The sequence below is a fragment of the Rhizobium sp. RM genome (assembly GCF_013390595.1).
In the GTDB taxonomy this organism is placed as follows: domain Bacteria; phylum Pseudomonadota; class Alphaproteobacteria; order Rhizobiales; family Rhizobiaceae; genus Agrobacterium.
Window position 1 is genome coordinate 736525 of the sequence record NZ_JACAWV010000008.1, and the last position, 54936, is coordinate 791460.

60 protein-coding genes (1 of these 60 only partly in view) are annotated in these 54936 nt (G+C 57.5%); 35 read left to right on the plus strand and 25 right to left on the minus strand.

What is annotated here, in order from left to right; genetic code table 11:
* Both cysD and HWX89_RS12515 read right to left on the minus strand, forming a co-directional pair.
* Positions 1 to 192, minus strand: partial view of a sulfate adenylyltransferase subunit CysD gene (cysD, locus tag HWX89_RS12510; RefSeq protein ID WP_138794786.1) — the beginning only. 762 nt of this gene lie to the left of the window's left edge; the window shows 192 of its 954 coding nt (coding positions 1–192); its start codon is at positions 190 to 192; its stop codon lies off the left edge, out of view.
* Positions 193 to 221: 29 nt separating this feature from the next.
* A complete protein-coding gene (locus HWX89_RS12515) occupies positions 222 to 1010 on the minus strand; it encodes a phosphoadenylyl-sulfate reductase (protein ID WP_178340745.1) in 789 nt (262 codons plus the stop codon).
* A gap of 205 nt (positions 1011 to 1215) precedes the next feature.
* On the opposite strand from HWX89_RS12515, the gene HWX89_RS12520 reads away from it, so the two are divergent.
* The 5 genes from HWX89_RS12520 to HWX89_RS12540 all read left to right on the plus strand — a co-directional run bounded on the left by HWX89_RS12520 (position 1216) and on the right by HWX89_RS12540 (position 5933).
* A complete protein-coding gene (locus tag HWX89_RS12520; RefSeq protein ID WP_138794787.1) occupies positions 1216 to 1656 on the plus strand; it encodes an RrF2 family transcriptional regulator in 441 nt (146 codons plus the stop codon).
* A 335-nt stretch (positions 1657 to 1991) separates the two neighbouring features.
* Complete coding sequence (locus tag HWX89_RS12525) at positions 1992 to 3017, plus strand: sulfate ABC transporter substrate-binding protein (protein WP_138794788.1); 1026 nt, start codon at positions 1992 to 1994, stop codon at positions 3015 to 3017.
* A 144-nt stretch (positions 3018 to 3161) separates the two neighbouring features.
* Positions 3162 to 4019, plus strand: coding sequence for a sulfate ABC transporter permease subunit CysT (cysT, locus tag HWX89_RS12530; protein WP_138794789.1), 858 nt, complete (start codon positions 3162 to 3164; stop codon positions 4017 to 4019).
* Complete coding sequence (cysW, locus tag HWX89_RS12535) at positions 4012 to 4884, plus strand: sulfate ABC transporter permease subunit CysW (protein ID WP_138794790.1); 873 nt, start codon at positions 4012 to 4014, stop codon at positions 4882 to 4884. Before cysT ends, cysW begins: the two co-directional genes overlap by 8 nt.
* 11 nt (positions 4885 to 4895) lie before the next feature.
* On the plus strand, positions 4896 to 5933 hold the full coding sequence (locus HWX89_RS12540; protein ID WP_138794791.1) for a sulfate/molybdate ABC transporter ATP-binding protein: 1038 nt from the start codon (positions 4896 to 4898) through the stop codon (positions 5931 to 5933).
* Positions 5934 to 6343: 410 nt separating this feature from the next.
* On the opposite strand, the gene HWX89_RS12545 is transcribed toward HWX89_RS12540, so the two are convergent.
* From HWX89_RS12545 to HWX89_RS12560, 4 genes are all read right to left on the minus strand, one after another.
* Complete coding sequence (locus HWX89_RS12545; protein WP_178340722.1) at positions 6344 to 7345, minus strand: NAD(P)H-quinone oxidoreductase; 1002 nt, start codon at positions 7343 to 7345, stop codon at positions 6344 to 6346.
* 92 nt (positions 7346 to 7437) lie between these two features.
* The gene (locus HWX89_RS12550; protein WP_138794792.1) at positions 7438 to 9240 is read right to left on the minus strand and encodes a GGDEF domain-containing protein; all 1803 of its coding nucleotides are present in this window, start codon (positions 9238 to 9240) and stop codon (positions 7438 to 7440) included.
* Between the two features lie 313 nt (positions 9241 to 9553).
* A complete protein-coding gene (locus HWX89_RS12555) occupies positions 9554 to 9790 on the minus strand; it encodes a ribbon-helix-helix domain-containing protein (protein WP_138794793.1) in 237 nt (78 codons plus the stop codon).
* Between the two features lie 184 nt (positions 9791 to 9974).
* Positions 9975 to 10523 carry an HdeD family acid-resistance protein gene (locus tag HWX89_RS12560; protein ID WP_178340723.1) on the minus strand — a complete coding sequence of 183 codons (549 nt, stop codon included), beginning with the start codon at positions 10521 to 10523 and terminating at the stop codon, positions 9975 to 9977.
* 167 nt (positions 10524 to 10690) lie between these two features.
* On the opposite strand from HWX89_RS12560, the gene betI reads away from it, so the two are divergent.
* The 4 genes from betI to HWX89_RS12580 all read left to right on the plus strand — a co-directional run bounded on the left by betI (position 10691) and on the right by HWX89_RS12580 (position 16054).
* Positions 10691 to 11311 (plus strand): transcriptional regulator BetI, encoded by a 621-nt coding sequence (betI, locus tag HWX89_RS12565; protein WP_138794795.1) that lies wholly within the window; start codon positions 10691 to 10693, stop codon positions 11309 to 11311.
* Between the two features lie 30 nt (positions 11312 to 11341).
* Positions 11342 to 12805: a betaine-aldehyde dehydrogenase gene (gene betB, locus HWX89_RS12570; RefSeq protein WP_178340746.1), complete on the plus strand. Its 1464-nt coding sequence runs from the start codon at positions 11342 to 11344 to the stop codon at positions 12803 to 12805.
* 73 nt (positions 12806 to 12878) lie between these two features.
* The gene (gene betA, locus HWX89_RS12575; protein WP_138794797.1) at positions 12879 to 14531 is read left to right on the plus strand and encodes a choline dehydrogenase; all 1653 of its coding nucleotides are present in this window, start codon (positions 12879 to 12881) and stop codon (positions 14529 to 14531) included.
* A gap of 179 nt (positions 14532 to 14710) precedes the next feature.
* Positions 14711 to 16054 (plus strand): chloride channel protein, encoded by a 1344-nt coding sequence (locus tag HWX89_RS12580; RefSeq protein WP_178340724.1) that lies wholly within the window; start codon positions 14711 to 14713, stop codon positions 16052 to 16054.
* Here HWX89_RS12580 and HWX89_RS12585 read toward each other — a convergent pair.
* A complete protein-coding gene (locus HWX89_RS12585; protein WP_178340725.1) occupies positions 16051 to 16800 on the minus strand; it encodes a DUF3750 domain-containing protein in 750 nt (249 codons plus the stop codon). The two genes, HWX89_RS12580 and HWX89_RS12585, sit on opposite strands and share 4 nt — an antisense overlap.
* Positions 16801 to 16873: 73 nt before the next feature.
* On the opposite strand from HWX89_RS12585, the gene HWX89_RS12590 reads away from it, so the two are divergent.
* Positions 16874 to 17872, plus strand: coding sequence for an asparaginase (locus HWX89_RS12590; protein WP_138794799.1), 999 nt, complete (start codon positions 16874 to 16876; stop codon positions 17870 to 17872).
* Positions 17873 to 18011: 139 nt separating this feature from the next.
* Entirely contained in the window at positions 18012 to 18632 is a 621-nt protein-coding gene (locus tag HWX89_RS12595) for a glutathione S-transferase family protein (protein WP_138794800.1), read from the plus strand.
* Positions 18633 to 18686: 54 nt separating this feature from the next.
* On the opposite strand, the gene HWX89_RS12600 is transcribed toward HWX89_RS12595, so the two are convergent.
* Positions 18687 to 19346, minus strand: a complete 660-nt coding sequence (locus HWX89_RS12600; RefSeq protein WP_138794801.1) for a glutathione S-transferase family protein — start codon at positions 19344 to 19346, stop codon at positions 18687 to 18689.
* Between the two features lie 81 nt (positions 19347 to 19427).
* Positions 19428 to 19943, minus strand: a complete 516-nt coding sequence (locus HWX89_RS12605) for a MarR family winged helix-turn-helix transcriptional regulator (protein ID WP_138794802.1) — start codon at positions 19941 to 19943, stop codon at positions 19428 to 19430.
* A 133-nt stretch (positions 19944 to 20076) separates the two neighbouring features.
* Between HWX89_RS12605 and HWX89_RS12610 the strand changes: the two genes are divergently transcribed.
* The gene (locus HWX89_RS12610; RefSeq protein ID WP_178340726.1) at positions 20077 to 21585 is read left to right on the plus strand and encodes an MDR family MFS transporter; all 1509 of its coding nucleotides are present in this window, start codon (positions 20077 to 20079) and stop codon (positions 21583 to 21585) included.
* Here HWX89_RS12610 and HWX89_RS12615 read toward each other — a convergent pair.
* Positions 21554 to 22360 (minus strand): GGDEF domain-containing protein, encoded by an 807-nt coding sequence (locus HWX89_RS12615; protein ID WP_178340727.1) that lies wholly within the window; start codon positions 22358 to 22360, stop codon positions 21554 to 21556. The genes HWX89_RS12610 and HWX89_RS12615 overlap by 32 nt on opposite strands.
* A gap of 163 nt (positions 22361 to 22523) precedes the next feature.
* On the opposite strand from HWX89_RS12615, the gene HWX89_RS12620 reads away from it, so the two are divergent.
* From HWX89_RS12620 to HWX89_RS12630, 3 genes are all read left to right on the plus strand, one after another.
* Positions 22524 to 23534: a ligase-associated DNA damage response exonuclease gene (locus HWX89_RS12620; RefSeq protein WP_178340747.1), complete on the plus strand. Its 1011-nt coding sequence runs from the start codon at positions 22524 to 22526 to the stop codon at positions 23532 to 23534.
* 3 nt (positions 23535 to 23537) lie between these two features.
* Positions 23538 to 25163 carry a cisplatin damage response ATP-dependent DNA ligase gene (locus tag HWX89_RS12625; protein WP_138794804.1) on the plus strand — a complete coding sequence of 542 codons (1626 nt, stop codon included), beginning with the start codon at positions 23538 to 23540 and terminating at the stop codon, positions 25161 to 25163.
* A gap of 132 nt (positions 25164 to 25295) precedes the next feature.
* Positions 25296 to 26261, plus strand: a complete 966-nt coding sequence (locus HWX89_RS12630; RefSeq protein WP_138794805.1) for an alpha/beta hydrolase family protein — start codon at positions 25296 to 25298, stop codon at positions 26259 to 26261.
* Between the two features lie 12 nt (positions 26262 to 26273).
* Here HWX89_RS12630 and HWX89_RS12635 read toward each other — a convergent pair whose 3' ends face one another.
* Together HWX89_RS12635 and HWX89_RS12640 are read right to left on the minus strand one after the other, a co-directional pair.
* Positions 26274 to 27071, minus strand: coding sequence for a glycosyltransferase family 32 protein (locus HWX89_RS12635; protein WP_178340748.1), 798 nt, complete (start codon positions 27069 to 27071; stop codon positions 26274 to 26276).
* A 177-nt stretch (positions 27072 to 27248) separates the two neighbouring features.
* Positions 27249 to 29588, minus strand: a complete 2340-nt coding sequence (locus HWX89_RS12640) for a heavy metal translocating P-type ATPase (protein ID WP_178340728.1) — start codon at positions 29586 to 29588, stop codon at positions 27249 to 27251.
* A 165-nt stretch (positions 29589 to 29753) separates the two neighbouring features.
* Between HWX89_RS12640 and HWX89_RS12645 the strand changes: the two genes are divergently transcribed.
* The gene (locus HWX89_RS12645; protein ID WP_138794807.1) at positions 29754 to 30659 is read left to right on the plus strand and encodes a L,D-transpeptidase; all 906 of its coding nucleotides are present in this window, start codon (positions 29754 to 29756) and stop codon (positions 30657 to 30659) included.
* A 172-nt stretch (positions 30660 to 30831) separates the two neighbouring features.
* Complete coding sequence (locus HWX89_RS12650) at positions 30832 to 31557, plus strand: L,D-transpeptidase (RefSeq protein WP_138794808.1); 726 nt, start codon at positions 30832 to 30834, stop codon at positions 31555 to 31557.
* A gap of 63 nt (positions 31558 to 31620) precedes the next feature.
* Here HWX89_RS12650 and HWX89_RS12655 read toward each other — a convergent pair whose 3' ends face one another.
* On the minus strand, positions 31621 to 32079 hold the full coding sequence (locus tag HWX89_RS12655; RefSeq protein ID WP_138794809.1) for a MarR family winged helix-turn-helix transcriptional regulator: 459 nt from the start codon (positions 32077 to 32079) through the stop codon (positions 31621 to 31623).
* A gap of 192 nt (positions 32080 to 32271) precedes the next feature.
* Between HWX89_RS12655 and HWX89_RS12660 the strand changes: the two genes are divergently transcribed.
* The 3 genes from HWX89_RS12660 to HWX89_RS12670 all read left to right on the plus strand — a co-directional run bounded on the left by HWX89_RS12660 (position 32272) and on the right by HWX89_RS12670 (position 33902).
* On the plus strand, positions 32272 to 32694 hold the full coding sequence (locus HWX89_RS12660) for an organic hydroperoxide resistance protein (RefSeq protein WP_138794810.1): 423 nt from the start codon (positions 32272 to 32274) through the stop codon (positions 32692 to 32694).
* Between the two features lie 97 nt (positions 32695 to 32791).
* The gene (locus tag HWX89_RS12665; RefSeq protein ID WP_138794811.1) at positions 32792 to 33175 is read left to right on the plus strand and encodes an MbcA/ParS/Xre antitoxin family protein; all 384 of its coding nucleotides are present in this window, start codon (positions 32792 to 32794) and stop codon (positions 33173 to 33175) included.
* Positions 33135 to 33902: an RES family NAD+ phosphorylase gene (locus HWX89_RS12670; protein WP_178340729.1), complete on the plus strand. Its 768-nt coding sequence runs from the start codon at positions 33135 to 33137 to the stop codon at positions 33900 to 33902. Before HWX89_RS12665 ends, HWX89_RS12670 begins: the two co-directional genes overlap by 41 nt.
* Positions 33903 to 33904: 2 nt before the next feature.
* Here HWX89_RS12670 and HWX89_RS12675 read toward each other — a convergent pair whose 3' ends face one another.
* Both HWX89_RS12675 and HWX89_RS12680 read right to left on the minus strand, forming a co-directional pair.
* Positions 33905 to 34327, minus strand: coding sequence for a YciI family protein (locus tag HWX89_RS12675; RefSeq protein ID WP_138794812.1), 423 nt, complete (start codon positions 34325 to 34327; stop codon positions 33905 to 33907).
* Positions 34328 to 34411: 84 nt separating this feature from the next.
* On the minus strand, positions 34412 to 34858 hold the full coding sequence (locus HWX89_RS12680) for a MarR family winged helix-turn-helix transcriptional regulator (protein WP_138794813.1): 447 nt from the start codon (positions 34856 to 34858) through the stop codon (positions 34412 to 34414).
* Positions 34859 to 35008: 150 nt separating this feature from the next.
* On the opposite strand from HWX89_RS12680, the gene HWX89_RS12685 reads away from it, so the two are divergent.
* The 3 genes from HWX89_RS12685 to HWX89_RS12695 all read left to right on the plus strand — a co-directional run bounded on the left by HWX89_RS12685 (position 35009) and on the right by HWX89_RS12695 (position 37138).
* Entirely contained in the window at positions 35009 to 35740 is a 732-nt protein-coding gene (locus HWX89_RS12685; protein ID WP_138794814.1) for a DUF899 domain-containing protein, read from the plus strand.
* A 22-nt stretch (positions 35741 to 35762) separates the two neighbouring features.
* A complete protein-coding gene (locus tag HWX89_RS12690) occupies positions 35763 to 36257 on the plus strand; it encodes a DUF1579 domain-containing protein (RefSeq protein WP_138794815.1) in 495 nt (164 codons plus the stop codon).
* Positions 36258 to 36358: 101 nt separating this feature from the next.
* Positions 36359 to 37138 (plus strand): VOC family protein, encoded by a 780-nt coding sequence (locus HWX89_RS12695; protein WP_138794816.1) that lies wholly within the window; start codon positions 36359 to 36361, stop codon positions 37136 to 37138.
* 57 nt (positions 37139 to 37195) lie between these two features.
* On the opposite strand, the gene HWX89_RS12700 is transcribed toward HWX89_RS12695, so the two are convergent.
* The gene (locus HWX89_RS12700; protein WP_138794817.1) at positions 37196 to 38092 is read right to left on the minus strand and encodes a LysR family transcriptional regulator; all 897 of its coding nucleotides are present in this window, start codon (positions 38090 to 38092) and stop codon (positions 37196 to 37198) included.
* A 127-nt stretch (positions 38093 to 38219) separates the two neighbouring features.
* Between HWX89_RS12700 and HWX89_RS12705 the strand changes: the two genes are divergently transcribed.
* Both HWX89_RS12705 and HWX89_RS12710 read left to right on the plus strand, forming a co-directional pair.
* A complete protein-coding gene (locus tag HWX89_RS12705; protein WP_138794818.1) occupies positions 38220 to 38942 on the plus strand; it encodes an SDR family oxidoreductase in 723 nt (240 codons plus the stop codon).
* Positions 38943 to 38973: 31 nt separating this feature from the next.
* Positions 38974 to 39285, plus strand: coding sequence for an Atu4866 domain-containing protein (locus HWX89_RS12710; protein ID WP_422646309.1), 312 nt, complete (start codon positions 38974 to 38976; stop codon positions 39283 to 39285).
* 44 nt (positions 39286 to 39329) lie between these two features.
* On the opposite strand, the gene HWX89_RS12715 is transcribed toward HWX89_RS12710, so the two are convergent.
* Both HWX89_RS12715 and HWX89_RS12720 read right to left on the minus strand, forming a co-directional pair.
* Positions 39330 to 40193: an MBL fold metallo-hydrolase gene (locus HWX89_RS12715; RefSeq protein ID WP_138794819.1), complete on the minus strand. Its 864-nt coding sequence runs from the start codon at positions 40191 to 40193 to the stop codon at positions 39330 to 39332.
* Positions 40194 to 40239: 46 nt separating this feature from the next.
* Positions 40240 to 41820: a helicase HerA-like C-terminal domain-containing protein gene (locus HWX89_RS12720; protein ID WP_138794820.1), complete on the minus strand. Its 1581-nt coding sequence runs from the start codon at positions 41818 to 41820 to the stop codon at positions 40240 to 40242.
* Between the two features lie 224 nt (positions 41821 to 42044).
* Between HWX89_RS12720 and HWX89_RS12725 the strand changes: the two genes are divergently transcribed.
* Complete coding sequence (locus tag HWX89_RS12725) at positions 42045 to 42437, plus strand: hypothetical protein (protein WP_138794821.1); 393 nt, start codon at positions 42045 to 42047, stop codon at positions 42435 to 42437.
* 14 nt (positions 42438 to 42451) lie between these two features.
* On the opposite strand, the gene HWX89_RS12730 is transcribed toward HWX89_RS12725, so the two are convergent.
* Positions 42452 to 42883: a winged helix-turn-helix transcriptional regulator gene (locus HWX89_RS12730; RefSeq protein WP_138794822.1), complete on the minus strand. Its 432-nt coding sequence runs from the start codon at positions 42881 to 42883 to the stop codon at positions 42452 to 42454.
* A 116-nt stretch (positions 42884 to 42999) separates the two neighbouring features.
* On the opposite strand from HWX89_RS12730, the gene HWX89_RS12735 reads away from it, so the two are divergent.
* From HWX89_RS12735 to HWX89_RS12745, 3 genes are all read left to right on the plus strand, one after another.
* Positions 43000 to 43758 carry an SDR family oxidoreductase gene (locus HWX89_RS12735; RefSeq protein WP_138794823.1) on the plus strand — a complete coding sequence of 253 codons (759 nt, stop codon included), beginning with the start codon at positions 43000 to 43002 and terminating at the stop codon, positions 43756 to 43758.
* A 66-nt stretch (positions 43759 to 43824) separates the two neighbouring features.
* Positions 43825 to 44622 carry a helix-turn-helix transcriptional regulator gene (locus tag HWX89_RS12740; protein WP_138794824.1) on the plus strand — a complete coding sequence of 266 codons (798 nt, stop codon included), beginning with the start codon at positions 43825 to 43827 and terminating at the stop codon, positions 44620 to 44622.
* A gap of 78 nt (positions 44623 to 44700) precedes the next feature.
* The gene (locus HWX89_RS12745) at positions 44701 to 45312 is read left to right on the plus strand and encodes a LysE family translocator (protein WP_138794825.1); all 612 of its coding nucleotides are present in this window, start codon (positions 44701 to 44703) and stop codon (positions 45310 to 45312) included.
* 13 nt (positions 45313 to 45325) lie between these two features.
* Here the strand turns inward: HWX89_RS12745 and HWX89_RS12750 are convergent, their stop codons facing one another.
* Both HWX89_RS12750 and HWX89_RS12755 read right to left on the minus strand, forming a co-directional pair.
* Entirely contained in the window at positions 45326 to 46153 is an 828-nt protein-coding gene (locus tag HWX89_RS12750) for an aldo/keto reductase (RefSeq protein WP_138794826.1), read from the minus strand.
* A gap of 130 nt (positions 46154 to 46283) precedes the next feature.
* Entirely contained in the window at positions 46284 to 47210 is a 927-nt protein-coding gene (locus HWX89_RS12755) for a bestrophin family protein (RefSeq protein ID WP_138794827.1), read from the minus strand.
* Positions 47211 to 47462: 252 nt separating this feature from the next.
* Between HWX89_RS12755 and HWX89_RS12760 the strand changes: the two genes are divergently transcribed.
* Positions 47463 to 48173, plus strand: coding sequence for a helix-turn-helix transcriptional regulator (locus tag HWX89_RS12760; RefSeq protein WP_138794828.1), 711 nt, complete (start codon positions 47463 to 47465; stop codon positions 48171 to 48173).
* A 47-nt stretch (positions 48174 to 48220) separates the two neighbouring features.
* The gene (locus HWX89_RS12765) at positions 48221 to 48589 is read left to right on the plus strand and encodes a VOC family protein (RefSeq protein ID WP_138794829.1); all 369 of its coding nucleotides are present in this window, start codon (positions 48221 to 48223) and stop codon (positions 48587 to 48589) included.
* Positions 48590 to 48593: 4 nt separating this feature from the next.
* Here the strand turns inward: HWX89_RS12765 and tam are convergent, their stop codons facing one another.
* Positions 48594 to 49364, minus strand: coding sequence for a trans-aconitate 2-methyltransferase (tam, locus tag HWX89_RS12770; protein ID WP_138794971.1), 771 nt, complete (start codon positions 49362 to 49364; stop codon positions 48594 to 48596).
* Positions 49365 to 49609: 245 nt separating this feature from the next.
* Between tam and HWX89_RS12775 the strand changes: the two genes are divergently transcribed.
* A complete protein-coding gene (locus tag HWX89_RS12775) occupies positions 49610 to 50491 on the plus strand; it encodes a branched-chain amino acid aminotransferase (RefSeq protein ID WP_138794830.1) in 882 nt (293 codons plus the stop codon).
* A gap of 53 nt (positions 50492 to 50544) precedes the next feature.
* On the opposite strand, the gene HWX89_RS12780 is transcribed toward HWX89_RS12775, so the two are convergent.
* Entirely contained in the window at positions 50545 to 51432 is an 888-nt protein-coding gene (locus HWX89_RS12780; protein ID WP_138794831.1) for a LysR family transcriptional regulator, read from the minus strand.
* Positions 51433 to 51528: 96 nt separating this feature from the next.
* Between HWX89_RS12780 and HWX89_RS12785 the strand changes: the two genes are divergently transcribed.
* Entirely contained in the window at positions 51529 to 52071 is a 543-nt protein-coding gene (locus tag HWX89_RS12785) for a GNAT family N-acetyltransferase (protein ID WP_138794832.1), read from the plus strand.
* Positions 52072 to 52091: 20 nt separating this feature from the next.
* On the opposite strand, the gene HWX89_RS12790 is transcribed toward HWX89_RS12785, so the two are convergent.
* Complete coding sequence (locus tag HWX89_RS12790) at positions 52092 to 52427, minus strand: hypothetical protein (RefSeq protein ID WP_178340730.1); 336 nt, start codon at positions 52425 to 52427, stop codon at positions 52092 to 52094.
* A gap of 221 nt (positions 52428 to 52648) precedes the next feature.
* On the opposite strand from HWX89_RS12790, the gene HWX89_RS12795 reads away from it, so the two are divergent.
* Together HWX89_RS12795 and HWX89_RS12800 are read left to right on the plus strand one after the other, a co-directional pair.
* Complete coding sequence (locus HWX89_RS12795) at positions 52649 to 53251, plus strand: superoxide dismutase (RefSeq protein ID WP_138794833.1); 603 nt, start codon at positions 52649 to 52651, stop codon at positions 53249 to 53251.
* 105 nt (positions 53252 to 53356) lie between these two features.
* Complete coding sequence (locus HWX89_RS12800) at positions 53357 to 54202, plus strand: metallophosphoesterase (protein ID WP_138794834.1); 846 nt, start codon at positions 53357 to 53359, stop codon at positions 54200 to 54202.
* Here HWX89_RS12800 and HWX89_RS12805 read toward each other — a convergent pair.
* On the minus strand, positions 54191 to 54901 hold the full coding sequence (locus HWX89_RS12805; protein ID WP_138794835.1) for a helix-turn-helix transcriptional regulator: 711 nt from the start codon (positions 54899 to 54901) through the stop codon (positions 54191 to 54193). The two genes, HWX89_RS12800 and HWX89_RS12805, sit on opposite strands and share 12 nt — an antisense overlap.
* Between the last annotated feature and the right edge of the window lie 35 nt (positions 54902 to 54936).

A 54936-nucleotide genomic window follows, 5' to 3' on the forward strand; every position in this document is an offset into this window, starting at 1 on the left:
CTTGCGTGCAAGATGCAAAAGCACCGACGAGTCTTTACCGATGGAATAGAGCATCACCGGTTTGTCGAACTCGGCGGCGACTTCGCGGAAAATATGAATAGCTTCGTTTTCAAGTGCCTTCAGATGCGGGTCGAGTGGCGGCTTGGATGCGACGGTATTCTTGCTGTCCGTCTCGTGGACTGCGTTGGACATTGGAAACTCCGGATATGTCTATGAAATGATTATCGTTGCGGGATGGCGGAAGCGGCGGAACCTTGTTCCGTGCCAGCGACGTGAAGACCGCATTCGCGTTTCTCGTCGTTTTCCCACCACCATCGCCCGGCGCGTTCGGGTTCGCCGGGCTTGATGGCGCGCGTACACGGCTCGCAGCCGATGGAGGGATAACCGCGCGCATGCAACGGATTGATGGGAATGTTCTCGGCAGTGACGTGGGCACGGATCGTTTCAATGTCCCAATCCGCCAGTGGATTGATCTTGATGAGATTCCGATCCGCGTCGAACTCGGCAAACGGCGTGGTCGCACGATTGCCAGACTGACCGCGCCGCAGACCAGTAATCCAGAAGGACGCACCTTCCAGAGCCTTGCCCAGCGGGATCAATTTCCTGACATGACAGCAGGCGTGACGGGCTTCGACGCTTTCGTAGAAGCCGTTGAGACCGTATTTTTCGGCGTAAGCATCGATATCGTCCTGTTCGGGACGGAACCGGCGAATTTCAATGCCGAAGCGATCTTCGGTTTCATTGATGAGATCGACGGTTTCCTTGAAAAGCCTTCCGGTCTCGAGTGTCACGACGTCGACCGGCAGTCGGTGCGTGCCGATAGCCGCGGTAATGACCTGATCTTCGATGCCAAGGCTGGTGGTAAAAACCGCGCGTCCGCCGAGTCCGGCGACAAATGAAAGCCGCCCAGCTAGATCGAGCGCTGCGAGTGCGGTATCAAGCGATTCGGTATCGGCAGTTGCGTTTACTGGAACAGGCATAATGCTCATTGTCACGTCCGGGATTACGATGGCCGATTATTGTTGAAATCCCGGCTTTCGGACAGAAATCACAGTCTGAGTCCGCTGCACTTCAGAGCAAATATGTCTCACGCGCGTGGGGCTCGGCGCAAAAGATGCCCGTTCACCTTGTTTCAAGGCCGTATTTGAATTGTGACAGCAACTGCGCTAAGCCTGAATTGCCATGTGTTTAGGGTTGTGTTGTACTGGTTTCACGATGATTTCCCAGAAGGCGAAATATGCGCTGAGAGCGCTGGCTGCGTTGGCAAAGTCCAATGAGGCCGGGCCTGTGCAGATTTCTGATATTGCCCGCGATCAAGCCATTCCGAAAAAGTTTCTTGAGCAGATCCTTCTGGAGCTGAAACATGACGGTATAGTGGAAAGCCGTCGCGGCAAGCAGGGAGGTTATCTGCTGCGCCGTCCGGCTAACGATATCACTTTCGGCGAAGTGCTGCGGTTGATCGATGGACCTGTTGCGCCGCTGCCCTGCCTGTCGCAGATCGCCTATCGCCGCTGCGAAGACTGCGATGGTGAGAAACAGTGCGAGATACGCCACGTCTTTGCACGCGTCGCAGACGCCACCCGCAACATCCTGTTCAACACCACCATTGCAGACGCCGTCGCCGGCGTCGAAGTGCCTGAACTCCTGACAGCCTGAGTAGAACGCCGTCGGTGCCGACCATGTTTCCAGCATGGATCGTTGCGCGTGCCATCGGCCAGGCCAATGCAGTATGCGTCACCTTGCGGGCGAAAAAATCGTCTAAAGTACGATAATATTTTCCGTGAAATGGGCGGAAAATCACCAGAAATCCGAAATGCTTTTGCATTCAGCAAAGTTTTACACGACGCTTGTTGCGCGTTTCGGTTATGGTGCGCTGTATTTGTTGCCTGCGCAAACGCTGAAGGGAAACACTTTTTCGATCGTATTCGGCCTCATTGACCAACTCTACTAGACCGGTAGAGTTAAGCCATCTTCATCAGGAGGGAATACCGATGACTAAGCTTCTGTCCGGTTTGAGCGTTGTCGCTCTCGGCCTGTCACTGGCTCTGGGGGGCGTTGGTTCGGCTTTCGCGGAAACCAAACTCCTCAATGTCTCTTACGATCCGACGCGCGAACTCTACAAGGAGTTCAACGAAGCTTTCGCCAAGAAGTGGAAGACAGACACGGGCGAGGATGTTACCATCCAGCAGTCACATGGTGGTTCCGGCAAGCAGGCACGTTCGGTTATCGACGGCCTTGAAGCCGATGTCGTCACGCTGGCACTGCAGAGCGACATCGACGCCATTGTCGAAAATACCGGCAAGATCGCCAAGGACTGGCGCACCCGACTGCCACACAATTCTTCACCTTATACCTCGACCATCGTTTTCCTGGTGCGCAAGGGCAACCCGAAGAACATCCACAATTGGGGCGATCTGGTGAAGGGTGACGTTCAGATCGTTACGCCGAACCCGAAGACCTCCGGTGGTGCACGCTGGAACTACCTGGCTGCATGGGCTTGGGCCAATGAAGAATTCAAGGGCGACAAGGACAAGGTCAAGGCTTACGTAGCCGAGCTCTACAAGCGCGCTCCAGTTCTCGACACGGGCGCCCGTGGTTCGACGGTAACGTTTGCGCAGCGCCAGATCGGTGACGTTCTGCTGGCATGGGAAAATGAAGCCTATCTGGCTGGTCAGGAATTCGGCACGGACGCCTTCGATATCGTCGTCCCACCAATCTCGATCCTCGCCGAGCCGCCCGTTGCCGTCGTTGACGCCAACGTTGATGCAAAGGGCACTCGCAAGGCAGCGGAAGCCTATCTGAATTATCTCTATTCAGATGAAGGCCAGAACATCGCGGCGAAACACTTCTACCGTCCGTCCAATCCCGCCGTGGTTTCGAAGGATCTGCTCAAGCAGCTTCCCGACATCAAGCTCGTTACCATTGACGATCCGCTGTTTGGCGGTTGGGCCAAGGCGCAGCCTGAACATTTCGGTGACGGCGGTATCTTCGACCAGATTTACAAGCCCGCAAACTAGGTGGATGATGGGCTGACGCCAAAGCCCACTCACCGGTAGCAACACCGAAAAAGCTGAGGTTGATCGACCGGACATCGTGCCGGTCGATGCTTTGTAACAAGGCCGGAGAATAACCGGTCCTCTAATCGTATCTCCGGAGCCTTGATGACCAATAACGTGTCCGGAAATAGGTGGAAGTGGCGTCAATCGAGCGTGATACCGGGTTTCGGCCTCACCTTCGGTTACACGGTCTTCTATCTGTTTCTCATTATTCTTATCCCGCTTGCCGGTCTGGTCTGGTCCACAGCAAAACTCGGTTTCTCGGACTTCATCGCTGTCGCCACGGACCGTCGTACTCTGAATGCGCTGCGCGTCAGTTTCGGTACGGCTTTCATCGCCGCTCTGGTCAATGCTTTTTTCGGCGTCGTCGTCGCCTGGGTTCTGACGCGTTACCGGTTTCCCGGCCGCCGCTTCGTTGACGCCATCGTCGATCTGCCCTTTGCGTTGCCGACGGCCGTTGCCGGTATCGCGCTGACCACGCTTTATGCCAATCGCGGCTGGGTCGGTTCGCTGTTCGAGCCCTTCGGCATCAAGATCGCCTTCACGCCAACCGGCATCGTCATTGCCTTGATCTTCATTGGCTTGCCTTTCGTCGTCCGCACCGTTCAGCCGGTGATGGAGGAGATCGATCGCCAGGTTGAAGAGGTGGCTGCGACACTCGGCGCCAATCGTTTCCAGACCATCACCAGGGTTCTGCTGCCGAGCCTGACACCAGCCATCCTCACGGGCTTTGCGCTCGCTTTCGCGCGTGGTGTCGGGGAATATGGCTCCGTCATCTTCATTGCCGGCAATATTCCCTATGTTTCGGAAATTGCCCCGCTGCTCATCGTCATCAGGCTGGAAGAGTTCAATTATGCGGGCGCCACCGCGATCGCGACGATCATGCTGATCATATCCTTCGCCATGCTTTTTGTTATCAACCTGATCCAGGCCTGGAGCCGCAAGAGGTACGGTTATGTCTGATACCGTTTCCCGTACCTCGGCCAAGGCCTTCCGCGATCCCGCCAGTGAAAGTCTGCCAGCGCGGCTGACTTTGATGGCCGTCGCCTTTTTGTTTCTCGCGGCTTTTCTTGTGCTGCCGGTGATTTCGGTGTTCTTTGAGGCATTCCGCAAGGGACCGGACGCATTCTGGGAAGCGATCGTCGAGCCGGATGCGCTTGCTGCCATCCGTCTGACGCTGTTGGTCGCGGCTATATCGGTGCCACTCAATCTTGTCTTCGGCGTCGCGGCTGCCTGGGCAATCGCCAAGTTCGAGTTCAAGGGCAAAGCGTTCCTGATCACCCTGATCGATCTGCCATTTTCGATCTCGCCGGTCATTTCCGGCCTGGTCTACGTCATTCTCTTTTCCTCACACAGCGTTCTTGGTCCATGGCTGAAAAGCTATGGCATCGAAATCCTCTTTGCGGTGCCGGGCATCGTGCTTGCCACGATCTTCGTGACCTTCCCCTTCGTGGCGCGAGAATTGATCCCGCTGATGCAGGAGCAGGGCAATGGCGATGAAGAAGCTGCCATCTCGCTTGGTGCGTCTGGCTGGCAGACCTTCTGGTATGTCACGCTGCCAAACATCAAGTGGGGGCTGCTCTACGGGGTACTGCTATGCAACGCCCGCGCCATGGGGGAGTTCGGTGCCGTGTCGGTAGTGTCAGGGCATATTCGTGGCGAGACCAACACCATGCCGCTGCATGTCGAGATTCTCTATAATGAGTACAACATGGTGGCAGCCTTTGCTGTGGCAACCTTGCTGGCTGGTCTCGCGCTCGTGACCCTCGTTCTCAAAACAATTCTTGAAATTCGCTTTGGCGCGGGCAACGCAGCCGGCAAGCATTGAAAGGCATCTTTATGGAAGTGAAAGTTTCCAGCATCACCAAGCAGTTTGATCGCTTTCCCGCGCTGAACGACGTGTCGCTCGACATTCGCTCAGGCGAGCTGATCGCACTGCTTGGTCCGTCCGGCTCTGGCAAGACAACGCTGCTGCGTCTGATCGCCGGTCTGGAGCAACCGACCAAGGGCAGCATCTATTTCGGAGACGAAGATGCGTCACACCGGACGGTGCAGGAACGCAATGTCGGTTTCGTCTTTCAGCACTATGCGCTGTTCCGGCACATGACGGTGGCCGAGAACATTGCCTTCGGGCTCAAGGTGCGCCCTTCCGACAAGCGCCCGCCGAAGGCCGAGATCCGCAAGCGCGTATCGGAGCTTCTGGACATGGTGCATCTGTCTGGCCTTGAGAAGCGTTATCCGAGCCAGCTTTCCGGTGGTCAGCGTCAGCGCGTTGCGCTTGCCCGTGCCGTCGCCATCGAGCCGAAGGTCCTGCTGCTCGATGAACCCTTCGGCGCGCTTGATGCCAAGGTGCGTAAGGAACTGCGCCGCTGGTTGCGCGAGTTCCACGACCGCACCGGCCACACCACAATTTTCGTCACCCACGATCAGGAAGAGGCACTGGAGCTGGCTGACCGCGTCGTCGTCATGAGCCAGGGCAAGATCGAGCAGGTCGGCACGGCTGACGATGTTTACGACACGCCGAACTCGCCTTTCGTATTTTCCTTTATCGGTGAATCCTCCAGCCTGCCGGTTTGCGTGCGCGGCGGCCATATACTCTTTCAAGGCGAGCATATTGGTATCAACGAAAGCGGAGAGGCCGAAGGGGATCTTTTCTTCCGGCCGGAAGACGTGGAATTGACGGACGACAAACAGGCTCTTTATGGCAAGGTAACCACCTGTCGGAGACTTGCCGGAACGCGCATTGCCGAAATCGATATCGCCAATGCCGGTCACGAACCTTACCACCTTGAGATTGAAGTTCCACTCAACGCCGCTGTGGCCGTTGGGGCTGAACTGCGCTTTCGGCCGACACGGTGGAAGGTCTTTCGCAAATAAACAGCTGAGGTGAGACCGCGATTGGCAATATTGCAGCGGTCTCCACTTTCTCAAGCAGGTGTTCCGTCAGCTCATTTCTTGGGCGGAATAGAAAGTTTGGATCGTGACTGGTAGGGGATTGAAGCCCGCTGCCGGACTAGTCACTTTGCTGAAAGCCGAGATAAACGGAAAATGGAAAAGGGCCGCCTGAGGCGACCCTTCCATGAGTTTGGTCTTCTTTCAGACCCGGGACTGTTTCTCAACGTTCCGAAGGTAGAGGGGTATTAAACCGAGGGCTGCCCCGGCGAAACCGCACCCTTTCCATTGCCTGAACCAAAGACCGAAATCTCATTAGACATTGGATCACCTCCTTCCAGTACGTTGAACATAACTCGAAGGTAGTACGATTCCTGCCGAATGCAAGTCTGTCGTCACGAAACTGTCATCACGATTTTGCCGACGTGATTGCTGCTTTCCATCAAACGATGCGCATCGGCGACCTCATCCAGAGTGAAAACCCGATTGATGACAGGGGCGATCTTGCCGCTTTCAATCAGCGGCCAGACCTGTTCGACCAGCTCGTCGCGGATCGCCCGCTTCTCGTCTGCTGTACGCGGCCGCATGGTTGACCCTGTCACCGTCAGCCGTTTGACCATGATCGGCGTGAGGTTGATTTTCTCGGTCACTGCGCCGCCCAAAAAGGCGATGATGGACAGGCACCCGTCCTTTGCGAGTGAGGCGATGTTCTTTTCGAAATAGGCCGCCCCGATCATGTCGAGAATGACGTCGACACCCTTGCCATTCGTCTCCGCCTTTACGACGGTCGCGAAGTCCTCATCGCGGTAGTTGATGGCCCGTTTGGCACCCAGCTTTTCACAGGCATCGCATTTTTCCTTTGAACCCGCCGTGGCAAAGACCTCAGCGCCGAAGGCCTTGGCAAGCTGGATCGCCGTCGTGCCGATACCGCTGCTGCCCCCGTGGATCAGAACCGTCTCGCCTTCCGTCAGGCCGGCCATCTGGAAAAGATTGGCCCAGACGGTGAAGAATGTTTCGGGCAGCGCCGCAGCCTTTACCGCGTCGTAACCCTTAGGGAAGGGCAGGGCCTGTCCGGCCGGAACAATGCAATATTCGGCATAGCCACCGCCATTGGCCAGCGCGCAAACCTTGTCGCCAATCGCAAACTCATCAACGCCGTCGCCGAGTGCCATAACCTCTCCGGCGATTTCAAGACCGAGGATCGGGCTTGCATCCTTCGGCGGAGGATAGGTGCCTTGCCGCTGGGCAACGTCAGGCCTGTTGACGCCAGCCGCCTGCACTTTCACGAGAATTTCTCCGGCACGTGGAGACGGCAACGCACCTCTGGAAAGCTGCATGACGTCGGGACCACCATGGGAGGGGAGGTCAACGAAACGCATGGTGACAGGCAGGGTCATGGCGGGTTCCTTCGTGCGGGCTGGTTCTCTGGTGGAGTTCCGACCCTAAGGGACGTATCCCGCTTATGGAAGAAGACCCTTTGTCGCGAGTGTCATTTTGTCTCGCCGAAACTGCGCAGGACAAGCCCGCCGTCGTCTTCCTTCGCCGCTTTCTTGATTGCCGCAATCTCGCTGCCGATCCGCTCCGGATTGGCAAGTACCAGGCCCTTGGGCAAAGTCAGAACGCCGATCGAGCAGCGCAGCAGCGAGAAATCCCGTTCATTGCCATGGCGATCCTGACCCTTCATGCGGCCTGCTTCGCGATCTTCCGGGGAATAAAGTTCCGCCACATCGTCGTGGAAGTCGCTGAGCAGCCGTTCAAGGATTTCGGTCAGTTCCTCCACGGTCCAGTCGCGGACGCCGATGAAGAAGTCGTCGCCACCGATATGGCCCAGGAAGCAGTCTCCGGCGAAGAAATAACGTCGTATCAGGGCGGAAAACAGGCTGATGGCGTGGTCGCCGGCGTGAAAACCGTATTTGTCGTTAAACGGCTTGAAGTTATCGAAGTCGCAATAACAGAAGAACCGGGTTTCGTCGCCGTCGCTGCAACTGTCGGCAATGAATCCCCCGATGGCGCGGTTGCCGGGAAGGGCGGTCAGCGGGTTCTGGTCCTGCGCCATCTTCAGTTGTTTTTCATTGATGACCTTGATCAGCGAGGCAGCAGAAACGACACCGGCATAACGCATGTTTTCGGTCAGGATTACGCAGGCGCTTCCGCCCATGCTGGCAAACATGTTCATCAACTGGTCGGCATTTGCATCAAGTCCGACGATGGGCGCACCATCGACAAAGTGCGAGATCGTGCGCTCATACATCTTATTTTTCAGAAGATCGCGGCCGAACGGCTGATAGATATATTCTTTCAGGTGATATTCATTGATGACGCCGCGCGGTTCTCCGTTGGCATTGAGAACCGGAAAGAACGCCTGTTGCGGGTTCTTGCGGAAAAGTTCGAAGACGCTGTCAACGCTGTCATGTTCGTAGACCGTGGGAAGCCGTTCGATTTCGCGGCGGATCAGAATCTCGTCGAGCGTCTGGCTGCTGCGACGCGAGACGCCGATGCGGTTGAGATGCGGAAAACTCTGGGGAAGTTCACTTGTGAAGACGGTCGGTCTGGCAATCAGCCATCCCTGCACCAGATCGACGCCGTATTCGCGGCACGCGAGGAATTCGGCTTCGGTTTCGATGCCTTCGGCAATGACGCGAACGCCGAGAACATGGGCGATATTGACGATGTTGCGGACGAGATGCTGCTTGCGTGGATGGTGATCGACACCACTGATGAAATGGCGATCGATCTTGAGATAGTCGAGCGGGAAGTCACACAGGAGTTTCATCTCGCCGTGGCCCGCGCCAAAATCGTCGATTGCCAGCTTGAAACCTTCGCGACGCATGCGCTCGATCAGTGCATTGAACTCCGGCACGCTGGTATTGTCGAAACGTTCTGACAGTTCGAAGCAGATCGACGAGGCGGGGATACCCGCCTTTGCGAGATTGTCGACCAGCCTGTCGAGAATGCTGTCACCGTGACGGATCATTCTCACGTCAAGATTGAGGAAAAGCGTGGCAGACGAAAAGTCGGGCAACGTCGAGAACTTTGCCAGGGCTCTGCTTGCCAGCATCTGCTCGAAGTTGATCAACTCACCATCTTCCGCGGCCTGATCGAGCAATGCCAGCGGGCTGGAAAAGCCGAGGCGATCATAGCCGCGCATCAGCGACTCATAGCCGAAAATCGTGCCTGTTGTTGCTTCGACAATGGGTTGAAAGGCGGTTTCCAGTACCAGTTTCGCCATGGGAAACATTTGCCCGGAGGCAAAACGCCGGATGACCTCTTGTTCAAACGTTGCCGCCGGCATCGAATTTTCTCCGCTCCTGTCGTTCCTTTCCGTGCCTTTAAAGGTGTTGATCAGACCTGGCGTGGAAGGACGTAATTTCTTTTGCGGCGAATGATGCATTGCAGCAGTCAACAAAAGCTTTCAGCTATGTGAAGCTTTTGTGAAGGTTGTGGCGGGTTGTAGAAATCTTGCGTGAGACGACGAAAAAGCGGTCGCTTTTCGTTAACCAAGATACAGAGATCTTGAGTTCAGCGTGCCCTGACGCGTCCGAGTAGACGCGCCGATGTTTCAGGTTCGCAGGCTTTTAGTGCGTCGGGACCTGGCGATGATGGTCTCAGGCCCGGTGGATGCGAACCGTGTGTGCCGCGTAAAGTTCCGCGACATTCAGTCTTTCCTTGTCGGACTCATTGTCCGACAAGGATTTTGCGCCAGCGTTCTGTGCCGCAGACGCTGCCCACAGTCTCAAGGCAGCTCTGACAACTTCGCTGCCGGATGCATATTCGCCGCAGTCCACGGCGTCGCGCATTCTTGCTGCCTGTTCCGGGGAAATGGATACTGTCACCATTGGCATGATATCTCTCCCTGTTTTCAGCGGCCATTTTTCAGTTCATTCGTCTGGCGCCGCTTCCAGCGAAATTGGTATCACCGTCTATAATACCACGAAACGCGTCCCATACCCAATTTGCAGTATATTGTGGTTTGGTTTTTCCCGTTTCGGCAAGCTGGCGGTACGTTTGCGCCGCAGCTGACATATCCTATTCGCGAATTGCAAAAGACAGTGCAATGAGGGCCCATCCCTGCATGATCAGGTCGATGGCCAGAAACAGCCCGAGCACCCACAGGCTGTTGACCGGCCAGCCGGCCGCAATCACCAGGCCCGCAAGGGCGGTCACGACACCGGCTGCGGCGATCCAGCCCCAGCCTTTGGCCGGTTTCAGCCTGAAGCCGACGAAGATGCGGAAAACCCCGGCAACAACAAGGGATATCGCCATCAACAGCGTCAAAACCGCCGCCGTCAGGTCAGGATTCTGGAAGGCGATGACACCAGCCACAGCGTAGAGCAGGCCGCTCAAGACCCAGAAAACGGCGTTGCCCCAGCCTTTCACCTGAAAGGCATGAATGAGTTGCAGGACGCCGCCCATCAGCATCATGACGCCGACATAAAAGACCGATGCGACGGTCGCGACCAGAAGATTACCGAGTGCGATGACGCCGAATGTCAGGAGAACGAGGCCGAGCGCCAGAAACCATCCCCACTTTGCTTTCAGTGGCGAAAATCCGAGCGGATTGAGACTGTGTGTCATCTCTCTGTCTCCGGAATTGGTTGGGAAACAAGCTATCACGATTGCTGGATAGCGCAACGCTGATCCCATAGATTTGATCTGGCGCAAACAGGGAACCAAAAATGGCGCATTTTTTATTGATTGATGAGTCAATCAAGAATAATTTGCCGCCCATCAAGGAGAACGAGATGCCAAAGATCGGAATGGAGCCGGTTCGAAAGAAGGCGCTGGTTGACGCCGCGCTGCGGACCATCGGCCATCACGGATCGCTGAATGTCACGATGTCGGATATCGCGCGTGAGGCGGGCGTATCGGCCGCATTGGCGCATCATTATTTCGGCAGCAAGCAGCAGCTTCTTCTTGAAACCATCCGCAGTCTGCTACGTGACCTGCGGCGTGATGCCGTCGCAGCGCTTACCCGCGCCTCCGGGCCGCGAGAGCGTCTGAGTGCGATCATCCATGTCTCTTTCCAGAGTGACCAGTTCAGCCCCGAGGCTGTGGCCGCGTGGCTGGCATTTTATGTCGATGCCCAGCGTTCGGAGGAAACACGGCGGCTTCTGGTTCTCTATGCCCGTCGTTTGCGCTCAAATCTTCTGTCCAGCCTGAACAGGCTTTGCCCGCCTGACGATGCCGCGCGCATCGCCGAAGGCGCCGCCGCTCTGATTGACGGTCTCTACATTCGCCACAGCCTGCGTGCGGCTCCGCCCGCCTTCTCATCCGCACCTGCACTCGTCGAGGATTACTTCGATGTGCAGCTCAAACCATTTCTGGAAGGGCGCCGCTCAAAGCCGCCTGTCCATCTTCTTTAAGGAGTATTCGACATGACTACGGACAAAGCCCTGCGGGCACAGCCGAAAGCGTCCCATTTCATCGATGGTGTCTACGTTGAGGATACGGCTGGCACGGTCATCGAGAGCATCTTTCCGGCCACAGGCGAAGTGATTGCCAGACTGCATGCCGCAACGCCTGCCATTGTCGAACGTGCTATCGCATCCGCCAAGCGGGCCCAGAAAGAATGGGCGGCATTGAGCCCGACGGCACGCGGCCGTGTTCTCAAGCGCGCGGCTGATATCATTCGCGAGCGCAATGAGGCGCTGTCGGAACTGGAAACGCTCGACACCGGCAAGCCCATTCAGGAAACCATTGTTGCTGATCCGACCTCCGGCGCGGACGCTTTCGAGTTTTTCGGCGGTATTGCGGCCTCGGCGTTGAATGGCGATTATATTCCGCTCGGCGGCGATTTTGCCTACACAAAGCGCGTACCGCTTGGTGTCTGCGTCGGTATCGGCGCGTGGAACTACCCGCAGCAGATTGCGTGCTGGAAAGCTGCCCCCGCACTGGTGGCCGGCAACGCCATGGTGTTCAAGCCTTCGGAAAATACGCCGCTCGGTGCGCTGAAGATCGCTGAGATATTGGTGGAAGCCGGCCTGCCGAAGGGGCTTTTCAACGTTATTCAGGGCGACCGCGACACGGGTCCGCTGCTGGTCAATCATCCCGATGTCGCCAAGGTTTCTCTGACTGGTTCCGTGCCGACAGGCCGCAAGGTTGCGGCTGCCGCTGCCGGCCACCTCAAGCATGTCACGATGGAACTTGGTGGCAAGTCGCCGCTGATCGTGTTCGACGATGCCGATATCGAAAGTGCCGTAGGCGGCGCTATGCTTGGCAACTTCTATTCCTCCGGCCAGGTCTGCTCCAACGGCACGCGTGTGTTCGTGCAGCGCAAGGTAAAGGAGCGTTTTCTTGAAAACCTCAAGAAGCGCACCGAGGCAATGGTGCTCGGCGATCCCCTGGATTATGCCACGCACCTGGGACCGCTGGTCTCGAAAGCCCAGCAGGAAAAGGTGCTGGCCTATATCGAAAAGGGCAAGGCAGAGGCGGCAACGCTCGTCACCGGCGGCGGCATTCCCAACAATGTTTCGGGCGAGGGGTTTTACGTTCAGCCAACCGTCTTTGCAGATGTGAAGGATGACATGACCATCGCACGCGAGGAAATCTTCGGCCCGGTCATGTGCGTTCTCGATTTCGACGATGAAGACGAGGTGCTGGCTCGCGCCAATGCCACCGAGTTCGGTCTTGCCGGCGGTGTATTCACTGCCGATCTCGCCCGCGCCCATCGTGTCGTCGATCAGCTTGAGGCGGGTACGTTGTGGATCAACACCTACAATCTGTGCCCGGTGGAAATTCCTTTCGGTGGTCTGAAGCAGTCCGGCTTCGGACGTGAAAACTCGGCCGCCGCGCTTGATCACTACAGCGAATTGAAAACCGTATACGTCGCAACCGGCAAGGTTGAGGCGCCATACTGAGGCCAGGCGCTCCCGTGCTAAGGGAGTGTACGCGCGCCGCGAACCCTCGGCAGCATATTTGAAAGCAAAAGAGATGCAGCAGGCAGATTTCGTTATCGTTGGTTCGGGTTCGGCAGGCTCCGCCATGGCCTATCGTCTGTCGGAAGATGGTCGCTATTCCGTCATCGTGATCGAAGCGGGTGGGTCGGATTTCGGCCCCTTCATCCAGATGCCTGCGGCTCTGGCATGGCCGATGAGCATGAAGCGGTACAATTGGGGTTACCTGTCCGAACCGGAGCCGAACCTCAATAATCGCCGTATTACCGCGCCACGCGGCAAGGTCATCGGCGGCTCTTCGTCGATCAACGGTCTCGTCTATGTGCGAGGCCATGCGGAGGACTTCAATCGCTGGGAGGAACTCGGTGCAAAGGGCTGGGCCTATGCGGATGTCCTGCCATACTTCAAGCGCATGGAGCACAGCCACGGCGGCGAAGAGGGCTGGCGCGGCACGGATGGTCCGCTGCATGTGCAGCGGGGACCGGTCAAAAATCCACTTTTCCATGCGTTCATTCAGGCCGGTTCGCAGGCCGGTTTCGAGCTGACGGACGACTATAACGGCTCCAAGCAGGAAGGCTTTGGCTTGATGGAGCAGACGATCCACGACGGTCGCCGCTGGTCTGCCGCCAACGCCTATCTGAGGCCGGCGCTGAAACGTGGCAATGTGACCTTGGTCAATGGCTTTGCCCGCAAGATCGTTATTGAAAACGGCCGTGCAACGGGTGTCGAGATCGAGCGCAAGGGCGTGGTGGAAACCATCATGGCGACCCGCGAAGTTGTCGTCTCGGCCTCGTCGTTCAACTCGCCCAAGCTCTTGATGCTGTCTGGCATCGGACCGGCGGACCACCTGCGGGACATGGGCGTTGAGGTAAAGGTGGACAGGCCAGGTGTCGGCGCCAATCTTCAGGACCATATGGAGTTCTATTTCCAGCAGGTATCGCTGAAGCCGGTCTCCCTGTATTCGTGGCTGCCCTGGTTCTGGCAGGGCGTCGCAGGGGCGCAGTGGTTGCTGTCGAAAGGCGGACTTGGCGCGTCAAACCAGTTTGAGGCTTGCGCATTCCTGCGGTCGGCAGCCGGCTTGAAACAGCCGGATATCCAGTTCCATTTCCTGCCGGTCGCAATTTCCTATGACGGCAAGGCGGCGGCAAAGAGCCATGGTTTCCAGGTGCATGTCGGCTACAACCTGTCGAAATCGCGGGGTAACGTCACCCTTCGCTCTTCCGATCCGAAGGACGACCCCGTCATTCAATTCAATTACATGAGCCACCCGGAAGACTGGGAAAAATTCCGCCACTGCGTGCGTCTCACACGCGAAATCTTCAGCCAGACGGCGTTTGACGAGTTTCGTGGTCCGGAGATCCAGCCGGGCGAAAAGGTGCAGTCCGATGCGGAAATCGATGCCTTCCTGCGCGAACACCTCGAAAGCGCCTACCATCCCTGCGGAACGTGTCGAATGGGCGATCGCGACGATCCTATGGCGGTTGTTGATCCGGAATGCCGGGTGATCGGCGTTGACGGATTGCGCGTGGCGGACAGCTCCATTTTCCCGCATGTGACCTACGGAAACCTCAACGGCCCGTCGATCATGACCGGCGAAAAGGCGGCTGACCATATCCTTGGCAAGCAGCCATTACCGCGCTCCAACCAGGAACCGTGGATCAACCCACGCGGGGCCATCAGCGATCGGTAAATATGCCATGACCGCCGGCGGATTGGCCCCTTTGCAGAGCCCGCCGGGAATATGGTGATGCGGTTCAGGGCTGTGCCGTATCGCGTGGCGTGGCAAATGGAACCTTGCAATCCCTGCCGCAGAGGCAGATAAACAGGCCTTCCCGCCTGACATTTGCCAAAACTCCGATCTGGACCGCCATGCCTGTCGACTACAAGAAGATGAAAATGCTCCGCCGTTCCCGCGTTGTCTGGGGCTCCTGGCGAGTGTGGAAACCTCGGGCGGTTTTCTGGTTTGGGGCTTTGGCGGTCGGTGTGATCAGTGTGGGCTTTGCCTGGTTGGCAGACCGCGCCCAGCACCTGTTCTTTGCCGCGACATCGTCTGGCGAATGGGCGTTTCTTCTGCCGCTTCTCATCACGCCACTCGGTTTCACGCTTTGCGCCTGGCTTGCCTTCACGGTCTTTCCGAACGCTGGCGGTAGCGGGATTCCCCAGGCGATCGCCGCACGACATTTGCGGGATGATGAAGACCGGTCGCGGTTGCTGTCACTCAAACTTGCGTTCGGCAAGATCGTGCTAACGGTCGCGGGGCTGCTTTCCGGTGCATCGATCGGGCGCGAGGGCCCGACGGTCCAGGTTGGCGCCTCGATCATGTTGCAGGCGGCGCGTTGGGGTGGAATGGCGCAGGCGAGGGGATTGATCCTTGCCGGCTCGGCGGCGGGTATTGCAGCAGCCTTTAATACGCCGCTGGCGGGGATTGTCTTTGCTATTGAAGAGATGAGCCGCACCTATGAGTCCCGCGCCAACGGCCTTGTCCTGACCGCCGTCATCCTCTCGGGTCTTGCATCTCTCGGGCTGGTGGGTAGCTACACCTATTTCGGAACGAGTTCCGTCCTGGCTGAAACGGCAAGAGACTGGGCTCTCGTTCTGGTCTGCGGCATCGGTGGCGGCGCTCTCGGAGCGCTGTTCAGCGCCGGCGCCCTGCGGATATCACAACGTATCCGCCGCTGGGCACAGGCCATGCCCTTGAAGCGCATGCTCACGGCCGCCGCGATCTGCGGTCTGGCGTCCGCCATGATCGGCATTGCCACTGGCGGGGCGACATTTGGTACGGGCTATGAGCAGGCCTGTGCGGCGATCGAAGGCGAAGCGGCGCCTGCGTTCTTCTTCATCGAAAAGCTGGCGGCGACATTTCTTGCCATGATGTCTGGTATTCCAGGCGGTATCTTCGCACCCTCGCTCTCCGTCGGAGCCGGTTTTGGCAGTACGATTGCCGCCCTGCTCGGAACGAGCATAGGCCTTGGCGCAATCGTCGGGATGGCCGGGTATTTTGCCGGCGTCGTGCAGGCGCCGATGACAGCTTTCGTCATCATCCTCGAAATGACCGGCAACCATGAAGGGGTGATACCGATCATGGCTGCGGCGATGCTGGGATATGTCACCTCGCGTCTCGTGTCCCGCGAACCGCTCTATCACGGCCTTTCGCGCGTCTTCATCGCCCAGAGCATCCGTGCGAAACGGGCCGCACGGACTGCCGAGACTTAACCATCGGCGGCGACGCCGAAGTAACCGAGCCCCGGAACCTTGATGCCGGGTCTGGCAAAATCGATGCCGGCGACCAGGCCAAGGAAGTTCACCTCGAAGCCGCTTCGCACGCCTGCCGAGATGCCGAACAATCCGCCGAGTGAGACGCTTCCATCCTTCCAGTCATCGGCAACATGGACAAATTCGCCATTCGGCAGGTAATCGCGGCCCACGGCGTCAGGCGGCAGGACGACGCCAAGCTCTGGAACGCTCCGCAACACGTGGGCGACAAAGGTGTTCGAGTTGGGGCCTGGGTAGATGCGATAGCCACCCGGCTTGCCATAGGGATAGTCGGCAATCGCCTGCTCGATTTTTGGGATCAGGTCTTCCGCAGCTTTGCCGTGGATCGCCACCACCTGCCGAGGCATGTTTGAGTACCAGTAGGCGTCGGCTGCGTAGTTGTTGTGCCGGATCGGAGTGCCCCATCCGACCTTGTCGTAACGATCGTAGGAATTCGCTCCCGGTTTTTTCAGCACGATCCACGCGTGGCTGGCGACCGAACCCTTGAACCCGCCCGTCATCGCAGAAAACACATAGACCGCCGCTTCCCTGTCGGCTTTCGCGTCGGGAAGAGTACCGGAAGAAGACCACCGCGCTTTGCTCCATCCCTGCGGATGGTCTTTCATGGCCCATAGGCCGGCAGAGGCCAGCGCTGGCAGGAGGTAGATGACGGCAATTGTCAAGAGAAGACGTTTTGCAAATTTCACGTTCAGCCCCGTGCATCGGAAAATCAATTGCGGTATCAGCGAGATAGATTCCGGATTTTTTGAGGCTTGGAAAATGAACAATTCCGTTACCGTCGAAGTCACGCGTGGCAATCTCGTCGAAAGCCGCCATCACGGCCTGGCTATTGTCGTGGATGGCGACGGTGACGTTCTGTTCTCCGCTGGTGATGTCGATCGTGGCGTTTTCCCGCGTTCGGCCTGCAAGGCCATGCAGGCGTTGCCTCTGGTGGAAAGCGGTGCGGCAGACGCTTATGGCTTTGGCGACCGTGAACTGGCGCTTGCCTGTTCCTCTCACTCCGGGGAGGATGAACATGTGGCGCTTGCGGCCAGCATGCTTGCGAAAGCCGGACGGGACGTCGAAACGCTGGAATGCGGAGCGCATTGGTCGTCTGATCAGAAAACGATCATCCACCAGGCTCGTACGCTGGATAAGCCGACGGCGCTTCATAACAATTGTTCTGGCAAACACTCCGGTTTCATCTGCACCTGCTGCCATACCGGAGCCGATCCGAAGGGCTATGTCGGTTACGATCATCCACTGCAGCGCGAGATCCGCGCCACCATGGAAAGTTTGACGGGTGCCACATTGGGTGAAGACAATTGTGGCGTCGACGGTTGTTCAATTCCGACCTATGCGGTTCCGCTGAAGGGGCTGGCACATGGCTTTGCAAAGATGGCGACGGGCAGTGGACTTGAAGCCGGACGCGCCGCAGCGTCTCGCCGCCTGATGGATGCCTGCATGGCGGAACCGTTTTATGTTGCCGGAACCGGCCGCGCCTGCACAAAACTGATGCAGATTGCGCCCGGACAGATTTTCGCCAAGACGGGCGCAGAAGGTGTCTTCGTAGCAACAATGCCGCAAAAGGGCATTGCCATGGTCGTCAAATGTGAGGATGGCACGACGCGTGCCGCCGAAGCGATGATCGCAGCCCTTCTGGCAAAACAGTTCGAAAACGACAGTGCCGAACAGCTGGCTCTGCTCGCCATGGCAAACCGCTCGATGCGCAACTGGAATGGAATCCACGTTGGCGATATCCGCGTCGTTGGTCTCTGAGAGAGTATATTGACGCAAGCTGGTTGAAGCTTGATGATCCTCCGATCTGTGTGAGGTGGCCGCTCGAAAGTCACCCGCACACATACGTTCGCCTCAGTTCGCGCGGCGAGCGTCTTCATTGTCCGGAGGTCGCCCATCCATGTTCACATTGTTTTTCTCTCCCGGCTCCTGCTCGCGCGCCAGCCATATCGTGCTTGAAGAATCGGGACTGCCTTATAAGGCGCAGCGCGTCAATTTCGCCGAAGGCGAACAACGCTCCGAAGCGTTCCTGACCATCAATCCAAAAGGCCGTGTTCCCGCACTCGTAACGGCAAGTGGCGTGTTGACCGAGACGCCTGCCATCCTGGCTTTCATCGCCCAGATGGCACCGGAAAAGAAGCTTGCGCCGCTGGATGACCCCTTTGAATTCGCACGCATGCAGTCGTTCAATGCCTTTATTTCATCCACCGTACATGTCGCCCACGCTCATGGACGGCGCGGTAGCCGCTGGGCAAATGAAGAATCCTCCTTTGCCGACATGAAGGCCAAAGTACCGCAGACCATGACCGAGTGTTTTGAGTTGATCGAGAAAGGCCTGTTGCATGGGCCCTGGGTTCTCGGGACGGCCTATTCGGTCGCTGATCCCTACCTGTTCGTGATGTCGGGCTGGCTGGAAAGTGACGGTGTGGACATAGCCCGTTTTCCGAGGGTGCACGACCATTTCAAGCGCATGAGCGCAAGGCCTGCTGTTCAGAAAGTTCTGGTCGCCGAGAAGGCGTGAAATTGTTTTGGCGCCGTTACCCCGGCGGGGTAACGGCAACTAAAGGCTGATATGTTAGGCCGCTTCGGCCGAACGTGAATCCCACATGGCCTTGAAGGCGGTACGGTCCTGGCAGCGTTCCAGCCATGCTTTTAGCGCCGGATGCGCTTCGAACAGACGGGCATGTCCCTGTGCGTAACGCACGATCTCGGCGGCGTTGAGGTCTGCCACGGTAAAGCGGTTGCCAACCAGATAATCATGTTGGGAAAGATGCTGCTCCAGCACGCGGAAGGGGCGTTTCAGCAAACGTCCGGCAACATCGATGACGGCCTTGCCGGAATCGCTGTCGCCGAGGCCTTCTGCGATTGCGGAAGAAATCTTCAGAGAATTGCTTTCGATCTCGGTGGCCGCGAAGAATGACCACTGCAACATGGCCGCGTCTTCCTTCAGATCGGCGGGCGCAAGCGGCCCACCATATTTGCGCGCGAGATAGAGATTGATGGCCATGGATTCATAGAGAACCATGCCGTCATCCTCTATGCACGGAATGGTGCCCATCGGATTGATCGCGAGAAAAGATGGAGACAACGTGTTGAGTGGTGCATCGGCAGCCAGCGGGTCAGAGAGGCGGCGTGCTTGTATGACCGGCACATGTTTGAACTCTATGCCCAGTTCGCCTGCGAGCCAGAGCGTGCGTGTCGCACGCGAGCGGTAGACACCGTAGATCGTCAACATCGAAGTAACCCTTTTACCTTTTCGATGGCGGCAAGTTAGGGGCTCCGCAACCTAAAGTGAAGTTGTCGAAAGCATCGTGGATTATGATTTTTTCTGATCTGTGGACGCCTCGGCGTCGGGGGAGAGACGGCTTTCGAAACGGCCTATGAATTTGTCGAACAGGCGGGCGAAAGAATCGATATCCTCTTCCGACCAGCCGTCCATGACGTCCTTCACGATACCCATCTTGGTATTGCGCATCTCTTGCAGCAGGCTCCTACCCATCGGTGTTATTTCGATGATGCTGCGGCGGGCATCCTCTTGTGAAACAGCGCGTTTCAGCAGGCCACGACCAACCATGTCAGCCACGACCCGACTGCCGCGTGATGGGTCGATACGCATGCCCTCGGCAATCGAGCCGACGGTCACTTCACCTTGCGCGCGCTTGAGAATATCCAGTACGTCGATATGCGAGAGTTCGAGACCGGGGGCGAACTTGGCAAGCGCCATGCGTCCGATCATGCGTCGTCCAATCATGATGCGCATGCGCGTCATCGTGTTGCCGATACGGATGATGTTTTCGGGCATGTCCTCGTTCCAGTCTTCGTCCTTCGCCACGCTCGACCACATCCTTTCCACGTCAGTTTCAGATCACATTTATAGCTAGTAGCACGGAAGTCAAAACCTTGCTATTGACATATATGTGCTGATAGCACACAAATTGCCGCAGCAAAATCGTAGAGATATTTCCATGGACATGTCTACCGCCCCTGTGGCGCCGCTTGTGTCGGACCATCGACGCCGGCTCGTTGTTTTCCTGTTCCTGATGCTCGCCATGTTCATGGCGACACTCGATAACCAGATCGTCTCCACTGCCTTGCCGACCATCGTCGGTGAGTTTGGTGCGCTGGAGCGCTTCGCTTGGATCGGTTCGGCCTATCTTCTGGCGACAAGCGCGGTCATGCCGATCTACGGCAAGCTTGGTGATCTGTTCGGACGTAAATACGTGATGATCGCGGCCGTGGTGATATTCACCCTGGGATCGCTTGCCTGCGGCCTTGCATGGTCGATGAACTCGCTGATCGCCGCCCGTGTTCTGCAAGGTCTGGGCGGTGGCGGCATCATGGTGTCGATTTTCTCCGTCAATGCGGATCTTTTCGAACCACGCGAAAGAGCCCGATATCAGAGCTATTCTAGCCTGACGATCATGGCGTCCGGCAGCGTCGGACCGATCCTGGGTGGAACGATGAGCGATCTGTTCGGATGGCGTTCGATCTTCCTGATCAACCTGCCATTGGGTTTGATCGTCATTGCCGGCCTGGCTCTCATGCTGCCCTATCGGCGTCCGCAACGCCAACCGAAGATCGACTATCTCGGTGCAGTTCTGCTCGCCGCGACGATCGCAAGCGTCGTGTTCTGGGCAGATAGCAGTGAATTGTTTGGTTCACTTTTTGCAGGTCCGAGCCTCGGCATCGTCGCCTTCGCTGTCATCGCCGCATTCCTGTGGGTGCAGGTGGAGCGCCGTGCACCTGAACCGGTGGTGCCGCTACGACTTTTCAAGGATTCGACATTTCCGCTGCTGATGATTGTGTCGCTGACCAGTGGCGGTATCGGCATCGGCATGGTGAACTATTACGCGCTATTCCTGCAGACCACGACTGGCCTCTCTCCTTCTCATGCCGGATTGTTCTTCATTGCTGTTACAGGTGGCATTGTCGTGGGCGCCCTTTCGGCAGGTCGGCTGATTTCGATCACCGGCGTCTACAAGCCGTTTTCTGTGGCGGGATTGACGCTCAATCTCATCGCCATGCTGTGCTTTTCGCAGGTTCACGCCGGAACACCGCTTTCGCTGATCGCCATGTTGATGCTCGTGCAGGGATTTGCTGTCGGGCTCGGTCAGCAGGCGCCGATCATCGGTGTGCAGAATTCGGCGCCGAAGGCTGATATCGGGGCAGCCAGTGGTGCGGTTACGCTGACGCGTATGGGCGGTGCCGCGATCGCGATTTCGGTTTACGGCGCGATCATCACATCAAGCCTCAAGGGCGTGGCGGTAGACATCCCGGGCATTGGCAAGATCGAGGAATTGACACCGAAGATGTTGGCCGAACTGCCGGCTGCCTCGCAAAGTGCTGTTGCATCCCTTTATTCGCACGCCTTCACCCCGTTGTTCTTTGCTGCGGCCATAACGGCGGCGATCGGACTTGCTGCAGCGCTGATGTTAAAGCCCGTTAGGCTCCCGGCGCCAGATCAGCAGAAGTAATCTCGGCATTGGCCACGCCAACATCGATATTGCCACCAACCACGACGCGGTTTCGACCGCGTCGTTTTGCTTCGTAAAGCTGGTTGTCTGCCTCTTTGCACAACCGATCCATGTCACGGCTGCGGGTAAAGCTTGCAGTCCCGATGCTGATGCTGAGTGGTACGACAGCCCCGTCAGCAGTCATCATCTCAACGGCCGATACCTCATCGCAGATGCGCTGCGCAATGGCGAGAACCTTGTGGTTTTCATGCACTCCGTGGAGAAAAACAGCAAACTCTTCGCCGCCCAACCGGCCGAAGAAGTCCTCACCTCGGATACATGCGTTGATCCGGTCAGCAATGGATTTGAGCGCCTCGTCGCCGGTCAGGTGGCCGAACGTGTCGTTGATGGTCTTGAAATGGTCGGCGTCGATGAAAAGCACCGTTCCGGTTCTGCATCTGGCATCTTTCAAAGCCAGCATGAAATTTTCACGGTTGAGGGCGCCTGTCATCGCATCGCGGCTGGCCGTAAAGGCCAGTGCCTCATGCGCCTGCTTCAATTCTCCATGCATCGTTTCCAGTTTGCGGTGTGATTCAGCCAGCGCCAGACGCGTCTCCCGCAAACGTTCGTACTGATAGAATTGGAGGGCGCTTGCCGGCCAGGCGATGACCAGCGGGCAAACCGTCGCCATGATCAGCCCGACACCATCTAGGCTGCCACCCGTTATCGGAACGATCGTGAAGCAGATGGCCAGGGACGCAGCTATCGACACCAGGGCGGCGACGAACGAGCGCAAAAGAACTTTTTTCCAGATATCACGCATGACGGTCGTGAAATACTATTTATGCCAATGAAAATAATTAAGCCACAGGCAGGGAAATTTACAAGCACCTTCCGCGTTTGCAGTTCGCAAGCTTTCGATTACTTTAGAAATTCACCTGCGGCCGTATCAAATGCCTATGAAGCCTGAACAGTTGCTGAACTCTACCCCGAAGGGACTGTATTGTCCGGCTGGAGATTTTTACATCGATCCCGTTCGGCCGGTGCCGCGGGCGCTAGTCACCCATGGTCACTCCGATCATGCGCGTGCCGGTCATGGTGCGGTGCTGGCAACGCCTCAGACGCTCGACATCATGCGTATTCGCTACGGAGGTGAGTTTTGCGCGACTGAGCAGCCGGTCGCGTTTGGTGAGACGGTCGATGTCAACGGCGTCACAGTCGGATTTCACCCGGCCGGCCATGTTCTCGGGTCGGCGCAGATTTCCGTCGAACATCAGGGAATGCGGATCGTTGCCTCCGGTGACTATAAACGCGGTGTTGACCCAACCTGTGCGTCTTTCGAGATGGTGCCTTGTGATGTTTTCATCACGGAGGCGACATTTGGTTTGCCGGTTTTCCACCATCCCGATCCTAAGGTTGAGATCGACAAGCTGTTGACCTCCATCCGGCAGTTTCCGGAACGCACCCATCTCGTCGGCGCCTATTCGCTCGGCAAGGCTCAACGCGTCATCCGGCTGTTGCGTGACTGCGGATACGCGCAGCCGATCTATATTCATGGTGCGCTTGCCAGGCTCTGCGACTATTACGTGTCACAAGGGATTGAACTGGGTGATCTGCGCCCCGCGACGCTTGAAAAAAGCGACCCAGCCGCTTTCAAAGGGGCGATTGTCGTCGGCCCGCCATCGGCCTTCCAGGAACGTTGGGCACGCCGGTTCAACGAACCGCTGATCGCCTTTGCCTCCGGCTGGATGATGGTGCGGCAACGAGCCAAACAGGGTGGTGTTGAGCTGCCTCTGGTTATTTCGGATCATTGCGATTGGCCTGAACTGTTGGAGACAATCCGCGAAATCGCGCCGCAGGCCGTCTGGGTCACGCACGGCCGCGAAGAGGCGTTGGTGCGCTGGTGTGAATTGCAGGGCATTGCCGCCAAGCCGCTGCATCTTGTCGGTTACGAAGACGAGGGGGATTGAGCGATGAAAGCCTTCGCCACACTTCTCGACCGATTGGTGCTGACGCCCTCGCGCAATGGCAAGCTGAAGCTTCTGACCGATTATTTCCGCGATACGCCTGATCCCGACCGGGGATACGGCCTGGCGGCGATTGCCGGTACGCTCGATCTCAAAAGCGTCAAACCCGCCATGCTGCGCGAACTGGTGCTGGAACGCATGGACGAGGTTCTGTTCCGCTACTCCTACGATTACGTCGGTGATCTCGCCGAAACGATTTCTCTGGTGTGGGGCAACATTGGCGGCGCGGAAGATGGCGAGGCAGAAGACCCGCGTCTGGGCGATGTCGTCGCGTTGATGAACTCTCTCGGCCGCACGGAAGTGCGCTCCGCCGTGCGTGATCTGCTCGACCGTCTCGATACATCATCTCGTTTTGCATTTCTCAAACTGGCGACTGGCAGCCTCCGCATTGGCGTTTCGGCGCGTCTGGCGAGGCAGGCCTTGGCGGATTTTGCGGGAAGAGACATTACTGACATTGAAACGCTCTGGCATGGCATGACGCCTCCCTATACGGCGCTCTTTGCATGGCTGGAGGGCAGGGCGGGGCGTCCCGTGCTGGCCACGCCGGCGATCTTCCACTCGGTCATGTTGGCAACGCCGGTCGCTGATGGCGATCTGGAGGCCCTCGATCCTGCTGACTATGCCGCCGAATGGAAATGGGATGGTATTCGTGTCCAGCTTTCTCGTTCCGGCGAAACGCGAAAGCTCTACTCCCGGTCTGGCGATGATATTTCCGCGGCGTTTCCCGATATTCTTGGTGCCATCGAGTTTGACGGAGTAATGGACGGTGAATTGCTGATTGGCGGAACGGCCCGCTCCAACGCCACCACCCGGACGTTTTCCGATCTGCAGCAGCGATTGAACCGAAAAACCGTGACAACGCGCATGCTGGAAGACTATCCAGCATTCATCCGTGCTTATGACCTGTTGTTCGATGGTGAGAAGGATATCCGCGCCGACAGTTACATCGAGCGAAGGAACCGGCTGGCGGAGATCATCGGGCATGCCCCACATGACCGTTTTGATCTGTCGCCACTGGTTGCGTTTTCGACTTGGGACGAGCTCGATCGCATGCGCGCCACCCCGCCCGATCCGGTGATCGAAGGCGTGATGATAAAGCGCCGGGACAGCACCTATCAGGCCGGACGCGCCAAGGGGCCGTGGTTCAAATGGAAACGCGACCCCTACAATGTCGATGCTGTGATGATGTATGCGCAGCGCGGCCATGGAAAACGCTCGAGCTACTATTCGGATTTCACCTTCGGTGTCTGGGCGGAAGGTGAGGACGGAGAACAGCTCGTTCCCGTTGGCAAGGCCTATTTTGGTTTTACCGATGCGGAACTGGAAGTGCTGGACAAGTTCGTGCGCGACAACACTGTCGAACGTTTCGGCCCCGTCCGAGCCGTACGGGCAACGCCTGATTTTGGTTTTGTGCTGGAAGTTGCCTTCGAAGGCATCAACCGCTCCACACGCCACAAGTCCGGCGTCGCGATGCGTTTTCCGCGCATTGCGAGATTGCGTGCGGACAAATTGCCGTCTGAAGCCGATCGTCTGTCGACGCTGGTTGCGATGATCGACGAGCGTGAGGCATAGTCTCAACGGCAGTCCAGAAATTGCCATGATGGCTGCGAATATACTGTTGTTGTCATTCGCGAATCCGTGATTGGACACTCATCCTTGGCAGTGTTGAACTGTATCTTCTGTTTCCGTCGCGCAGGTGTATCCATGGCAGACAAACGCTTCGTTTCCTTGCAACTTGGCCAGGAGGGGAGTGGGCTTGTTTCCGGAAGCCTGACACGCCGTCATCTTTTGGCGGGTGCTTTCGGTTTATCGAGTATTGCGCTCTTCGGTTCCGGTGCCCGGGCAGCAGTCCCGGCACCAGAGGTTCTGCCTCTGGAGAGCCAAGATTATGCCGAGGCGCGACGCCGTTTTCACACCCGTCTGTTGCGCAAGATGTCCGCACCGGAGAAATCGTCACCACTTGGCACACCTCCTGGTGCCGAGCGTGTGACCTATCGCGGTGGCCCTGATGGTTCCATCGAGCTGGTCGCATGGTTGTCCAACTATCAACCCTCCAAGGCACTGAAACCCGCGGTTCTGTTTCTGCATGGTGGAAACGCCACGGGTGACGGGCATTGGGCGTTGATGAAACCCTATTGGGAAGCCGGTTTTGTTGTTCTTCTTCCGTCGTTTCGCGGTGAGAACGGCCAAAACGGCAATTATTCCGGTTTTTATGACGAGACGTCGGATGCCCTGGCGGCGGCCGACTATCTGGAAAACCTGCCCGGTATCGACAAGAGGCGTTTTTTCGTGGCGGGTCATTCGAATGGTGGAACGCTGACAATTCTCGCGGCGATGAGCCGTAAGTTCCGCGCCGCCGCGCCAATTTCTGCCGGTGTCAATTCCTGGCGTTATTTCAACCGTTACACGGACGAGATCTGTTTCGACGAGACGAACGAGATGGAGTTCATCATGCGTTCGTCCGTCTGCTTTGGCCCTAGCCTCAAATGTCCGGCGTTCCTGTTGCGTGGGACGGAGGAGAGGCCATTCGACGCCGATCACCAGCTTTTCGTCGAGCGCGCCTGGTCGTCGGGCTTCAAGGTGGACAAGAAACTGCTGCCCGGAACCCACAATGGCGTCGTCCCGGGCGCGGTAGAAGAAAGCATTCGCTTCTTCAACCAGTTCGGCTGATGGCTTACGTCGTTAAACAGAATTAGTCTGTTTTTTGACTATGGAAGACTTTGCCTGGGCGATCCACCACGCACCATCTTTTTTGTCCGCATATTGCGCACGCTTGTTAGTGAACTGACCCTGTGTGCAGATCTCACGATAGTTCCGGATCGGCAGTCCAAGTTCTTTGACCACTGCATCTACAACGGTCGGTCCGGTCATGTCGTAGACGCTGACGATCGTGCCTTCTTCGATGTTTTGGGAAATGCGATCAGCCATCAGCCGCAGCGCCGGATGACCCGGTTTAGCAGCCAGGCAATAGTTGGTCACTTCGCCATTATCCATGGCAATAAAAACGGCGTCTTCGTCCAGAGCAATGACGTCTTCCGGTCGCGCCGCAAAATTGGAATCGATATCGAGGTATATGCCGCCGGAATGCAGAAGGACGAGAATGCGCCAGAAATCTGCCTTGGCAGGCCCAATCTGAAGACGCTTGAAGGCGTCGGAATAGCGACCGGGGAAATGTTTCTCGATAAAAGCTTCGCAGGCTTCATCCGTGTGATAGCGATATTCAAACTCTGGCGTAAGCCAGCGATTGAACAGAAAGTTCGCATAGACAGGCATCGTCACGCGGTTTGAATAATTCGTCTGCCAGACGATACGGGGAATGGCTTTGACGGATTTGGTTTCGCGGCGGGCCGCCACATATTCGGGTATTGTTTTTCGCCTGCCCGGCCTGACGAACATGTCGATGGAGAAAATAACCTTGACGATATTTCCACCGATTTTGATCGCGCGGTACGCAATGCGATTATATTCGTGTTTTGCCAATGTGTGCGCTCCTGCGCATAAGAACAGTTGTCGCCCACGTTCGAAGCGGCGGTAGGCGGTATTTATTGTACGGCGGCGTTTTGTCAATAAGTCGGCAATGAAGACGGGCCGAACCTGTTTTATGTAAGGAACAGCCCGAAACATACCTCCTAGAGCGTCGAAATCGCTGTAGACAACTTAGGTGTTGCTATCTTTGAAATAGCCCAGCAGGCGCATCGCGTTGGCGGTGACCAGAACCGTGGCGCCCGTGTCTGCGAATACGGCGAGCCACAGGCCGGAAAGTCCGGCAATCGTCGTCACCAGGAAAACGGCCTTGAGCCCAAGCGCGATCGTCACGTTCTGACGAATATTGCGCATGGTCGCGCGTGACAATCCGATCAGGCGGGCTGCGTCGCCGACATTGTTGCGCATTAGAGCCGCATCGGCGGCCTCCATGGCGACATCGGTTCCGGAGCCGATGGCAACGCCGACGCTGGCTGCGGCAAGGGCGGGGGCGTCATTGATGCCGTCACCAACCATCACGACGGTTTTTGTCTCGGCCAGTTTGCGGATTTCCTCGACCTTGTTCTGCGGCAGCAGCTCACCGCGTGCTTCCAGTCCCAGCCTGTCGCCGATGGCTTTGGCTGTGCGGGCATTGTCACCGGAGAGCATGAGCGAGGAAATGCCCATGTCGGTCAGCGCCCTGACACCGTCCGCTGCATCCTGTCTCGGCTCGTCGCGCATGGCGATCAGGCCTCGCGCCGTGCCGCCTGCCATCACCACGGCAACGGTCTTGCCTTCTGTTTCGAGGGTGCTGATCCGTTCTACCAGTTCGGAGGGCACAGTTCCGACCTTGGTTGCGAAGCGGGGCGCGCCAATGAAGAACGTCTTGCCACCGATAATGCCTTCCATGCCGCGTCCTGCGATTGCCTTGATATCCATGCCAGGCAGCGGTGCGATGCCTTTTTGCGTGGCGTGATCGACAATTGCTTTTGCCAGGGGATGACTGGATTCGTGCTCAATGGTTGCCGCTTCCGCAATCAACCCATTGTCGTTGCCGTCAAGCGATATCACGTCCGTTACAACGGGTTCGCCGCGCGTCAGCGTACCTGTCTTGTCGAAAGCGATGGTCTGGGTGCGGGCGAGCATTTCAATCACCGCGCCACCCTTGACCAGCATGCCGTGCCGTGCAGCCGCCGAAAGACTTGAGGCGATGGCGGCGGGAACGGAGATGACCAGAGCGCAGGGGCAGCCGATCAGCAGCAGCGCGAGGCCGCGATAGATCCAGGTTTCCCAATCGCCGATGCCGGTAAGCGGCGGCACGATGGCCGTCAGCGCCGCGATAGCAACGACGAGCGGCATGTAATAACGCGAGAAGGTTGCAATGAAGCGCTCGGTCGGTGCGCGCGCATCCTGGGCCTCTTCCACCAGTGCGATGATGCGCGCGATGGTATTGTCCTGCGAGGTGCGATCGACCTTGATGCGCAGCGATCCGTCGTGGTTGATCGAACCCGCAAAAACCCGCGAGCCTTGCTCCTTCGAGACCGGAACGCTTTCGCCTGTCATGGGCGACTCGTCCACGCTCGAAGCGCCCTCAAGCACTTCGCCATCGGCGGCGATGCGATCACCGGGCCGGGCGACGACCACCTGGCCGATCTGCAATTCGCTGGACGAGATCTGCCGCAGCGAGCCGTTTTCCTCGATTAACGCCGTTTTCGGAAGCAGTGAACCAAGTGCCTTTATGCCGGAGCGCGCCCGAGCGGCGGCAAAGCCTTCCAGCAATTCGCCGATAGAGAACAGCAGGACGACGATGGCGGCTTCTTCCGCTTCACCGATAATGATCGCGCCAATCGCAGCGATCGTCATCAACATTTCAATCGTGAAGATTGCCCCGAACCGGGCTGCATTGATGGCGTTACGGGCGATGGGAAGAAGCGTCACCAGCGTCGCAATAATGAAGGCGTAGCCGCCCCAGGCCGGGAACGCGAGTTCCGCTACATAGGCGACGGCGACAAGAATGGCGCCTGTCAGCGTATTGCGGGCTTTTGCACTCTGCCACCAAGGGCCTTTTTCTTCGGCGCCATGTGCGTGGCCCAAGGCTCCGACCGCGTCTGCTTTTTCGCGGTGATCGTGGCCACGAGCAGAATGGTCGTGCGCCACGTGATCGCTTTCTGCATGAGCTTCATGCCCATGGGGATCATGCGCATTGTCATGGCCGCCGCAGCATCCAGCATGGCTATGTTCAGAGTGTTCATCAGCCTTGCCGACGGGCGTTGCCGTATCACGCGGTAGAAGGGTCGGTGTGTAGCCAAGCTTTCGGATCGTATCTTCGATCTTGTTGATGGAGGTCTTTTCTTGCTGCAGCGAAAGTTTCACGCGTTCTCTCGCGACCGATACATTGATGTCGGCCACGCCTGGCAGTCGCGTCAGCGCCGTCTCGATCTTTGCCGCGCAGCTCGCGCAATCCATCCCGCCAACCGTGAAGGTCAGTTGCCCTTCGTCGTTGCGGTCCTGTGTTCCGGGTGTCGAGACACTCATCTTTCCTGCTCCTGAATTCCAGTTGCAGTCAATCTGGCACCTCTAGCAACTAGAGGTTCAAGGGTAAAAATGAAGTTTTTCCTTTTTTATTGATGCCCGACACCAGCTTCGCGCCAGCGACACATTGCATCATCGCAGCAACGATAGTTCTGTGAAGCGGTCCCCATGGCATCTCTTATCTCGAAAACCTGCCGTCGTACGGTCTCTGTGGCTGGCCTTATGTTGTTGCCGCTTCTCAGTGGTTGCCTGTTCGTGACCGATACGACCCGGATGGACCCGGATGTCTTTGTCCGGGAAACGGCGCCGGTCTTTGGTTTCAATTCGGTCGGTTCCAACCGAAAGCCGGAACTGCCGCCACAGCCGGGTCAGCTTTCGACGCGGCCGCCGGACCTCTTCAGGACGCGTTTCCATCAGGAATATGGCCCGCCAGTGCAGGGGCGGGGCCTGAACTATGTGCCGCCCGCGCGTGGACAGGCGCCGGTTGCGGATCAGACCGTGACCTACGGTCTTCCCGTATCGAACCCGTTGCATAGGGTCATCTACAACTCGATTCGTGATGACGACAGGACATTGCCGGCTATTCCATATAGCCGCATCGATCCGAGATATCTTCGCCAGGAAGTGACGTATCAGACGGCCGAAGTGCCCGGTACGATCGTTGTCGATACGAAGCAGCATTATCTTTATCTCGTCCAATCCGGTGGTAAGGCCATCCGCTATGGTGTTGGCCTTGGTCGTGATGGTTACGCCTGGTCGGGCCGTGGGAAAATCCAGTGGAAGGCAAAATGGCCGCGCTGGACGCCGCCGGATGACATGGTCAAGCGTCAGCCCGAACTTGCATCGATCTCTGCCGCCAATGGTGGCATGACGCCGGGCTTGAACAATCCACTCGGCGCGCGGGCGCTCTACATCTTCAAGGACGGCAAGGACACACTCTACCGTGTGCACGGAACGCCGGACTGGCAATCGGTTGGCAAGGCTACGTCTTCGGGATGTGTGCGTATGCTCAATCAGGACGTGATCGATCTTTATGAGCGTGTGCCGCAGGGCGCGCAGATTGTGGTTATCTGACCACGTTCACGAAGAAAGCGCGCGGGCTTTGAAGCGCAAACAGGCTTGTGACTCGCTTTTAGCGGTCCATTAACTATTTTCGCAATACCTCTGATCACGCGGAACAAACAACGTACATGTTGTGGCGCAATGCGGCGATCAAGCCGTTCGAAATGTGGGACAAACCGGCCTTATGACAAGCACCGACACAGATCTTTCCAGACGTACCTTCCTTTCCCTTCTCGGTATTTCCTCTGCCTCGCTTCTCGCAGGCTGTGCTTCTTCAGGCACCGGTGATGCCATCCGTCAGCAGGCGAATGCCATCGGAAGCGATTTCCGCCAGATGTTCTCGCCGGGCGTCAGCGCTGCGGAATTGGCCGTTATGTACGGTTCGATTGAAGATGGCGGCTACGTCATTCCTGCAGTGCCTTACGAGAAAATCGACAAGCGGTATTACCGTCAGCGCGTGGTCGACCCGACCGGCGAGCGTCCCGGTACCGTTGTCGTCGACACGCGTTCGCGCTTCCTTTATCTGGTAGAGCCGGGCGGCAGCGCCATGCGTTATGGCGTCGGCATCGGCCGCGACGGCTTCGCGTGGTCGGGTGAAGGCGTTATCCAGTGGCGTCAGAAGTGGCCAAAATGGACGCCGCCGGACGAAATGGTCGCGCGCCAGCCGGAACTGGTCAAATACTCGTCCAAGAATGGCGGCATGCCGCCGGGCCTGAAAAACCCGCTCGGCGCCCGTGCGCTCTATATCTTCCAGAACGGCAAGGACACGCTTTACCGTCTGCACGGCTCGCCGGAATGGAATTCCATTGGCAAGGCTGTCTCTTCCGGTTGCGTGCGCCTGATGAACCAGGACATCATCGACCTCTATGACCGCGTGCCGAACAAGGCCCGGGTTGTCGTCTGGCAATAAAGAGCCGAAACGGACCAAAATAAAAAGGCGGCCTTTGAGCCGCCTTTCTTGTCTCGATCCTAATCAGGATTTCTGCAGATTGTCGCGCAACGCATTGACGCTGTCGCGGATCTGAACCAGTTCATCCAGTCCGCAGCCGGTGGCATTGCCGATCGCGGCCATGACCTTGACGCCCTCCTTCTTGAGGTCGGCTCCTTTGGGTGTGAGAGCGATCATCACCTGTCGTTCATCAACCGTGCCGCGCTTGCGGGTAATGTGCCCTGCCTGTTCCAGGCGTTTGAGCAGCGGCGACAGCGTTCCTGAATCGAGGCCGAGCATTTCACCCAGCGCCTTGACCGTTGCTGTCTCCTTTTCCCACAATGCCATCATCACGAGATATTGCGGATAGGTGAGGCCGAGCGGTTCGAGTAGTGGCTTGTACGCCCGCGTAAAGGCGTGGGCGGCGCCGTAAAGCGCAAAGCATATTTGCTGGTCCAGCCTCAACAGGCTTTCCAACCGGGTGTTGTCGCCATCCGCGCTCATTGTCTTGCTCCAAAAATTGCCGGAGAGGGAACAATTTGCCCCACCTTCCGGTTCCTGCCGCATGGGAGCGCGGCGAATTTTCACAAAAATTATCGCAAAAAAGAATTCGATATTCAATGCGCAAAATTGTATTGCGCACAATCAAATTGTGAGCTATATGAAATTCAACATCAACCGAACGGAGTAAATGTCATGCCCATTCTCTACACGACCAAAGCATCTGCTACCGGTGGCCGCGCCGGCAACGCCAAGTCCGAGGACGGTGTTCTCGACGTCACCTTGACCGTTCCAAAGGAACTGGGCGGTGATGGCGCTCGCGGCACCAATCCTGAACAGCTCTTTGCTGCTGGTTACTCTGCCTGCTTTCTCGGCGCACTGAAGTTCGTCGCGGGCAAGGAAAAGGTAAAGATCCCGGAAGACACCACTGTGACGGCGACGGTCGGTATTGGCCCGCGCGAAGATGGCGGCGGTTTCGGCATTGAAGTGTCGCTGAAGGTCAATATCCCAGGTGTCGAGCGTGAAGTCGCTGAAAAGCTGGCTGCTGCTGCTCACATCGTTTGCCCGTACAGCCACGCCATGCGCACTTCCACGGAAGTGCCGGTTTCGGTTGCCTGATAGCAAAACAATCGAGCTCAAGGGCCGGGATCACTCCCGGCCTTCTTGTTTTTGGAAAGATGATTGCTATATTCTTTCTGTGGAAAGGATGTGCGAGATGAATATTCGTGTTCAAAATACGCCTGAGCCTGCAGCACAGGGCAGGGTGGTGACCAAAGCTGTCATGGCGGCTGCCGACCGGCTAGGACTGAACGCAGCGCGCACGGCCGACATACTCGGCCTTTCCGCCCCCACGATTTCTCGCATGAAGCGTCTCGATTTTCTGTTGGAGCCGGGCAGCAAGCCGTTTGAACTCGCTGTCTTGCTGATCCGCGTCTTCCGGTCGCTGGACGCGATTGCTGGAGGTGACGAAGCGGTCGCAAAGAACTGGCTGCGTAATCACAACACGGCGCTCGGTGCCGCGCCTGCTGATATGCTCGCCACAATAACCGGATTGATCGATGTCCTTTCCTACTTGGACGCTCGCCGCGCTCCTGTCTGAAAAACGCAGACTTTCTGGAAAATTCTGGCGTCTGGTGGAAGCGCAACACCAGGTGTCCACCATGAAACTCGTTGACACGGTGGATGAGCAGTCTTTGCTGGAAGACATACTGGAGACAAGCAAGCGTTCGTTTCCACCGGAATGCGCTGGTCTGGATTATCTTCTCGCGACGCCGTTTCGGTATGGGGCTGCTTATCCCTATGGGTCACGCTTCAGGAGGGCGGGGTTCACCGAAGGTGTATATTATGCCGCGGCACGCGTGGAGACGGCGCTGGCTGAAATGGCTTTCTATCGGCTGCTGTTCTATGCGGAGTCGCCCGGTACGCCGCTTCCGGCAAATCCTGCAGAGTATACCGCTTTCGCGGCGGTCATAACGACGGAATCAGCATTGGATCTGACCAAGCCGGAGCTTTCCCGAGACGCGGCTTTCTGGACGAGCCTCACCAACTACGAACCGTGCCAGGCACTTGCCGATGCGGCGCGTCAGGCAAACGTTGAAGCCATCCTCTATCAGTCGGTGCGCGACCCTGATGCCGGACTGAACATTGCCTTGCTGACGGCACGTGGGTTTGCGGAGAAGATGCCTGTGGAGCGTGGAAGTTGGCGCATAAGGCTTTCGAAAGCCGGGGTGCAGGCGCTGTCTGAGTTTCCGATGCGGAGAATTGGTTTCTCCGCATCGGATTTTGCTGCCGATGCACGCCTTGCGGCGCTTTTGGGTAGGGCTTGATATCAGTTCTGGGAAAGACGTTCGCGCAGCTTTTCTTCTTGCTCGATTATCTCAGGTGTTAGTCCTGCGCCGAAATCCTCCATTTGCAAAAATGGGCGGATTTCAATTTCGCTGCGTTCCGGCATCGGGTTCGGACAACGCTTCACCCAGGACACGGCTTCTTCCAGATCCTTCACCTCCCAGATCCAGAAGCCCGCAACGATTTCATTGGTATGTGGGAAGGGGCCGTCGACAACGGTGCGGGTGTCGCCGTCGAAGACAACGCGTTTGCATTTCGCCGTGGGCTTCAGTCCTTCACCAGCAACCATGATGCCGGCATTGACGAGTTCCTCGTTGAATTTGCCCATGGCTTCCATGAGTTCGGTCGATGGCATTACGCCATCCTCGCTGCTTTTTGTTGCTTTCACGAAAACGATCACGCGCATTATCATTCTCCTCCGGTTTGAATCTGCGATTACGTTGTTGATGAAACGCCCTGGGGCCGAGTGGGTTTCCTGGGTTCTTTCTGTTCAGCCAAGGTCGATGAGATCGCGGCGCAGGCGGTCTGGATCGCCACTGCCAATTTTCGCTTCAATTTCGCCATGTGTTTTTTCCCAGATAGGGAGAGCCTCCGAAAGGACAGCCATTCCTTCTGTCGTCAGACGCAGTCGTTTGCCGCGTTTGTCCTTCGGGTCCTGTTCAATGCTGACCAATCCACGCCGTTCGAGCGGTTTCAGGGCGGCCGTCAGTGTGGTGCGGTCCATCGCCAGAAGATTGGCCACCGGCCCCATGGGGGGCGGTTCGGGGCGGTTGAGCGACATCAGCAGAGAGAATTGCCCGTTGGTTATCCCTGCCGGCTTCAGCGCGTTGTCGAATAGCCGGGCGAGCGCTCGCGCCGCACGTTGCGCATGCAGGCAAAGGCACGCGTCGCGCACAAAAAGGGTTGCCGAAAAAGGAATCAGGGCTGCGTTTGACATGCTGTAAATATGTTGATATCAACGTAATTAGTCAAGCGGAACTTGCGGCCGCGTTTGCGGTTATTGCGAGGTGCGTGTGACGACGCAGGGCGTGAAGGCGGGCCAAACCTTGCCTTTCGCGCTAAAGGACAGATCCAAGGAGGAAAGATCATGTCTCATCCCGTCGTATCGAAAGAGGAATGGCTGGCGGCGCGCCGCGATCTGCTGGTGAAAGAGAAGGAACTGACGCGGGCACGTGACCGGCTGAACGAAGCCCGTCGCGCCTTGCCATGGGAGCCGGTTGCGGAAGACTACGTTTTCGACGCGCCCTCAGGCCCGAAGTCGCTCAGTGAACTCTTCGGAAAATGCAGTCAGCTTATCGTTTATCACTTCATGCTGGCACCTGACTGGGAAGAGGGGTGCACGGGGTGTTCGTTCCTTGCCGATCATATCGACGGCGCCGTCATTCACCTGAAACATGCCGATGCCAACTTCGTCGCCGTATCGCGCGCCCCGCTCGAAAAGATCGAGGCGTACAAAAAACGCATGGGATGGAAGTTCCCGTGGGTTTCCTCGAATGGCAACGAATTCAACTTCGATTACCGGGTTTCGTTTCGGGATGAGGACATCGCATCTGGCACCATCACCTACAATTACCGGGACATGCCCGCGGAGGAAGGCCTGAATGAAATGCCCGGTTTCAGCATTTTCGTGAAGGGCGAGGATGGCAAGATCTATCACAGCTATTCCACCTACGCGCGCGGCGCGGAAGAGACTTTGGGCACGATGATGATGCTCGATCTCGTTCCGAAAGGCCGCAATGAGGAGGAGATTATGGATTGGGTGCGCAGGCATGACCAGTACGAGGACCAGCCGAAGGCTGCGGCCGCTTGCTGCCACTGAAAAAAAGGGAGGAGGACCCCTCATGGAAATGGAAAGTGCCAAGCCGCAGAAAGAACATGAGTTTCTTAATCGCATCGTCGGCGATTGGGTAATGGTTTCAAGCACTGGTCACGACGACTATGACGCAGAAGATCCCGAGCAGGTTTTTACTGAAAAGGTCCGCTCTATCGGTGGCCTGTGGGTGGTTGGTGAAGGCTCCGGGAAAATGCCTGACGGTACGCCGATGAAAGCCGTGATTACGGTTGGCTACGATCCGGTCAAAGGCAATTTCGTCGGCACCTGGATCGGTTCGATGATGTCCAATCTCTGGGTCTATAATGGCTGGCTGGAGGCGGATGGAAAGACGTTGACGCTCGAATCCGAGGGGCCGGCTTTCGACGGTTCAAATCGCACCGACACCTACCGCGATGTCCTGACATTGCATGATGACAACCACCGCAGCTTTTCCGGCAGTGTCAAAAAGCCGGACGGCAGTTTCGAGATCTTCATGACCTCGGAATTTCGCCGAAAGACCTGAAGAAATCCAAAGCGAACGCTGCACGAGACACCTTGAAACCGTAGGGCAGAGCGCGCTGCGGTTCCTCACCCGAAAGCCTGTCCAATATCCGGAGAAAACCGATGTCTGATACGCATGGAAAGTTCATATGGGTGGAACTGATGACACCCGATACCGATGCGGCTGGCCGTTTCTACAGTCATGTCGTTGGCTGGCAGCTCAAGGATTTCGGCTCGCCGGATATGGCCTACACCATCTTCGAAGCCAACGGCAAAGGCATGGGCGGGATGATGGAACTGACCGACGCCTTCAAATCGCAAGGTATTCCTCCGAACTGGACGGCCTATGTCGCGGTAGACGATGTCGATGCATCTGCGAGACAGTTTGCGGAAAAGGGCGGATCGGTCATGCGCCAGCCGGAAGACATTCCTGAGATCGGCCGTTTTGCCGTGGTTGTCGATCCCTTCGGCGCCGTGCTCTGCATCATGACGCCGTTGCCGATGGATACCGGTGAGTTTCCGGTGGATACCCAGAGCCTTCAAGGGCATGTTGGCTGGTACGAACTGTTCACAGACAATGTCGACGAGGCAATGGCCTTTTACGGTGCGGTTTTCGGCTGGACCAAGGACCATGATTTCGACATGGGCGAAATGGGACCATACCGCATCTTCGCGCACAACGGCAAAGCAGTCGGTGGCATAATGAAGCGGATGCCGCAAATTCCCGTGTGCCATTGGGGTTACTATTTCAATGTCGACGGCATCGATGACGCGATAACCCGTGTCAGCACCGGTGGCGGCAAGGTCGTCAACGGTCCGATGGAAGTTCCCGGCGAAAGCTGGATCGTCAACTGCCAGGACCCGCAGGGCGCCTTCTTCTCGCTCGTGTCACAGAAGAAATAATCTCCCGCCGTTTATGTCTCTTCCCGGTCTTTCCCCGGGAAGAGATCGGCACGCCGGTCATCGACCTCTCGGAAGCCGGACATGGTCTATGAAGGCGCGCAGCTTGGGGGCAAGATTGCGTCGGTTCGGATAATAGAGATAGAAGCCCGCAAAAGTCGGCGAGAACTCTTCCAGCATGGCAACGAGTTGGCCATTTGCGAGATAGGGTGCAAATGTCTCCTCCATTCCAAATGTAATTCCAGCGCCTGCACAGGCGAGTTTGGTCATCAACTGCATGTCATTGGTGGTCAATTCCGGCTCGACCGCGACGGCGAATTCGCGACCGTTTTCCGCAAACTCCCAGCGATAGGGCGCAGCGCCTGGACGGGGCCGCCAGCCAATACACTTGTGACGTATCAGGTCACGCGGATGGCTGAGCAGAGCAAAGCGTGCCGCATAATCTGGCGAGCAGACCGCAAGTTGGCGCTGTTCAGATGACACCGGCACGGCAATCATGTCCTGCTCGATCAGTTCGCCGAGGCGCACGCCGGCATCGTAATGCTCAGCGACGATATCAAATTCCTCGTCGGTTACGGTGATATCCAGTTGCACCTGTGGGTGTGCTTCGGCAAACCCCGCAAGCAACGGGCCGGACAGAAAGCGTTCGGCAATCGAGGAAACGGCGAGCCGCAATTGTCCCCGCGCGGTTTGGCTGAGCGATGAAGCTGCCTGGGCTGCCTGGACAAGATTGGCAATAGAGGGAGAGACTTCTGCATATAGCTTTTGTCCTGCCTCCGTCAGACTCACGCTCCGCGTGGTTCGTTGCACCAGCGCAATCCCCATCGTTTCCTCGAGCTTGCGAATGGTCTGGCTAATGGCAGATCGGGTCACGCCCAGGCGGTCAGCGGCAGCGCGGAAATTCCGTTCATCCGCCACCATGCAGAAAATCGAAATCGCATTGAGATCAATGTTCATTGGTTAGAAAATCTACCCATTAAGTTAAGGATTGAGACGGTTATCACGACAATGCCAACGAATTATCTTCCTTGCAACGGCGCTGTTCCAGGAAACGGGTGGCGCCGCAACACGAAGGAGATCAATCATGGCATTGAACAAAGTCGTTCTCATCACCGGCGCATCCAGCGGCATCGGGGTGGGTATTGCCCGCGAACTCGCGAGTGCTGGTGCAAAACTCGTGCTGGGCGCCCGACGTATGGACCGTCTTGAAGCACTGGCCCAGGAGCTTCGCCAGACTGGTGCGGAGGTAATCGCGCATCCGCTGAACGTCACGGACAGACAAAGCGTCGCCGAGTTCGCCGACGTCGGCCGAAAGGCCTTTGGGCAGGTCGACGTCATCGTCAACAATGCGGGCGTCATGCCTCTTTCGCTCATGTCTTCCCTCAAGGTCGATGAGTGGGACCGCATGATCGATGTCAACATCAAGGGGGTTCTCTACGGCATTGCCGCCGTACTGCCTGATATGACCAGCCGCAAGTCCGGACAGATCATCAATATTGCCTCGATCGGCGCTCTGGCAGTGTCGCCGACCGCTGCTGTGTATTGCGCGACGAAATATGCCGTTCGCGCCATTTCCGATGGATTGCGCCAGGAGAACAAGGACATTCGCGTCACCTGCATTCACCCCGGCGTCGTCGAGAGTGAACTGGCCGACAGCATCACCGATCCGGCAGCGGCGGATTTGATGAAGACCTACCGGGCAATTGCCTTGAAGCCGGACGCGATTGGTCGCGCCGTTCGATATGCGATCGAGCAGCCGGGCGATGTAGATGTGAACGAGATCGTCGTTCGCCCGACAGCAGCATGAGGACGGCGCCATGAAATCGAGGCTTCCATCCATGCTTGGCACAGCGATGTTTCTTGCGGTCTCATCTGCGACGGCGAGCCCGGAGACCGGACAGGGACGATCGCAAGTGCCCCACCCTTATATCGGCATGTGGGTGACAGGCGACGGTCACATCAGGCAGGAGCTGTTGCCGAACGGTCGATATGACGAAGCCCGTGGACAACGGCAAAGCGCCTATCAGGGTCGCTACGAGGTCTCCGGCAACCGCATCTTCTACTGGGATGACACCGGCTTCACCGCCGACGGCGAGTTCATCGACGACGTGCTGCATCACGGCGGCATGATTTTCTATCGCGAGAAATGATGCGATCAACCACGCCGCCTGCGTAAAGCAGGCGGTGTGTTTGTTTATATCGAAATGATCAGGCCATCCCGGCCGACATGCAAAGGCCCATCAAAGACAGACGACACGGCACGTTGCCAATGCTCCTCTTGGAAATCCGGATCGTCAGACGGAATAAGATGGTGAAGCGCGAGAGCTTTCACATTGGCATCGCGTGCCAACCGTGCGGCATCCGCCGCAGTCGTATGTGATCTGAGCAGGTGCTTCAGTAGCCGGTCGTCGCCATTGTCGACACGGGCGACCAAGGCTTCTATACCCTCGCGCAGCATCGCCTCATGAATGAGGAGGTCAGCGTTTCTGGCAAAATCGGCGAGGGCAGGCAGGTAAGCGGTATCACCGGAAAACACGATGCGTCGGCCTCTAGCCTCGAACGCAAGTGCATAACTTTCTTTCAGCGGTGGATGCTCATTCAACATCGCACGGACCTGCAAGGTTCCGTTGTCGAAGAACGGCCCCTCATGAATAGCCTTTACGACCACGAGGTCGCGCAGGTCGGGACGTCCTTCATCCTCGATGCGCAGGTCGATATCATCCCGCATCGACTCGAAGAAATGTATGCAGTAGCGGTTCAGACCTTCTGGGCCGTAGATGGTCACAGGTGTTTTGAGACCGGCAGTCCAGGCTGTGTGCAACAGCGGACCGAGTTCCAGATAATGATCGGAATGAAGGTGGGTTATGAAGATCAGCGAAATGTCCTTGAGGGACATGCCCTGATCGACCAGTCCGCGTGTGACGCCGAGGCCGCAATCGACGATTACCGTCTGGTTGGCAAGCGACAGCAGGCTGGATGTGGGGTTGGTCGAACCCGGCCGGATGGCCGGCCCGCCCTTGGTGCCCAAAAGCGCGACGTAGTCACCGTTTGGCGTCATGAAATCTCCGGAAGGTCAGGCGGCTATCGTGCCGCCTTCCGTTTTCTTAGCGTTTCAGGCTGCCCAGAATACCACGAACGAGCGCGCGGCCAACGGAGGTTGCCACGGATCGAGCAGCACTTTTCATCGCCGCTTCGATCACCGTTTCACGCTGGTAGCCGCTCGTCTTGCGGGCTGCACCGCCATTGCGGGCGCCCGTTGTGGAGGCCTTTGTCGGCTCTTCGTCGCCAAACCCAGGCAGACGCCAGCGCCCTGCCGCGCTGTCGGACTGGCTTGCCGAATTTTCCTCTTCAGCGCGCTTGGCAGCTTCGGCCTCGGCCGTATTCCGGGCGCGTTCGGTAAGGATTTCGAAGGCGGATTCGCGATCGACATCCTGATCATAGAGGCCTGCGACCGGGCTTGTGGCAAGCATCGCCTTGCGCTCGGCATCCGTCAGCGGCCCAACCCGACCGGATGGCGGACGCACCAGCGTGCGCTCGACAATCGATGGTGCGCCCTTGTCGTGCAGCGTGGAAATCAGCGCTTCACCGGTGCCGAGCGTGGTGATCGTGTCGGCCGTGTTGAAGGCGGGGTTCTGGCGGAATGTGTCGGCGGCGGTTCGAACCGCTTTCAGTTCGCGCGGTGTATAGGCGCGCAAAGCGTGCTGAACGCGGTTGCCAAGCTGGGCGAGGACCGTTTCCGGCACATCGAGCGGGTTCTGGGTGACGAAATAGACACCGACACCCTTGGAGCGGATAAGGCGCACCACCTGTTCCACGCGCTCGACGAGAACTTTTGGCGCATCGTTGAACAGCAGATGGGCCTCGTCGAAGAAGAACACCAGTCGCGGCTTTTCCGGGTCGCCCACTTCCGGCAGTTCTTCGAACAGTTCAGACAGCATCCACAACAGGAACGTCGCGTAGAGGCGTGGGTTCATCATCAGCCTGTCGGCTGCCAGCACCGAAATCGTGCCGCGACCATCGGTCGAGGTGCGCATGATGTCGGAAATTTTCAGAGCCGGCTCGCCGAAGAAGTGCACGGCTCCCTGTTGCTCGAGTACAAGCAGGCCACGCTGCAAGGAGCCGACCGAGGATTTGGAAATCAGGCCGAACTGGTTTGAAAGTTCGGATGCATTCTCGCCCATATAGTTCAGCAGCGATTGCAGATCCTTGAGGTCAAGCAGTGGCAAACCGCCCTGATCGGCAATCTTGAAGGCAATGTTCAAAACGCCTTCCTGTGCTTCCGAGGCATCCATAAGCCGCGCCAGAAGCAGAGGCCCCATTTCCGCGATGGTGGCGCGGACCCGATGGCCCTTTTCACCGTAGAGATCCCAGAAGATCACCGGCGACTTGCCATAGGCGAAATCTGTGAAACCGATCTGCTCGGCGCGCTTCGCGACCCAGTCTTTCTGTTCACCTTCAGCGGCGATACCGGAAAGGTCGCCCTTGATGTCGGCGCAGAAGACCGGAACGCCTGCTTTGGAAAAGCCCTCGGCAAGAACCTGCAGCGATACGGTCTTGCCCGTACCGGTTGCCCCGGTAATCAAACCGTGGCGGTTGCCGAATTTCAGCTCCAGATATTCGCCCTTGTTCAGGCTGTCGTCCGGATTGCGGCTGGTCCCGATATAGAGCTGTCCGTCCTGCAACATTGACTGGTTTCTCCCGACGCGAATTATGACCTGTTCATAGTTTGGTTGCGATGATCTTATAAGGACAGTTCGAAGGCGCAACAACTGCTTGAAGGCGATGGATAAAAACCGCCTCTAAAGTTGTTCCCAAGCCTGACGCGGACTTGAACCAGTGTGTGTATTGTTTTACGTTGACGTTAACGTCATTATTCGATGTTGACGTCGTTTTTCAACAGGAGGCAAGAATGAACGAAGTCGTGAGCCAGATCGCTGACAAGGTGGGAATCAGCCCGGAACTGGCCGAAAAATCGCTTGGTATGATGCTTGGTTTTCTCCAGCGCGAAGCCGAAGACGGCCCGGTTGCACGCATGATCGAAGCCATCCCTGGTGCCAGCGAACTCGTCGCGCAGTTCAACGGCGAAGGTTCCGGCGGCGGCGGTCTTCTCGGTGGTCTGATGAGCGCCATTGGTGGTGGCGGCATCATGGGTCTCGGCCAGCAACTGATGAGTCAGGGCCTTGGCATGGGCGAAATTTCCGCTCTCGCCAAGGAAACCATTTCGGTCGCTCGCCAGTACGCAGGCGATGAGGTTGTCGATCAGGTGGTTGCTTCCGTTCCCGGCCTCAGCCAGTTCGTCTGATCTGATCCGGCACGCTATTCCGCTATCGGGCGTGGTGGATGTTCTTTGAACATCTGCCGCGCCTTTTCTATTTCGGCATGATGGGTTTCCGCCCAGATCCACACGCCGCAAAATGCACTGCCAAGCGTCCTACCGAGATGCGTGAGGCTATAATCGACATGCGGCGGAATGACCGGATGCACGGTGCGCTGCACCAGCCCGTCACATTCCATCTGTCGTAGAGTTTTGGTCAGCATCTTCTGGCTGATATTGCCGACCAGTCTGCCAATCTGGGTAAAGCGAAGCGTGCCGTTTTCTTCCAGCGCTTCCAGGATCAGCATGGTCCACTTGTCGGCCACCTTGGAAATGATGTCCTGAACAAGCGCTTCGATCACCGGATCGGTGTGATCCGGTGGCGGATGCTGTCGTCTGTTTTCGATGTCCGGATCGGCCAGATGCCTTTTCACGTCGACACTCTCCTTTTGGTAAGTATAAATCTTTTGGGTGCCTACTTTCGAATGGAGAGTATCCTAGCTAGTTTTTCTTCATCCAACAAGGAAAGCCACGAAGGAAGGATTTTCCCATGAAGACGACAGGCAACACCATTCTCATCACGGGCGGCGGTTCAGGTATCGGTCGCGCGCTTGCCGAAGCTTTTCATAATCTGGGCAACACGGTCATCATCTCCGGCAGACGCAAGGCGGTGCTGGACGAGGTGACTGCCGCGAACCCCGGTATGGCGTCGATGGTGATGGACGCGACAGACGCCGAGGGTATCAACGCTTTTGCGAGTGCGCTGGTGAAGGAGCATCCATCCCTTAACGCGGTCATTAACAACGCCGGCATCATGAAACCCGAGGACATCACTACGGCGCCGGATTATCTCGCCATTGCCGAGGAGACGATTGCCACCAACCTGCTGGCGCCGATCCGGCTGACGGCGGCGCTGCTGCCGCATTTTCTCAAACAGCCGAGTGCGACTGTACTTACCGTCTCCTCAGGATTGGCCTTCGTGCCGATGGTGTTGACGCCGACCTACAGCGCCACCAAATCGGCCATCCATGCCTACTCCGTGACGCTGCGGGAGCAGTTGAAAGACACTGCTGTCGAGGTGATCGAGATTGTTCCGCCCTATGTCCAGACGACATTGATGGGCGAGGGCCAGGCCAGCGATGAACGGGCCATGCCGCTCGAGGCGTTCATCTCCGAGGTCATGGATATCCTGACAAACCGTTCGGATGAAAAGGAAGTGGTGGTGGAGCGCTGCAAGCCACTGCGTTTTGCCGCTCAGAATGGCAATTTCGATCAGGTCTTCTCGATGATCAATGGCATGCACCCCTGACGGCAAATGGATGTCATTGCGAGCCTGTCCATGATAGGCTCGCCATCCTTTCCGGGAGTGTGGTTCATGGGCAGCCGGCAATTCGTTATGCCGAAAACATCGATGCCAGGCGTTGCTGCAGTTATTGCGGACAGCGACCGTTCTTTCCCCCGGCACATGCATGACCAGTTCGGTATCGGTCTGGTGGAGCGCGGCGCGCAGAAGTCCCAGAGCGGTCGCGGTCAGGTCGAAGCTCAAGCGGGCAACCTCATTACCGTCAATCCCGGCGAAGTTCACGATGGTATTCCCTTGGGGCAGGGCGGTCGCGCCTGGACGATGCTCTATCTCGATCCTGAAGTCGTTCACGCGGCGGTTTCCGACATTGAGGAAAAGCAGAACGGCGGTTTTGAATTCGTCCATCCCGTTGATGTGCGTCCTCTCGCAAATCGTTTCCGCTTACTTTTCGCGGCGATGACAGCACGCGACGATGCGATGCGATGCGAAGAAACCCTGCTCACATTGATGAGCGCAGTCTTCGAGAAACCACGGCCGTTGTCTGTCAGAGCGGCACCCGAGGCAATGAACAGGGCGCGAGAGATGATCGACGACAGCCCGGAGAGGCAGTTTCTTCTTGCCGACCTGGCTGGTGAGGCTGGTATGAGCCGTTTTCGTTTTCTGCGGTCTTTTGCGCATGTGACGGGCCTGACCCCGCATAACTATCTGCTACAACGTCGCGTTCAGGCTGCGCGACGACTGTTGGCGCAGGGAATGGCGCCGGCTGAGGCCGCGTTGACTTCAGGTTTTTCCGACCAGAGTCATCTGAACAGGGTTTTTGTGCGCTATTTCGGCGTCACGCCAGCCGCCTATCGTGCCGCTCTTTCCTGAGTTCAGATCTGCAATTTCGTCCAAGACGGCGCAAAGCCGTCTCATCATGCTTGGCTTTCACTTCAAAAGGATAGCCTCATGACGTTCGAATTCCTGCTCACCTCTCTCATTGTCGTCGCTTCACCCGGAACCGGCGTGGTCTACACGCTCGCTGCCGGACTTTCTCAGGGTGCAAGGGCAAGTATTGTTGCGGCACTTGGCTGCACACTCGGCATCCTGCCGCATCTGCTGGCGGCGGTTACAGGCCTTGCCGCAATCCTGCATGCCAGCGCGACTGCGTTTAGCGTCATCAAATATCTCGGCGTCGCCTATCTTCTCTACATGGCGTGGAACACATTGAGGGAAAATGGCGCGCTGCGTGTGGACGACCAGCGGCAGAGCAAAAGTGTCACCAATATTGTGGGTGAAGCGGTGCTCATCAATCTTCTGAACCCGAAGCTGTCTATCTTCTTTTTTGCGTTTCTGCCGCAGTTCATCGCCGCCGAGACAGTAAAGCCCACCTCGCAGATGACCGTCCTCGGTCTGGTTTTCATGGCCATTACCTTTGTGGTTTTTGCACTCTACGGCTGTTTTGCCGCTTCCGTCAGACAGCAGGTCGTTTCACGCCCTGCTGTGCTTGCCTGGCTACGGCGCAGTTTCGCCGCAGCCTTTGTTGCACTCGGCGCCAAGCTTGCCTTGACGCAGAGATAGCGCAAAACGGGTCTCAGTTATCCCATTCCGGCGCCAGATGGCCGGGGCTGACAATGCGGCCGTCCGGTTTCGCCAATGCGTGGATTTCCTGCATCTCCTCTGGCGTCAGGGCAAAATCGAAGATGTCGAAATTCTCTTTGAGACGGCTTTCAGTGGCCGTCTTGGAAAGCGCGATGACATCTGATTGCTGCACAGCCCAACGCAAAGCGACCTGTGCGGCGGTTTTGCCGTGGTGCGCGCCAATATCCTTCAGCACTGGATCGTTTGGCACAGCGCCGTTTGCCATCAGATAATAGGCGGTGATGGAGAGACCGTTTTTGCGGGCAGCGGCAATCACCTTCGTCTGGTCGAGGTAGGGGTGGTATTCGACCTGGTTGGTGGCGAGCGGCGTATCGGAGAGTTTTACGGCCTCTTCCGTCAGGGCCACGTTGAAGTTCGAAATGCCGATGTTGCGGGCTTTTCCGGCCTTGCGAACTTCGTTGAGCGCGCCGATACGCTCAGCCAGCGGCACGTCGCTTTTGGGCCAGTGCAGCAGCAGAAGATCGACATGATCGGTTTTCAGTTTTTGCAGGCTTTCATCGACCGAAGCCAGGAAATCGGCGTGGCGATAGCGGTCGACCCACACCTTGGTCGTGACGAAAAGGTCAGCGCGCGGAACACCTGAAGAGGCCAGGACCTCACCAACGGCCGCTTCATTCTGATAGATTTGCGCCGTGTCGACATGGCGGAAACCAAGTTTCAGCGCTTCCGGCAGGACGCGTCTCACATCGTCTTCCGGCATACGGAACGTGCCGAAACCGAGTGCTGGGATATTCGCGCCGTTCGCGTTTACAACGTACATCTGTCGTCTCCATCGTCTTTCGGTTTGTCTAAACGGGATTGTCTGGCGGGGAAGGCCTGGAAAGCCTCCCCCTATTAACGGCTGCAAACGGCACGAGTTTCAAGCAAAAGATGTCTTGCTTCCGCAAACCCTACATCAACACGTAGTCGACCGCGCGCGGATAGGCCGGAAGATCGGTCTCGCCCATGCCTTCACGCAGGTTGATTTCGATGGTGCTGGCGAGCGCACTGATCGGCAGTGCGTTCAGGCCTTCACCGAACGGTTCTTCCAGCTCGTCCGAAAGTGCGTCGAGCCCGAAGAAGGTGTAGGCAATAAGGGCGCTGGTGAAAGGTGTTGCCCAACCAAGCAGGTCGGTGAAGCCGAACGGCAGCAACAGACAGAAGAGATGTGCTGTTCGATGGAGAAGCAGCGAATATCCGAAAGGAACCGGCGTGTGGCGAATACGCTCGCATGAGGCCAGCGCGCTGCCCATCTGCTGGACGGTGCTATCAAGCATCTGGAGCTGGATATCGCTGATTTGTGCCTTCGCATTGGCGCTGAACAGGTCCGAGGAGAGCGCCCGCAGCAAGGTTTCCGGCTTGTTGCGGCTTTGGGCGTAACGCTCTGAAAGATCGGCCGGAATGAGTTTGATGATGGCGCTTTTGTTGCCGCTGGGGCGCAGGAAGCTGACCATCTCGTGACAGAAGGCAATCGTCACGTCGATGACCCTGCGGCGTTCGACGGGATCGGAAACATCCTTGCGCATCTCCAGCATTTCACTTTGTCGCCCGAAGGTCCGCGCCGCCATGATAAGAACGCCCCACTGTTTGCGTGCTTCCCACCAGCGGTCGTAACAGGCATTGGCGCGAAAGCCGAGGAAGACGGAGAGCGCGATGCCCAGCAAAGAAAACGGTGCACCGTTGAACGCCGGAATAACATCCGGGCGATCCTTGTGCGCCCAAACGACAAGCGCGGACAGGAGAAAAACAGCGAGTACCTGCGGAAATATACGGCCAACGATGGAGCCGCGCAGGATGAAGAACAGTTGAAGAAGACTCGGACGTGGACGGACGATCATGGATGCAACTCGAATGGAAAATGGGGCTGTGGCAAAGGAATCTGGCTGGCGCCTATTCGCTCCTGAAAAATGACATTTGCCAGTCCTCATTCGCGCGCCGGCACGGGACATATTGCCGCAATGCCCTTGCCGGGAAAATCCCCTTTCGGCCTTGTTGAACTGAAGTGTGTGTTGGGCTTGCGACGAACAGTGGTGAAGGGGTAACAACCACAAAATGCCAAATGGTCGAGAGCGGGCAGGGAGGAAAGTCGCGTGTCGCGTTCACAACGCCTTCTTGATCTGCTGCAGGTCCTGCGTTCCCACCGTATGCCAGTCAGTGGTGCGACACTCGCCGCTCAAACCGGCGTCAGCCTGCGCACGCTCTACCGGGATATCGCGACATTGCAGGCCCAAGGGGCGGATATCGAGGGAGAGGCGGGCGTCGGTTACGTGCTGCGTCCCGGTTTCATGCTGCCACCGCTGATGTTTTCGCAACAGGAGATCGAGGCGCTGGTCCTTGGGTCCAGATGGGTGGCGGGCCGGGCAGACGACAGGCTGGCGGATGCCGCGCGTGCCGCCCTCGTCAAGATTGCGGCCGTACTTCCCGACACATTGCGTGAGGAACTGGACAATTCCGCTTTGCTTGTCGGCCCCGATCAAGCACTGGTCGCGTCGCGCATCGATCTGGCCGACGTGAGAAGCGCCATCCGCTTCGAGACGAAGGTGGTTTTGACCTACCGCGACGAAAAGGGAGATCTGACGAAGCGTGTGGTCTGGCCTTTCGCCCTGGCTTTTTTCGATCTGGTGAGGGTGGTGTTGGCGTGGTGTGAGACGCGTCAGGATTTCCGCAGTTTTCGCGCAGATCGCATTGAGGGCTTCGGCACGATGGGAGAGCGTTATCCGCGTCGTCGCCAGACCTTGCTGAAGCAATGGCGTGAACGCGAAAAAGAACGACGGCGCCAACAGCATGCTGACAAAAACTGACAGCATGGGGGTCTAAGAAGGGCTCATCCACAACAAAGGAGATAGCCATGACCCACCCCGATTTCACCATTCTCTATGTCGACAATCCTCCTGCAAGCAGCAGTTTTTACAAAGGTTTGCTGGGTGTTGAACCGGTCGAAGCCTCACCGACCTTTTCCTTGTTCATTCTCAACAACGGCATGAAGCTTGGCCTCTGGTCCCGCCATGCGGTGGAGCCGAAGGCCGCGGCTGCCGGCGGTGGTGGCGAACTGGCGTTCAGGGTTGCCAATGAAGCAGACGTGGCGGAAACCCACGCTGCCTGGAAGGCCCAGGGACTGGCTATTCTGCAGGAGCCGACGGTGATGGAGTTCGGCAGGACTTTTACCGCTGCCGATCCCGATGGTCATCGTTTGCGCGTCTATGCGTTTTCGGGCTGACGGCCTACTTCTTTACGGCAACCACAAAAATGCGTGGGAACCGTAGCAGCAATCGGCCGTCCGCCATGGGCGGATAGGCCGCAGCGATCCGGGCGGTGTAGTCTTTCAGGAAAGCCGCCTGGTGTTCGTCTCCCGCTGCGGCAAGGTAGGGACGAAGCCCGGTGCCCTTCACCCATTCGACAATGGCATTCGCATCAGCCATCGGATGATTATAGATCGTGTGCCATACATCGACCCGTGCGGATTTCGGGGTCAGCCGGTCGAAATAGGCTGATGGCGACGGTAGCGGCTTACGGCGCAGACGGCCGCCAGCAAATGCCTCGCTCCAAGGGCCGGCCGCACCTGTTTCCTCCATCATCACATGCGTCGGTTCTGTCAGATTGTCCGGCATCTGCACGGCAAGCACACCGCCGGGTGAAAGACTGTCCATCAACCTCTCCAGAACGGACAGATGGTCGGGAACCCATTGAAAAACCGCATTGGCATAGAGAAGATCAGCCGGTTGCGTCGGTTTCCACTGCGCAAGGTCAGCTTTGCCGAATTGCGTGTTGGGCAACCTGTCAGCAGCCTTGGCCAGCATGTCGTCATCACTGTCGACGCCCGTGATGACATTGACACCGAAACGATCGGTCAAAAGTTCCGTAGAGTTGCCGGGACCGCAGCCAAGGTCGTAGCCGTTCATGACGCGTTCGAGCGGCACTTGCGCCAGGAGATCGCGTGCTGCACGGGTCCTCTCATCCTCGAATTTCAGATATTGTTGCGCCGACCAGACCATGATGTCCTCCTGCTGAAAGCCGAATGGGGCTGAAACATCGCATGCGCCATGCCTCGTCACCACCAGCTTATTCATGAATTCTTGTGATGGATATATTCATCAACCGATTGTTCCAGCTTGGAAAATATCATCGCCAAGGCTTGCTGGAGTAATTTTCCATCAAAATCATACATCGTGGAAATAAAAACTTGACCTTGAGGGGCGAGAGGCATTCACTCCGGCCACTTTCAAGACAGGAGACCGTTATGAGCGTCGATACCGCACCCCGATCAACCACCTGGACCTATGTTGACGGTCAATGGCTGCCGGGCAACCCGCCCCTTATCGGCCCGACCTCGCATGCCATGTGGCTGGCCTCGACGGTGTTTGACGGCGCACGCTGGTTTGACGGCGTTGCTCCGGATCTCGACCTGCATTGCCAGCGCGTCAATCGCTCCGCGACCAACATGGGCATGACGCCGACGATGACGGCGGAAGAGATCGAATCCCTGGCGCTGGAAGGCGTGAAGAAATTCGATGGCAAGACCGCCATTTACATCAAGCCGATGTACTGGGCCGAACATGGCACACCCGGCAGCGTGGTTGCGCCTGACGCGGGTTCCACACGTTTTGCGCTTTGCCTTTTCGAAGCCCCGATGGATGCCGGCAAGCCCCTGACACTGACGGTTTCGCCGCTGCGTCGTCCGTCTCCGGAAACCGCGATGACGGATGCCAAGGCTGGCAGCCTCTATCCCAACAGCGGTCGTGCCATCCTTGAGGCTCGTTCGCGTGGTTTCGACAATGCGCTGATGCGCGATATGAATGGCAATGTTGCCGAGACGGCGGCCTCGAACATCTTCATGGTCAAGGACGGCGTGGTTATGACGCCGGTCCCGAACCGCACCTTCCTCGCAGGCATTACGCGTTCGCGCGTTATCGGTCTTCTGCGCCAGGCAGGTTTCGACGTCCGCGAAACAACTTTGTCGGTTGATGATTTCCGCGCAGCCGATGAGATCTTCTGCTCCGGCAACTATTCCAAGGTTTCGCCGGTCACCAAGCTCGATGATCGTGAATTGCAGGCCGGACCGGTCGCGCGCAAGGCGCTCGACCTTTACATGGACTGGGCACGTCTCGGCAGCGACGCATAAGCCTGATTGCAAATTCGAACACCGAATAAAGCCCGTGCCAACAAGCGCGGGCTTTATTTTTTCGCCAAAGCCGGTAGTGCAGCGGCAAGGGCCCGCAGCGGCGCCGTCATGTGTTTATCGCGGCGAAGTGCCAGTGCGATGCGGCGCTCGACGGGCGGCGCCAGGGAGCGCCATGTCAGCCCGGAAAACTCATTCTTTTGCTCGACCGCCATGCGTGGCACGATGGAGATGCCGAGGCCGGCTTCGGTCAGTTTCTTGATGGCCTCGACGCTGCCAAGCTGCATGGCAGGCTGCACGGCACGCCCACTTGCTGAAAACCATTGATCCGTCAGTTTGCGGGTATTGCCTCCCTCATAAAGCAGGAGTGGTTGTGCGGAAAGGAACGACACGTCCATTACCTGATCGGCCGGGAAGCTGTCGAGTGGGAACGCCGCAACCATCTCATCCAGATAGATCTCGCGAATATCAAGGCTTCGACCGCTGGCAGGTAGCGCGACCACTGCCGCATCAATGGTGTTGGCTTCCAGATGCCGCAGAATATCGGCAGTGTTTCCTGTCTGAACCTCGATATCGAGGCCGGGCATGGCCTTGCGTATTTTGCCGAGAACAGGCGGCAGGAGATAGATGCAAGCGGTTGCTCCGGTGCCGATGCGAAGTCGCCCGCTTGCACCGTCGCGGTGCGGTGCGACGGTGTCGAGCGCATGGGCGACCTCCTCGGCAATCCGCCTGGCATGAACCAGAAAATCGAGACCCGCCGCTGTCGGCTGTGCCCGGCGTCCGACGCGTTCGATCAGACGCACACCGAGCTGTTTTTCGAGCAGACGAATATGCAGACTGATGGCGGGCTGCGTCAGTCCAGCCTTATCGGCTGCAGCCGAGAAGCTGCCGAGCTCGACCACATCCATAAAACTGCGAACCTGCCGCAGGTCGACGTCCATGATAAAAGAAAACCTTATCGTTTGTATAAGTTCTATAATCTTTAATTTGTTTCAGCCGCGATGCACAATGGTTTCGTGAATGATTGCAGGACTTATTGAATGACACTCCCGAAAGCGCAAAGCCTCACCATCCGCCCCTGTGAGGAGGCGGATATTCCCGCTATCACGACGATTTACCGCGATGCTGTCCTGAATGGTCGAGCCAGCTTTGAAATTGATCCGCCGACCGTGGACGATATGCTGGCGCGTCGCGCCGCACTGGTGTCGGGTGGCTTTCCGTACATCGTCGCAAAAATGTCAGGGCAGGTGGTGGGATATGCCTACGCCGGCGCCTACCGGGCTCGCCCGGCCTATGGCGCAACGGTTGAAGATTCAGTCTATGTTGATCCAGCCATGAAGGGGCTGGGGATCGGGCGCAGACTGATGGACGCTCTGATCGAGGAAGCAACAGCACGCGGGTTTCGGCAGATGATCGCCATTATTGGCGACTCGGCCAACACGGCTTCCGTTGGTGTTCACCGCGCAGCCGGATTCGAGCACGTCGGCACATTCCGCTCCATCGGTTGGAAACATGGGCAGTGGCTGGATACCGTGCTGATGCAGCGCCCCCTGGGAGAGAGCGATACGACGCCCCGTTTTTGAGGCGCCGTAAAATTTGATCGTCAGGGTTTGGTCGAACCGGGAATTTCGACCTTAACCGTGTCACCGGCAAGCTCGCTGCCCAGTTCTGCTGACTTTGTCTTCTTATCGTAGACGCAGATGTGACTGATCGTGGCATCCGCACCCTTGGCCTTGCCGGTGAGAATCGCAAGGCCGAAATTCTCGCTGCCGATCGGATCGACAACGGCTTTGGCGTCCTCGATCATTCCCTCGCTTGCGGCAAGGCACTTCGCCTGTACGTCCCCGACGAACTCTTTCCATGCCTCGTCCGATGACGCGGATGCAACGCCTGCAGCAAGCAAAAACAGGGTGGCGGCGACGGCGCTGGTTTTCATCATGGGATTCCTTTTCTATTGCGATGCTGGACGGGCGAACGGATGAGCGAAAAACGGTACGCTTGGCTTGTGAAACAATTGTGGTCGAAAGGGTGTTGAGAGGAATTTTCTCTTTTGTTGGAACATTTTGATAATTCGCAGGTTGCCCAAACAGATCTTCGCTCCTATGGTCCGCTCACACGGTTTCTAGGAGCGGTTGTCCGCTGCAAAAAGGAGTAAAAACCATGGCTTTTGAACTTCCCGAACTCCCTTACGACTACGATGCGCTTGCTCCGTACATGTCGCGCGAGACGCTTGAGTTTCACCACGACAAGCACCACAAGGCATATGTCGACAACGGCAACAAGCTGGCGGCGGAAGCCGGTCTGGCTGACCTGTCGCTGGAAGAGGTCGTGAAGAAGTCCTTTGGTACCAATGCAGGTCTCTTCAACAACGCTGCCCAGCATTACAACCACGTTCATTTCTGGAAGTGGATGAAGAAGAACGGCGGCGGCAACAAGCTGCCTGGCAAGCTGGAAAGCGCCATTGCATCGGACCTCGGCGGCTACGACAAGTTCAAGGCTGATTTCATTGCCGCTGGCACTACGCAGTTCGGCTCCGGCTGGGCATGGCTCTCCGTCAAGAACGGCAAGCTCGAAATCTCCAAGACCGCGAACGGCGAAAACCCGCTGGTTCACGGTGCAGAGCCGATCCTCGGCGTCGACGTCTGGGAACACTCCTACTACATCGACTACCGCAACCTGCGTCCGAAGTACCTGGAAGCTTTCGTCGATAGCCTCATCAACTGGGACTACGTTCTCGAGCGTTACGAAGCCGCTACCAAGTAAGCTTCGCACCCTACTTTCTTCGAACACCCGGCCTTCGTGCCGGGTGTTTTGTTTTTACTGTGCCTGTCACAAGCCTGTCATGGGGCCCGTTTATCGCGGCCCATCATGACTGACATCACGCCCCCGCTGTTCTCATTCGGCATTGTTGCCGACCCCCAATATGCCAACATTGATCCGCGTCCCGAAATGGGCAGGTATTATGCCGAAAGTCCGCGAAAGCTGGCGCAGGCTATCGAGGTCTTTAACGGCCGGGACCTTGCGTTCGTCGTGACGCTCGGCGACATCATCGATCGTGGTTTCGAAAATTACGACACGATGCTGGCGGTTTACGAAGGCTTGCGCCATCGTTCGATCCTGCTGCCAGGCAATCACGATTTCGCCGTTTCGGTCGAGCATCTGCCAAAAATCCATTCGCGGCTCGGGATGCCGTCGCCATGGTACGATTTTGCCATCGGCAAGGTGCGTTTCGTCGTACTGGATGGCAACGACGTCAGCCTGTTTGCACCACCGCTCGATGATCCGCGTCGCACGGTTGCAAGAGAGCGGCTGGACGCCTTGCGCGAGGTTGGTGCGATCAATGCGCAGGACTGGAACGCATCGTTAAGCGACGCTCAGTTCGAATGGCTGGAAGGTGTGCTCGAAAAGGCCGATGTAGCAGGCGAACGCGTGGTGATCTTCTGCCACTACCCGCTGTTTCCCGAAAATGCCCATAACATGTGGGATGCGCCTCGCATCATCGACCTTCTTACGCGCCATGTCTGTGTCGGCGCCTGGTTCTGCGGTCATAATCACGAGGGCAATTACGGTCTCTTGAACGGCAAGCATTTCGTCAATTTCAAAGGCATGGTTGACACGCCGGATGAGAACGCCTTTGCCATTGCCGAGGTCTATGCCGATCGCATCGAGATCAGCGGCTTCGGGCGTGAAAAAAGCCGGTCGTTAGGTTTTTGACGCGACGTTTTTCGGCTGCTTGATGTCCCAACCGCTGATCCAGAGCTGACGCAGCGCTTCGCCTTCGTTTCGAAAGAAGGTGCCTGTCTGGCCGCATGTGACCACGCGGTCGGACCTGAAATTGCGGATCGCCTGTCTCAGTTCGCACCATGCGACGATGTTGGTCGTCTCGGAGTAATAAATGACGGCGATGGGCCGGATACGTCGATGCGTCTGTGTGCTGCTCTCATCGCGATAGGCGATATCCAGTTTTTCCTCGTCCCGCACAGCCCGCCGGACAATCGCAAGGTCGATACCGCTTGGGGTTGGCGCCACGCTGCCCCAGGCATGCAGAGCGTTGGCCGTCAGCGTCCGCGATAATGGCTCGGGCACGGAGGCGGCGATCTTGTCGCTGACCCTTTTGGCCGCCTGTCGCAACTCGGTGTCCGCCGTTCTGCCAATCAGCGCGAGGGCCAGAACAATCGCCTCCGTTTCCTCGATCGAAAACATCAGCGGCGGCAGATTGAAGCCGGGCCGCAGAATGTAGCCGACCCCGCGTTCGCCTTCGATCGGCACGCGCATGGTCTGAAGCGCGACGATGTCACGATAGACGGAGCGTGCGGTGACCTCCAGCGTGTCGGCGATCTGCTGTGCGGTTACCGGTTTGCGGGCCACACGCAGGATCTGGATGATTTCGAACAGTCTCGACGCCTTGCGCATCGCCGTTTTCCTGAAGCTCTTGCTCACTCAACTGA

Excerpts from the sequence above, each read along its gene's own strand:
- HWX89_RS12580 (WP_178340724.1), top strand. The coding sequence starts at position 14,711 with ATGCCTGTCGACTACAAGAAGATGAAAATGCTCCGCCGTTCCCGCGTT.
- HWX89_RS12695 (WP_138794816.1), top strand. The coding sequence starts at position 36,359 with ATGTCTGATACGCATGGAAAGTTCATATGGGTGGAACTGATGACACCC.
- HWX89_RS12685 (WP_138794814.1), top strand. The coding sequence starts at position 35,009 with ATGTCTCATCCCGTCGTATCGAAAGAGGAATGGCTGGCGGCGCGCCGC.
- HWX89_RS12590 (WP_138794799.1), top strand. The coding sequence starts at position 16,874 with ATGAACAATTCCGTTACCGTCGAAGTCACGCGTGGCAATCTCGTCGAA.
- cysT (WP_138794789.1), top strand. The coding sequence starts at position 3,162 with ATGACCAATAACGTGTCCGGAAATAGGTGGAAGTGGCGTCAATCGAGC.
- HWX89_RS12655 (WP_138794809.1), bottom strand. The coding sequence starts at position 32,079 with ATGAGCGCGGATGGCGACAACACCCGGTTGGAAAGCCTGTTGAGGCTG.
- HWX89_RS12705 (WP_138794818.1), top strand. The coding sequence starts at position 38,220 with ATGGCATTGAACAAAGTCGTTCTCATCACCGGCGCATCCAGCGGCATC.
- HWX89_RS12660 (WP_138794810.1), top strand. The coding sequence starts at position 32,272 with ATGCCCATTCTCTACACGACCAAAGCATCTGCTACCGGTGGCCGCGCC.
- HWX89_RS12690 (WP_138794815.1), top strand. The coding sequence starts at position 35,763 with ATGGAAATGGAAAGTGCCAAGCCGCAGAAAGAACATGAGTTTCTTAAT.
- HWX89_RS12525 (WP_138794788.1), top strand. The coding sequence starts at position 1,992 with ATGACTAAGCTTCTGTCCGGTTTGAGCGTTGTCGCTCTCGGCCTGTCA.
- HWX89_RS12680 (WP_138794813.1), bottom strand. The coding sequence starts at position 34,858 with ATGTCAAACGCAGCCCTGATTCCTTTTTCGGCAACCCTTTTTGTGCGC.
- HWX89_RS12740 (WP_138794824.1), top strand. The coding sequence starts at position 43,825 with ATGGGCAGCCGGCAATTCGTTATGCCGAAAACATCGATGCCAGGCGTT.
- HWX89_RS12745 (WP_138794825.1), top strand. The coding sequence starts at position 44,701 with ATGACGTTCGAATTCCTGCTCACCTCTCTCATTGTCGTCGCTTCACCC.
- HWX89_RS12800 (WP_138794834.1), top strand. The coding sequence starts at position 53,357 with ATGACTGACATCACGCCCCCGCTGTTCTCATTCGGCATTGTTGCCGAC.
- HWX89_RS12650 (WP_138794808.1), top strand. The coding sequence starts at position 30,832 with ATGACAAGCACCGACACAGATCTTTCCAGACGTACCTTCCTTTCCCTT.
- HWX89_RS12790 (WP_178340730.1), bottom strand. The coding sequence starts at position 52,427 with ATGATGAAAACCAGCGCCGTCGCCGCCACCCTGTTTTTGCTTGCTGCA.
- HWX89_RS12550 (WP_138794792.1), bottom strand. The coding sequence starts at position 9,240 with ATGCCGGCGGCAACGTTTGAACAAGAGGTCATCCGGCGTTTTGCCTCC.
- betA (WP_138794797.1), top strand. The coding sequence starts at position 12,879 with ATGCAGCAGGCAGATTTCGTTATCGTTGGTTCGGGTTCGGCAGGCTCC.
- HWX89_RS12640 (WP_178340728.1), bottom strand. The coding sequence starts at position 29,588 with ATGAGTGTCTCGACACCCGGAACACAGGACCGCAACGACGAAGGGCAA.
- cysW (WP_138794790.1), top strand. The coding sequence starts at position 4,012 with ATGTCTGATACCGTTTCCCGTACCTCGGCCAAGGCCTTCCGCGATCCC.
- HWX89_RS12595 (WP_138794800.1), top strand. The coding sequence starts at position 18,012 with ATGTTCACATTGTTTTTCTCTCCCGGCTCCTGCTCGCGCGCCAGCCAT.
- HWX89_RS12755 (WP_138794827.1), bottom strand. The coding sequence starts at position 47,210 with ATGATCGTCCGTCCACGTCCGAGTCTTCTTCAACTGTTCTTCATCCTG.
- HWX89_RS12735 (WP_138794823.1), top strand. The coding sequence starts at position 43,000 with ATGAAGACGACAGGCAACACCATTCTCATCACGGGCGGCGGTTCAGGT.
- HWX89_RS12765 (WP_138794829.1), top strand. The coding sequence starts at position 48,221 with ATGACCCACCCCGATTTCACCATTCTCTATGTCGACAATCCTCCTGCA.
- HWX89_RS12540 (WP_138794791.1), top strand. The coding sequence starts at position 4,896 with ATGGAAGTGAAAGTTTCCAGCATCACCAAGCAGTTTGATCGCTTTCCC.
- HWX89_RS12560 (WP_178340723.1), bottom strand. The coding sequence starts at position 10,523 with ATGACACACAGTCTCAATCCGCTCGGATTTTCGCCACTGAAAGCAAAG.
- HWX89_RS12750 (WP_138794826.1), bottom strand. The coding sequence starts at position 46,153 with ATGTACGTTGTAAACGCGAACGGCGCGAATATCCCAGCACTCGGTTTC.
- HWX89_RS12520 (WP_138794787.1), top strand. The coding sequence starts at position 1,216 with ATGATTTCCCAGAAGGCGAAATATGCGCTGAGAGCGCTGGCTGCGTTG.
- HWX89_RS12675 (WP_138794812.1), bottom strand. The coding sequence starts at position 34,327 with ATGCGCGTGATCGTTTTCGTGAAAGCAACAAAAAGCAGCGAGGATGGC.
- HWX89_RS12645 (WP_138794807.1), top strand. The coding sequence starts at position 29,754 with ATGGCATCTCTTATCTCGAAAACCTGCCGTCGTACGGTCTCTGTGGCT.
- HWX89_RS12805 (WP_138794835.1), bottom strand. The coding sequence starts at position 54,901 with ATGCGCAAGGCGTCGAGACTGTTCGAAATCATCCAGATCCTGCGTGTG.
- HWX89_RS12630 (WP_138794805.1), top strand. The coding sequence starts at position 25,296 with ATGGCAGACAAACGCTTCGTTTCCTTGCAACTTGGCCAGGAGGGGAGT.
- HWX89_RS12720 (WP_138794820.1), bottom strand. The coding sequence starts at position 41,820 with ATGTTGCAGGACGGACAGCTCTATATCGGGACCAGCCGCAATCCGGAC.
- HWX89_RS12715 (WP_138794819.1), bottom strand. The coding sequence starts at position 40,193 with ATGACGCCAAACGGTGACTACGTCGCGCTTTTGGGCACCAAGGGCGGG.
- HWX89_RS12600 (WP_138794801.1), bottom strand. The coding sequence starts at position 19,346 with ATGTTGACGATCTACGGTGTCTACCGCTCGCGTGCGACACGCACGCTC.
- HWX89_RS12555 (WP_138794793.1), bottom strand. The coding sequence starts at position 9,790 with ATGCCAATGGTGACAGTATCCATTTCCCCGGAACAGGCAGCAAGAATG.
- HWX89_RS12625 (WP_138794804.1), top strand. The coding sequence starts at position 23,538 with ATGAAAGCCTTCGCCACACTTCTCGACCGATTGGTGCTGACGCCCTCG.
- HWX89_RS12775 (WP_138794830.1), top strand. The coding sequence starts at position 49,610 with ATGAGCGTCGATACCGCACCCCGATCAACCACCTGGACCTATGTTGAC.
- HWX89_RS12785 (WP_138794832.1), top strand. The coding sequence starts at position 51,529 with ATGACACTCCCGAAAGCGCAAAGCCTCACCATCCGCCCCTGTGAGGAG.
- HWX89_RS12610 (WP_178340726.1), top strand. The coding sequence starts at position 20,077 with ATGGACATGTCTACCGCCCCTGTGGCGCCGCTTGTGTCGGACCATCGA.
- HWX89_RS12670 (WP_178340729.1), top strand. The coding sequence starts at position 33,135 with ATGTCCTTTCCTACTTGGACGCTCGCCGCGCTCCTGTCTGAAAAACGC.
- HWX89_RS12795 (WP_138794833.1), top strand. The coding sequence starts at position 52,649 with ATGGCTTTTGAACTTCCCGAACTCCCTTACGACTACGATGCGCTTGCT.
- HWX89_RS12620 (WP_178340747.1), top strand. The coding sequence starts at position 22,524 with ATGAAGCCTGAACAGTTGCTGAACTCTACCCCGAAGGGACTGTATTGT.
- betI (WP_138794795.1), top strand. The coding sequence starts at position 10,691 with ATGCCAAAGATCGGAATGGAGCCGGTTCGAAAGAAGGCGCTGGTTGAC.
- tam (WP_138794971.1), bottom strand. The coding sequence starts at position 49,364 with ATGGTCTGGTCGGCGCAACAATATCTGAAATTCGAGGATGAGAGGACC.
- HWX89_RS12700 (WP_138794817.1), bottom strand. The coding sequence starts at position 38,092 with ATGAACATTGATCTCAATGCGATTTCGATTTTCTGCATGGTGGCGGAT.
- HWX89_RS12710 (WP_422646309.1), top strand. The coding sequence starts at position 38,974 with ATGCTTGGCACAGCGATGTTTCTTGCGGTCTCATCTGCGACGGCGAGC.
- HWX89_RS12725 (WP_138794821.1), top strand. The coding sequence starts at position 42,045 with ATGAACGAAGTCGTGAGCCAGATCGCTGACAAGGTGGGAATCAGCCCG.
- HWX89_RS12545 (WP_178340722.1), bottom strand. The coding sequence starts at position 7,345 with ATGACCCTGCCTGTCACCATGCGTTTCGTTGACCTCCCCTCCCATGGT.
- HWX89_RS12665 (WP_138794811.1), top strand. The coding sequence starts at position 32,792 with ATGAATATTCGTGTTCAAAATACGCCTGAGCCTGCAGCACAGGGCAGG.